Raw genomic sequence first — 42,322 nt, 5'->3', positions numbered from 1 at the left:
CCGGCAACTCGCCAGTCAGGCCACTGCTGTGGTGACCTGACTTAAACCAAACAGCCTCCGCGAAACCCGGGGCGATTCAGACCGCGTTTTTCTGGGAAGAATCATCTGAGTTCACGTTAGAAGATTTCGATCTCCAGACGATGGGCGAAATGCAACTCCTCGCCCTTGATGGGGATCGCCTTCTAGGCTTCATTTCGGTTTGGGAACCGAACAACTTTGTCCACCACCTACACGTTCATCCCGATGCTGTAAATCGAGGTGTTGGGCGAACACTGTTGCACGCGCTACCGGGCTGGTCGACTACCCCTTACCAGCTCAAATGTGTCGCCGAAAACACCAATGCACTCGCCTTCTACAGGGCGAACAGCTTCGTTCAAATTGGTAGAGGCCGAGCAAAGGATCAAGATTACATCTTGCTCGCATCCGGCGCCGTCGCAACCGAAACTGGGCATTCGTGACGGGATCAGCGCGGGGTTGACTCCGCTACCTGGGCTTCTTGGGCCCATCGTGGCATTGCCGCCTTGACCGCTTAAGGATGGGGATGGCAAACGACGCAATGACCAGCCATCTGAAGGCATTTACCCACAGGCACTCTCTCCCGGTTTTTGAAGGGCTCCATCTTAGCGGCGCACCGCGGCGGCTTGGCCTGACGCAAAGGGAACAGGCGTAAAAAAGCCCGCGCGTGGCGGGCTCATGAGGTCGGAAGACCTAGGCGGTTGCCGCGCCTTACCTGCCGCAGGGGGCGTGAGGTAACACACTCATGCGCCATCACACCTTGTCGTCAGGCTGGCTCTGATCAGTCCCGCGGCTGCCTTGATTCGACTTCTGGCTGTAGTCGCAACCCTGCTGGCGGTTTTGGTCACTGCCTTGCTGTTGGTAGCTGGAGATGGGATTTGTAGTCCTACGCCTACCCTGGGCAAGGCGGTTTTGAAGAGTTAGAGTGCAGTGCACTATTGGTCACTCGTGGAAGAGAAACGTCCGAGCGGTCGATCCCTACGGACGTTCTCAGCACCTGGCAGGAGGCTTGAGAGGTAACTTATGAACATCACCATTGAGGTATCCGAGTCGGTGCCGGAAGACGCCTTCGGGCGTGTCCAAGCGTTGGCCCGGCGGGTCGTGGTGTCGTGCAGAATGGACGGCAAAGAAGCGATGAGCGCCCGTCCCATTCAGTTTTTTACAGGAGCGCCCTTTGATCCCTGTTGACATTGACCCACGTCGCAAACTTGAAGCCGCATGCCACTGCGGCTCCGTGCGTTTTCAGCTGATTCTGCCTGACGGGCTGGCACTGCGCGCCGCTGCAACTGCTCATATTGCAGCATGCGCGGTGCGGTTGCGGTGTCGACTAATTTAGAGGACTTGCACATCGTCGACGGCGCCGACCGGCAGCTAGGCGTCGGGCGGTTATATGCAACCGGCTATAAGCGGCCGTTAACGTTTAGGAGCTCGCCAAATTGACAGAGTCGCTTTTTAGGCTTCCATCGACTGTTCGTGGAGCCTTGGCTCACCCGTTGCGAGACGGTGGCTCATACTTCACGCGCCAGCTCCGCTAACCGCCTTAGGGCGAGATCATCATCGAGGCGTTCCATCGCTCAAGTTGGACTGGCCATGCCGTCAAAGACAAATCGCACGCAGGCCCACGCCGAGGCTTACGCCCAACGGATGAACAAGGTCCTTGACCACATCGACCGCCACCTTGACCAGATGTTGGATCTGGTCGCGCTGGCAGAAGTAGCGCATTTTTCTGCTTATCACTTCCATCGCATCTTCGTCGCGTGGATGGACGAGACACCAGGCGACTACCTCAGTCGACGCAGGCTCGATGTCGCAGCCTTGACGCTCTCACATCAGTCCGATGTTTCGGTGCTGGATGTGGCTGTGTCCGTGGGGTTTGGTTCCGGCGAGGCTTTTGCTCGGGCATTCAAATCTCGCTTCGGGTGCACGCCGAGCACATGGCGTCATGGTACGGCGCAACGTTGGGCGCAGGAACTGGCGCAAAACAGCAATCTGGATCAGGCTGCCCGCCCTAGAAGCGGAAATGATGGGAACAACTTTGACACACGAGTTGAGAAAAGGCCCACCATCATGGAGATCAGCATTCAAACTTTGCCGCCTGTCCGAGCGGCATACATGCGCCACATCGGACCTTACGGTCCGAGCGTAACGCGCTTCTGGCGGGACACCTTTCTGCCCTGGCGGGAGGCCCAAGGCCTGGGTCATGCAACCTGCTATGGCATTGGCCATGACGATCCCTTCATCACGCCGCCGGATAAATGCCGCTGCGACGCCTGCGTAGAGGTCCCCGCCGACTTCAAAGCCCTCAGCCCGGCCAGCATCGCAACGCTGCCCGGCGGCCGGTATGCCGTGGCACGCTATCGGGGAAATGGCACCGACATCGCGCAAGCGTGGACCCGGCTGATGCGCGACTGGTTGCCGTCTAGCGGCATGCAAGTTGACAGCAGACCATTCTTCGAACGGTATGAGGGAGGATCGAAACAAGATTCAGTCTCTGGCCAGTTTGAATGCGCGTTGTGTATGCCAGTCAAGCCGCTATGACATCCGGTTTAGCGATGCGGGCCCCAGTCCTTCCATGTATACGCTTCGTCTTTGTCAATCTAAAGACGAGTAATTGCTTTTTTAGTACAAAAACACATGGTTTGCCCTCAAGTATGTAGGACGGCTCTTGCCGAGGAGCAAGCTCACTCGCTCGCAACGACCAATAATTGGGCGCACGTAGATAAGGCCCAAGTCCACCGCGATTGGGATACCCTCTATAAAAAATTAGTGATTTTGATACCGGACTATCCGCCATACTCACCTGTAATTCAGGAACTGATTGCAGAGCATCACAAAATTGTGTCTAGATTTTATACGCCATCTAAGATGGCTTATATTGGGATGAGTCTTTACTATGTTGAGGACCCTGACATGACTAAATATTATTTCGCTTACCACCCGGGAATGGCTTCCTTTCTTTCGGAGGCTATTCCATTCTGCGCAGAAGCTCATTTACGGTAGCCGTCTAAGGGGCAGGAACAATTGCCCTCGAGTTTTAACATCCATTGAATTCCTTAAAATAACTATTGTAGATGAGCGTCGCAAAAAACTCGACGAGTTCAAGCCTGATAGACGCAGGCGACTTCGATACTTGGCTTGGGGAAATTCAGGCGTCCTTTCAGAATGGGATGGGCACGTCTGTCCCTTGCGGAGACTGCAGAGGATGTTGCACCTCATCCTATTTTATTTATATAAGACCAACGGATACTAAGGCCCTCTCAACGATTCCCCGCCAGTTACTCACGCATGCTCCAGGATTGCCAAAAGGTCATAGCCAAATGGGTTATAAGCCAAATGGCCATTGCCCAATGCTAAAAAATAAGAACTGCTCTATTTATTCAAAGAGGCCACTCGCCTGCAAAGATTATGATTGCCGCGTCTTTGCTGCGGCCGGTTTTTTGGAAGAGGGCGCCTCAACGTCAGATGTCAACATGCGTATTTCTGCATGGGAATTTCAATATTCGAGTTCTGCCTCGCGACAAAGACACCAAGCAATAAAGGAAGCGGCTCGATTTATTATCGAAAATAAGAGTGCGTTTCCTCACGAGAGGGCTCCCGCCAAAGCGTCCGAGATTGCGATTATTGCCATCAAGGTACATCACGTGTTTCTAAACGGCCCTAGTGACCGAAGCGCGATAGAAACTGCCCGAAATGTGATTCAAGCCACTCGAGAATTTGACACTATGCCACGACGAGACAGCCGATAGAGTTGCAGTAGGTCAGGCATTGGATGGTGCAAAGCCCGACTGCAGCCTGTCCGGCGTTGGCTTTCCGAGTAACCCTCGAGTCCGCACGCGGAAACTAACAAAGCATCAACTTTGTATTGCCCTCGCAAGGGGATGAAAGTCCTAACTGCAGGGGATATATCGACAGAGGAGATGCTGAGCACCTGTTCGGCTACGTACGCACGGCATTTCTGTTGCGGTTAAGGGCGGGCGCACCACGGCACAGCGAACCCTTGAGGGCAGCAGAAATGCCTTTACGCTCAAGAACTTAGGGTTGGTTGCGGCTTTTCGCAGCCAGCCCCTGAGCCCGTGCGGCGGCAAGGACTTCCCCGCCTCGGGGCGGGGTTGGGGGTGGGGAAATCCATGCATTACCGCAACTCATGGCAACGAGCGCTTGTCAACTTCCACTGAAAACGGCATTGAGCCGAAATTTACCTTTAAGCTTACTGACCACTCGTAGAGTGGTTAGAGTTGAGCGGGGAGTTGTGTTTGACATAGCATGCGCCCAGGCAACCTGCTAAAATTGTATTCTTTCACACCACCGGAGCATGATGGCATGAACAAGTAATGCGCTGATGCCCTGCATCTATCTGACTATCGCTGCCCACGCGCGATCTGCCAGCCGCATACTTACGTTCATATTCAGCGTCGCTTACACGCGCCTGCGCGTGCAGGCCGCGCTAGCCCGTTACACCATGGTCGCGGTCGCAGCATCACGGGCAGTTTTCCCATCTATTCAAGGAAAACCTTATGCCTCATTCCTCCATTAATTATATTGATGTGTTCAATCATAATCGCGCTTCCTGGGACCGCCAGGCCGCGCAGCACTGCGAATGGTCTCGGCCGGTCAGTGCGGACGAAATCGCCGCCGCCCGTAATGGAAGCTGGCGGGTCAGGCTCACGCCGAACGCCTTGCCTAGCGGCTGGCTCGATAACGTACGCAGTCTGCGCATATTGTGCTTGGCCTCGGGCGGCGGTCAACAGGCTCCCGTGCTGGCGGCGGCTGGCGCAGCCGTTACCGTATTCGACGCCTCTGATCGGCAACTGGCGCAAGATCGCATGGTGGCGCAGCGCGATGGTCTGGAGCTGAACGTGGTGCAGGGTGATATGCGCGATTTGTCGGTCTTTGCCGATGCGTCGTTCGATCTGGTGTTTCATCCGATTTCCAACCTGTACGTGCCGGATATCCGCCCGGTCTGGCGCGAGTGCTTCCGCGTGCTACGCAGCGGTGGCACGCTGCTGAGCAGCTTCTACAATCCGGTGGTATTTATTGGTGACCGTGATCCGGCATATGCGGAGCAGGAGATGATACGCCCGCGCTTTACACTGCCATACTCGGACGTGGAGCATCTCGATGCGAAGGCGCTGGCTGATAAGCAGCGGCGCGGGGACGCGCTGGTGTTCGGCCATAGTCTGGACGAGCAAATTGGCGGCCAACTGGAAGCGGGCTTTTTTCTGACGGGCTTTTACGAAGATAATCAGCCGCGCCCTCGCTTTGTGATTGACCGCTATATGCCGACCTTCCTTGCCACCCGCGCAAGCAAGCCATGATGACCGAAGGCGATTTATTGCCTGCTTACATCGAATACATAATCTTCGCAATCGGCAGCTTTTGGCCGGATTCTGCCCCACGGCGAAGGCCGCTAGTGGGCCCAAAGTAGCCGCTCAGATCGGGCGCTTGTTAGTGCCAATCCAAAACTGACCAGCTAAACCGCAAAGGGGGGGGCGGATAAATACTTGGACTGTTTTTATGCCGCAAGTCCAAGGCTCTCTCGGTATTCGATGGGACTGATTGAGCCAAGGGATATCTTGATCCGCTTCTCGTTGTACCAGCGGGTGTAGTCGTCGACTGCCTCAATGAACTGCGCAAGGGCGACGCTCTTCCAGTCCCGAGGATAGAACAGTTCGTTCTTCAGCCGACCGAAGAACCCCTCGCAGGCTGCGTTGTCAGGGGAGCATGCCTTACGAGACATCGAGCGGGTGAAGTTGGCATCGCGCATCCTCGATATCCTGCCTGGCCAGCGGTAGTGCCCCCCGCGGTCTGAGTGGACCACTGGTCGGTCAGCTGTGTCCGTCACAGTCTCGATTGCTGTATGCGTCCGGCGAACGCATCTTGACGGATGCGACGAACCTCAGGCCTGAACTTTTCGGGATGCGCGGAACGGTGCGTTTCGCGCCGCGCGGCAGAAAGCGGCGCGGGTTCGGCCCTGATGGTATTGATCGCAGGAGAGGTCGAGCGATAATGCCGGCAAGCATCAAACTTCCGGGATCAGCACGTCCATGATCGTTTACGTAGAGTTCAGCTCGTCTTCGTGCGAGCGCTGGTATCGAGCGGGGATGCAGTGATCGGAGTTTTCGATTCGGGAAGTGGCGGTCTCACTGTGTTGAAAGCGCTTCGAGAGACCCTTCCCGATAGGCGCTTCGTCTACTACGGCGACCACGGCAACGCGCCATACGGCAACCGGGACGGCGATGCGATCTATGACCTCACGGTGGCGTCATTGACGCGACTGTTCGACCTGGGATGCTCGTTGATCGTCGTTGCCTGCAACACGGCCGCCGCGACTGGGTTGCGGCGGCTTCAGCAGACATGGCTTCCCGCGCACTATCCGGACCGGCGCGTGATTGGCGTCGTCGTCCCGATGGTGGAGGCCGTAACCGGCGTCCGTTGGTCGACCGGACTGCCCGCGAGCCCGCCCGCAGGTAGCACAAAGACCGTCGCCGTCTTTGCGACCCGCTATACCGTGGAAAGCAAAGTATTCGTGTTCGAGGCCACAAAGCGGGCGCCTCATCTCGACATTGTGCAGCAGGCCTGTCCTCGCCTCGTTCGTCTCATCGAGAGCGACGCGCCCGTGCAGGTTGTGCGCCGCACGGTTCGACGGTATGTGGAGCTCCTATTGCACCGACTGGGCGATCGGCGCCTGGACGCGGTCTTGCTTGGTTGTACTCACTACCCGTTGATCGCGGATTTATTTGTCGACGCGCTCCCTGCCGATGTTGAGGTGCTCTCTCAACCGGAAGTGACGGCCTGCAGTCTCGCCGCTTACTTGGCAAGCCATCCTGAGTTCGCTTGCAGCCACGAGCCGGGCGTCACGTTGTATACATCGGCAGCGCCCGAGCACGTTACAGCACGGACAAGGCGATTCCACGGCGATGACAGCGTGTGGTTCGCGATGCTGAACTGAATGCAGCACTTCGGCGCAGTTGCCAGCTGCGCGGTCCACCTTGACACCCGGCACGAGGCTGGCGCCTGGTCTCAGGAAGCGGGCGACCAGCGGTGCGGCAGCAACTCGTTGATGCGGCTGGCCGGGTGCGTCGGCAGCCGCTCGAGCACGTCCTTGAAGTACGAGTAGGGGTCGTGCCCGTTGATTCGCGCCGACTGCACCAGGCTCATCACGGCCGCCGCCCGCTGTCCCGCGCGCAGGCTGCCGGCGAACAGCCAGTTGTTCCGGCCAATGCTGATCGGCCGGATCTGATTTTCGATCCAGTTGTTGTCAACGGGCAGTTGCCCGTCATCGATGAAGCGCGTCAGCGCGGTCCAGCGCCGCAGGCTGTACTACAAGGCTCTGGCAGTTGCCGAGCTGTCCGGCAGCTTTTGCCGCTGCAATGTCATCCACTGGTGCAGCGCATCGAGCACCGGCTTGCTGTGCTGCTGCCGAATGCTCTGGCGCAGATCGGCGTTGAGCTCTTTGACCTCGCGCTCGATGTCGTAGACCTTGGCGAACTGCTCCAACGCGAAGCCGGCAATCTGGCTTTTGTGGGCCGCATGCAGGTCAAAGAATTTGCGCCGCGCATGTGCCAGACAGCCGGCTTCCGTGATGCCTTGCGCGAACCCTGCTTTGTAGCCCCCGAAGTCACGGCCCTGGCTCTTCTCATGCTCCAGTGCATTGACCAGATCGACCGTGGAGTAGAACCGCACTCGCTTGGCATGCCGGGTGATTCCAGCAATCCCCAGCGCCGTGGCCAGGTGGGTCTTGCCAGTGCCTGGGCCGCACACCAAGACCACGTTCTGCGCGTCCTGCGTGAACGACAAGTCCGCCAGCTTCTGGATCAACGTGCGGTCGACCTGCGCGACGGTGAAGTCGTACCCAGCCAGGTCGCGGTGCATCGGGAAGCGTGCCGACTTCATCTGGTGGGCGATGGAGCGCATCGCCCGGTCAGCATCTTCTGCCTGCAGCAGATGCTCCACCAGCCAGCGTGATACGGCCAGGGTCGTATCGCCGCCTTGCTCCGTCAGATCGGCCCAGGCCGTGGCCATGCCGTTGAGCCGCAGCGCCTTCAGTTGGGCCTGTACATCGATGGAGGTCTCACGCATGGCCCACCTCCTGCCCGTCTAGATGATCCTGGTGGGTGGGGCGCAGCCGGTCATAACGCGCGGTGAATCCGCCGCCAAAAGCGGACCTTCGCCCTATGACGAATTCACGAACCGACCTCGAGGCCGCGGCGGGCAAACTCATAAGTGCGATTCAAAAGCAGTGGCATTCCGAAGTTGGCGAGCCGGAATCGGCCGCGAGCGAGGCAATCATGCGTGCGGCCCACGAACATCTGCAGGCCAGCAAGTCCGGGTCGCTCGCGACCATCATTGGCACAGGCTCCGTATCCTCATACCCAGGCGATCAATGGGTCCAGCAGCATCCAAGCGTGGTGCCCTATATTGCGGCACTTCAAGCCGCTTGTTGAACATCAGCTCCATCAACCATGACACTGAAAAAGTTCTTCCTTGCCAGTATGTCGGTGCTGGGCATCGGGGCCGCTGCTACAGCGGCGTCCCCTGTCAATACGATGAGTTCCAAGGCGATTAACTTCACACTGCCAACTGTCGCGGCAGACGAGCTCCAGTTTGAGATCCTGACGGGTAAAACATTTGAGGGGGCGCCACAGTTCCACGAAGACGAATGGCGCCAAGTTGAGTTTTACCCGGTAGCTCGCCTAGCTGAGATTCAAAAGCGCTTGAAGGAATTCAAAGTCTTTGAGAAAGACAATCGAATTCAATATGGTTGGAAGAACATCTACGCTCGAAAAATCGCCGGCGCACCGGTTCTTGGGACGGCCGGCAGCACTGAGCTGTCGGGGCTTATGCAACGTCCCATTAAGCCTGCGCCAATCCTCACCACATCGTCGGCCCCGATAGGGCAAGTCAAGGATGGTTTCACCATTCGGGTAGCAGAGTCGGTGTTCCTTTACGGCATCGCCACCGACTCGAGCGTCACTTCGCTAGCTGCCATGGTTGAGCGTGGTGGCGACGACCTCGCGCTAACCTCAGCTTTCACTCGTATAAACGAGAAATACAAGATCATGCTCGTCGATTGGCGCGGGCAAATGCTCCTAACTGGAGCGGGACCAGACGGAGGCATCCAGGTCTGGCGTCCCTAATGCAAAGTCCGCACATGGCCCAGTAGCGTCCTTCGCTGTGGGCAGAGTTCGGTAAGGACGGGTCGTCCATCAAGTTCCGCTCCGAGCAACTTCACCGCGTACTTTTGAAATAGTCACCGAATGCACCTTGTAAGAATCGACCGAGAGCGCCCGGACTTCCGGGTCTTTATTGATTTGCTGTTCGGCCCTGGATGGAACGTTGATACAGATGGAAATTCGCATCCAGTCAACAGCCGTACTTGGACTTCGCTCTACATCGCAGACCGAACGAGAAAAGAGCCACCGGTGACGATTGGGGCAAGCGAAAACGAGTCGAGCCTCTTTGAGGTGGAGTCGGTGTCGAGCCGACTAGAGGAACTGGCTGCGCTTTACCTGTTCTTGTGCAGCGGCTCCGCGATATTTGCCCCAAAGGGTGCGCTTGATGACACCGAACGTATGGCGCTGCAGAAAATTTATGCAGCCGAGCTTCAACGAGCGACGCGGGCGCTGTGGCACCATTCTTCCAATGGCAACCCGTATCCGAATTTGCCCCCTCTGCAGTGACCGACTGGAGCGACTTAATTTCCGCTATGGGCCCTGAGCCAACGCTGGACCCCATTTCTCAATGCGGTTATGAATTCAAAATCTGCCTTGATCGCAGCCCGAACGTGCCGCTGGAGAGCAGTAGCAGACCTCGTGGGCTCGCTCGTACGATACCGTTGGCCGTTTGCAGGGCCCTAATGGTGGCGCTACCCCATCTGTCAAATAAGCGTCTCGCGCTCGGCAGCCGGCAACCATGACTTCGACAGAGGCGAAGGCCGAACAGATCGAAAACGATAATCACTCAAGATTATTCCCCAATCTATTCATTGCAAATGGCATTATATAAATTTAAAGGTTAGTTTAAGGTAGGAATTGGAAGCATGTTTATTTATTCAGGTATGGGGTGGCTAGTACCCGCAATTTGGCTTGCAGCCCTGTTCACATCTAGTCATTTGATTTCCGACTCAATTGCTTGGCATAGCATAAAAATGTCTAGGGCAGGTGCCATGTTCGCACTGGCGGCCATCATTTCAACACCGTTAGTTTTTATCCTTGGCACCTTATTGAATCGTAGAAAAATCGAGCGGAAGATTTTTCGATTTGGCAGGGAAAAAACAGTCCACTGGGGATATCACACGTTTTCTCTGCTACCTATGGAGCAATGGGCTGCTATGATTCCGACAATAACCTTTTTGCTCTATGCAGGGTTCCCGCTTGTTGTTCGCCTTGCCTCATATATCTCTTAGCGCCTGCTTGGAAAGGCATTCAAAGGCCCTAGGAGATCAGACATGGCGGTATGGATCACGGCCTTGGAGACATCCGTGAATTGTTCGTAATCGCGCATGAGGCGGCTCCAGTGGATCGTGGGTTCGTCAATGACACGTAGTGCAATGGCGACGGGCATGCCACACAAGTCCGCTAGCATCACGCAGCGCTGACTCTGACTTTGGCCGTTGCTTTTGCCACCGGGAGATACTGGTACGGTGGTGGGAGCCAGCTTGGCCGTGGATGTGTCGGCATGCGCGACTTTGTAGGCCGCGCTGAGCCGAGCCGTCTGTGTTGCACCCCCGACCGCCTACCCGTCTGCCCACTTTCACCATGAACTTCGACTTGGTCGCACCGCTGCTGCATCGCATCTACGACGTTGCCAATCACGGTATCGACAGCCACGGCCAGTCCTTCTTTCGCATCCCCGATACGGTGACCGCGCAGGATCGTCAGCAACTGGCCGATGCCGGCTGGACGCCCAACACACCCGTGCAGTGGCCCCATGACGAAACGATTCAGCGGCTGCGCAGCCTGGCAGCCCAGGTGGACCTGCGTCGCGCTGCCGACGCGTTCGTGGCATCGCTGGGCTCGGCCGGCCTGCAGTGGCAGGCCGTGCTGCCCGCGGTGGCGCTGGGCTTGGCCATGCCAGAACATGCGCACCAGCCCATGGGCCCAGGGTCAGACCGCTGCGCCATCTGCTTTCACACCGCAACGGCCAAAGATCGTACCCAACTGGCTTACCACCGCGCGCTGCAAGGGTCCGGTTGGAGCGACGAGGACGGCCCGCTGGCCGCAGTGCTGACCCTGGAAGATGCGCTCCAGTGCCCGCCCGACAGCTGGCCCCAGCCCGCGCCACGCGACATCTGGGTGCTGCACCAGCTGCTGGACTTGCTGCGCAGGCTGCCCGGCACCGCCCGCTACAGCCAGGCGCGCACCGCCATCCAGGCCGCGAAGTGGCTGCAGCCTGCCAAGCCCTGGCGTGCGGGGCTGTTGCTCGAGGCTTTGGCGTTTGTAGGCGTGCTGCAGGCCCCGGATCGGCCCGGCCTGCGGACCCGCTTCACCTCCGCGCGCGAGCGCGACCAGCGGCCCAGCGTGCGTGTCGAAGTCCCCGGCCCGCTGGCCTGGTGGACGGCGGCGCACGGCACCAACGATGCCCTGCTGCAAAGCCTGTTCGGCCACCTTCAGCGCCCCACCGCAGAGCCAGCCGCGCCACCACCGCAGCCACTACCTCGTGCAAAGTCCGCAGCCCGCCCCGCCGGGGTGCCCAAAGCCCCGCGTGCAGTGCCCGGCCCGCTGGCCGCGGGCGACGTGTATGCGGTGCGCTTTCGAGAAGACCTCTGGGGCGCTGCCTACTGCCACGAAATGCGCACTGACGAGCCCACCGGCGTCGTGCGCGGCCGCATGGAATATCTGGACATCCTGTCGCCCACACCCCCCGCACCGGCTGACTTGGCCAAGCTGGGCTTTCGCGACCGCATGGACGGCAGTCGCTGGCAGATGTGGTGCGCCAGCCTGGACAAGACCAGCGGCGTAAAACGCATCGCTCAGGGCGTCGCCCCCCGCCCCCATGCCCAGGGCATGCCCGACCGCATAACCCACGGCGGCGCCAAGGAGCTGCGGCACATGGCGACGTGGAATTTTCCGCAGCTGTAGGGCGCAGTGCCTTGAACGGGAGGAGCGCTTTGCCTGCCCGCTCACATATCCCCTGCCTACTGCAGCAGCTCCACAACGACAGGAGCCACTTGGTACAGCCCGTAGAGCACGTACGCGATGAACGGACAGGCAAAAACGACTGCGGTCAACGTCAGCGCGGGCTTGAATCGGGGCACCGCTGACGAGAACACTGCGATGCCACCCGCCATGGCGACGGCCGCACAGGCTGCAAGCCAAGAGAGCGCCCCTGCCCACACCTTGCCATGCCCGCAACCACCTTCGAAGTCGGAGGCACAGGCCTTGTGCACAGCGATGGCAAGGTCAGCGGAAAACCACGCAGCAGCGCAGTACAGGATCAATGCAGCCGCAAGGGCTAGTCCTGGGGCCGATGGGCGTTGTGAAGATGGGTGGTTGTTCAAGGCGGGTGTCTGGGCTGAGATAGTCCGGATGGATACTAGCTGTCTATTCCGGACGTGTAGAGGTGTCCAAGCGGTGCTTCCCGGCCCTCAAAGCCCGGGCATCATGGACGCCTGCCGGACGCTGTCTACCTGAATTGCCCTGACAGCCGCTCAAGGACAGCGTGCGCACCTGAAGCCAAAACCGGAGCCCGCCATGGATCCGCTCCTGGCGTTGTACAAAGGGTGTCGCCGCAAATAGCATACGAACACGTCAAAGGATCCTGTGCAGAGCGTCGGATGAATCCAGCGCCCCACGGGAGGCGGTTGCCTCAATCCGGTGTCTGCCCCGACTTGGTAGACGCCGCAGGCTTCACCAGCCGCGCGATCTCACCACCGCACGCACTGAAGTTGCTGGCGTATTCCTCGGGGTTGTCGAACAGCACCTGGGCATGCATCAGGCGGTCGAGTTCCTGTTTTGCGTAGAGCAGGATGCCCCCGCTGCTGACCCGCGAGGCCCAGGGATAGTCCAGCTCGCGGAACTGGCGCGCGATGTCGCGGTGAATGCGTACATGCGTCTGCTCGTGCTTCATCACATGCGCATATGCACAGCTGCCCGGCGGGAACTCGCTGGCCACGCGCAGCACCGGTTTGATGTAATCCAGTCGCACGACGACGCCCTGGCAACTGGTCTGCGGCATCACCGCCAGCTTGGTCTCGACAACGACGTGGCCGAGTTGCGTACCGCTGCGGCCGGCGCCCGCGCCGATCTTCGTCAGTTCGGCGGCCGATTTGGCGTTGTCCACTTCCGGGTCAGCGAACCAAGCCGCAGCGAAACGCACCGCCTTGTCGCAGGGAGACAGGTTGGCGGACTGCGCCTGGAAGCAGGCGCTGGCCAGCAGCAGAGCGAGGAGGCTTTTCATCATTACCTTCTGGTTATCGGCAAGACGCGCTCGTCCTAAAGCGGTGGCCATAAGGCGGCTAGCCTGACCAGAGCGGACGAGCATCCCAGCGCCCGCTGGTCGCCAGTTGGTACTTTTTAGCCCCCGATCGCATTGGCTGAAATCGTATTCAACCTGATTTGGCATCGGCGCAGTGACTCGCATCCCGACCGGGTTCAGAGGACTCATCGCAGAGTGCTCGGCATCGTTGTGACCGGGTACCCGGAAGCTCGCGGATAGAGGAGCCGCGCTGTCGCCCAAACGCGATACCGGCGCTGTAAACCAGATGGCAAATGGAGCGAAGCCTAAGGCGCTTGAATCATCATGCGAACTCAGGGCCGGCTGTTGCCAGCGAATGCAAACATTCAGCGAGGGCTTTCTCACACCGCTAGCCGCAGCTGTTGCCCGATAGTGCGCCTTAGATGGCACGGTTTGGAGGACAGCACTCGCTGCATTGCAGACGCTAAAAGAACAACAGATACCGCTTGTCAAAGCAGCTTAGCCGCTGGATTGTCTTTGGAAAGACGGTAGTAGCCAACAATGCTGGCAACGCTCCGATGCCCCGTCATAGCCATAGTGTCAGCCAGCGGCACTTTCTGTATCGCGGCCTCGGTAACAAAGCCCGACCTCAGCGAGTGCGCAGAAAATACCTCTGGTAGCCCGGCAAGCTTTGCGCGCCCTCGAACAATATCTCGCACCGCAGCAGGTGAGAGCGGTTCGCCAAGGTGCCCGCCTTTCCTGATCTGTCTAAATATTGCACCGTACACGACGCCTGAAACCGTTAACCAGGCCTGCAGAGCTTCGCCCGCAATGCCTTCCAGCGGTTTCACGTTCTCCGGACGATCAGCGGCAGTCTGGTTGCTCTTGGAGTAGGCGAGGGTGTAGGTGAAGCTGCTGGGCCCCACGCGGTGAAGATTCTTCATCGTCGCCCCCGTCACTTCGGACCGGCGGCGCCCGCCGGAAGCCCATGCAAAGAGGAGGAGGGCGCGGTCACGGATGCCCTTGAGTGATTCATCACAGGTGTCCAAGATGGCCATCAATGGGTCCTTGGTCAGCGCATCCTTCTTCTGCGGAAGCGCGCCACGCTTGCCGTAGGCCCGGCGTGTCTTGGCCAGCAACTCGCGGACTTTGGGATCCTGACAAGGGTTTTTCAACTCCCGGAGCTGGTGGGCCTTGGACAGCACAGCAATCCGGTGGATCAAGGTGTTGAGGGCCATCGGGCCTGGCTTGCCTTTAAATCCCGCATCCACCAGCGTTTGGTCAATGGCAGGCGGCAGCTCGTGAGCCAGGCCATCGGCGGTGGTCCGCTGCGCGTGATCCACGATGAACTGCAGAACGGCGGTCGCTGGCAATGGCAATGCAATGGCTTGACCGTACCGAACGCCAAACCAAGCAGCCCAGTACCTCAACGCTGAGCGATAGCTCGCCAGCGTATTCGCGGACTCGCCCTCGCGCATCAATTCGTCCACCGCCTGCACAGTCACCTGCGACAGGGAAGACGGCTCCAGCGAGGAAACACTTTTCAGGGAAGGCAGGCGCATGGTCGAAACTGAGGTTGGAAGAACGTAATTCCAAAAAATACTACATATGATGTATTGTTTACAACTAGTTGTGGCAATGAGTCGCGATAAGCATCGATTATCGTGGGTAAAATTTTAGTGGAGTAGGGCGATGCAGTCAAAAATTGTGCGAGGCCCGCGTGGTGTGCAAACGGAAGAGGTCTGGGCAGCCGCCGACACCGTTCTCAGACTCGGGGAGCGGCCGACGATCGAGCGCGTGCGCCAACAGCTCGGCCGTGGTTCCCCCAATACTGTGGGACCAATGCTTGATGGTTGGTATGGCTCGCTGGCCCAGCGGCTGCATTCGCCGGTGGATGCATTTGAGCAAGATGGCGGCGCCGAAATCCCTTTGCCCGCGCCGGTTGTCAGGGCTGCAAAAGCCATCTGGGGCAGGGCCCTCCAGCACGCAGACGAGCGTGCAACGGCTCAATTCACTGAAGCTCGTAAAGAGCTGAGTGCGCAAGCCGAGACGTTACGCCAGGCGCAAGACCTCCTGGCACAGGAAACACAGCGCCTGACCGACCGAAGCGAAGCCTATGATCTGGCAATGCAGGCCAGGGATGCGCAGATCGCCGAGATGAGCCGTCTTATCCAGGAGCTGCAGCAGCAACTTGCTGGAACCCAGGAAATGCTGGCTGCGTCACGCTCAGAGAGCAAGCAGCTCCGACTGGCAGCGGATGCAGAGCGTCGGCGCCAAGAGGAAATGGAGATTAACCACCGGGGAGAACGCACGCGTCTAGAGGAGCGTGCGCAGGCTCAGGAGCGCAGACTTAATGCAGAGGTGGACCGTGCGCGCCAAGAATCGAAGCGGCTGACACTCAAACTGGAGGGCGACGCCCGGGAGTCTGCCAAGTCCTTGTCGGCTTCGCTGGAGAAAGCTCGAGAGCTGGAGGCCCTCGTGGGGGCACTGCAGGCGGAGAAAGCAGGTCTGGTCAAAGATCTGCACGCGGCCAGAGACGAGACGAAGGACTTGCGAGGAAAGCTTGAACAGCGCAGCACTGAGATGTTCGCCGTCCTCAACGAACTTCGCGATCGATTGCCGACTAGCGATTCGGTGAAGCCCACCGTGAAAACTCGCAAAGCAAGAGCGAGTAATCGCACTAGTTAATCAATGAGCCTCCGCAGTTGCCAGTGCCAGGATGCGCTGCGCATTCACGCCTTGTTCTAGTGCGGTCCGCGGCGTCTCTCCGCCTAAAGCCAGTGCTCGTGTCTCTAAAAAGACCAGCACCTGCCAGCCATCAGTCGCGCAAAGAGCCGATGTCAGAGACTGCAGAACATTCCACACGTTGGGCTCTAACTGCCAGCGAGGCAATTTGTACTGACGGCATCGATCGAAAACGGCAATGCAGCGATGCGACTTGATCCACTCCTCAATCTCATTCCGACTAGTCCCAGCCACCTCGGCCGCTTCCTCAACCGAGAGCATGTCGGCTGCGTCCATGCGGTCGCGCCGATACTTGTCGCCAGCGCGCAAAAGACCCGCCGACTGTGCTGCGGAAGCGTAGCAAGCCGATGAGCGACTTTTGTCGGTCGAGAAGTTATCTGGCGGAGCCATCATTCTGCCAAGATTACACGATGGGCTAAACGTGGATGCGACTTCTCCGGCATCTAGCATTGAGGAGCGATCTCTGTTCCCGTGTCCCAAAAGATCGCGACAAGATTGGGCTCCCACGCCGAGTCCGCGTGCGACACGAAAGAGGTTCGAGTACAGGAAAGCAGCCTCAAACCCAAATCTTGTCGTGTTGCACCCGTTTTCTGGGCCCAGCTCCCACAAAGCATTCCCAAACCCCAATTTCCGGACAAAGTTTGTCTACAACTTTGCTCAAAAAATAGGAACAACTTTAAAAAAATGAACGGCGTGCCTAGGTAACCATGACGTTCACCCTTTTAGTCATTTTACATAATATACATCGTATAAAGTCATAGAGCCGCTGCAGAGGCAGCTCCAGGCAGCCTCCGTCTAGCTCACCGGACCCCACCATCACCGCTACCATCAGGCCATGACCCTCACAGCACCACCATCTCCCACAACACGCCCATCCACCATCCACTTCGGCCACCAGGGCCGCGTGTGCGTCGTCACCGGCGGCGCGCAAGGCATCGGCGAAGCTTGCGTGCGGCGGTTTGCGGCCGATGGTGCCAAGCCGGTCATCGTGGATGTGGACGACGCGCGCGGCCAGGCGCTGGCGCAGGAATTGGGCGCGCTGTATGTGCGCTGCGACGTGGGCGACAAGGCGCAGGTCGATGCCCTGGTGGCTCAAGTGCTGGCCGCGCATGGACGCATCGACGTGCTGGTGAACAACGCCGGCATATTCCGAGCTGCGGACTTTCTCGATGTGACCGAGGCAGATTTCGACGCTGTGCTGCGGGTCAACCTCAAAGGCTCGTTTCTGGTGGGCCAGGCCGTGGCGCGGGCCATGGTGGCGTCTGGCGGCGGGTCCATCGTCAACATGAGTTCGGTCAACGGCGTGCTGACCATCCCGAGCATTTCCAGCTACAACGTGAGCAAGGGCGGCGTGAACCAGCTCACCCGCGTCATGGCGCTGGCTTTGGCCGACAAGAACATCCGCGTGAACGCCGTCGCGCCCGGCACCATCGCCACCGAGCTGGCCGCCAAGGCTGTGCTCACCAGCGACGAGGCCAAGCAAAAGATCATGAGCCGCACGCCGATGAAGCGGCTGGGCGAGCCGTCGGAAATCGCCGATGTGGTGGCCTGGCTGGCCAGTGACGCGGCCAGTTATGTGACGGGTGAGATCGTCACGGTCGATGGTGGCCGGATGACGCTGAACTACACCGTGCCGGTGTAGCGCGATGAGCCGCAGTGCTGCATGCTATCGAATTGATAGCTTCTGGCGCAAGCCCAGTGCGCGGTAGGCCCTTCTTTTAACCCAATTCAGCACCGTTCGGCCCTCTGCAGCCTTGTTCAGTTCAGTCCGGCTCAACCCTGCGGCACGCGGCTGAGTAGGCCCGCCATGCTGCGCGGCCAGCCCACCCGGCCGAACCAGGCCCCGCCTGCAATGGCCCATGCGTTGACCAGCCCGTAGAGGACCAGCGCCACGCCCTGCGCGGCGAACACGGCGGTCAGCCCGCCGCCCCAGCGCAGGGCCAGCCAGCCACCCGTCACGGCCACCGCCAGCCGGGCGATGTTGCCGATCACGGGCCACAACAGGCGCCCTGCCCCTTGCGATGCAAAGTACAGCACCAGGCCCAGGCCGAAGAATCCATACACGGGGCCCACGGTGCGCAGGTACAGCGCGCCAGCCTCCAGCATGGCCGGGTCGCTGTTGAAAAGACGCAGCCATGTGCCCGGAAAGGCGGCCGCCCACAGTCCGATGGCTTCGGCCATGGCAAACGCGATGGCCGCGCCGATCCAGGTGGCGCGCAGGGCCCGCTCGCGCTGGCCGGCGCCGATGCAGGTGCCGACCATGGCCACCAGCGGTGCGCCCAGGCCGAACACCAGCGGCACCAGCAAATACTCCAGCCGCGACGCGGTGCCATAGCCCGCGATGGCCGCGGTGCCGAAACCGCCCACCAGCGCCGTCGTCACGCCGATCGCCAGGTTGGTGGCCACGGTAGATACCGTACCCACCAGGCCCACCCGCAAGATGTCCTTGAACAGCGCCCAGCGAAAGCGGATCTGCGCCAACGACGGCCGCAGCAGGCTGCGCGGCGACCACAAATAGGCCGCCAGCACGGCGCTGCCCACGGCGTAGTACGCCATCAGCGCGATGGCGCCGCCCGCAATGCCCAGGCCCGGCACCGGGCCCCAGCCAAAGATCAGCAACGGCGACAGCGGCACCAGCACCACCGCGCCCAGCACCGTGACATACGCGGGCACCGCCATGTTGCCGGTACCGCGGATCACGGCCGAGAGCGTATTGAATAGCCAGACCAGAAACGCCCCCGCGAAAACCCAGTTGGAGTAGATCAGCGCAGCCTCCAGCGCGCCGCCGGTGCCACCCATGCGGGTGTACAGCCAGCGCCCTCCTCCCACCACCGCCACCGTGAACACCAGCGCAAACACCGCCGCAATGGCCAGCGCGTGCAGCACCAGCGCATCGGCATCGTCACGCCGGCGCGCCCCCAGCGCCCGCGCAATGGCCGACGCAATGCCCCCGCCCATGGCGCCTGCCGACGTCATCTGCATCAGCATGACCACCGGGAAGACCAGCGCCATGCCCGCCAGCGCATCGGTGCCCAGTTGACCCACGAAATAGGTTTCGATCAGACCCACACCCGCCTGCGCCAGCATCACCAGCACATTGGGCATGGCCAGGCGCAGCAAGGTGGGCGCAATGGGCGCCTCCAGCAGCATGCGGGTGCGTGCGTCGAGCGGCGCGGGCGCGGCTGGCGCCGTGGCTGCGCTGCTCATGAAGCCGCCCCCGGGGTCGCTGCCACCTGCCTGCGCGGCACCACGATGCGCACGGTGGACAGCTGCAGCACATCGCCCTGCTGGTTGCGGGTTTCGCTGCGCACGGTGACCATGCCGCGGTCGGGCTTGGATCGGGACGGCTGGATCTCCAGCACCTCGCTCACCACGTGCAGCACATCGGTGGCACGGGTGGGCCGCGGCCAGCTGATTTCTGCCCCGGCGCCGATGATGCCGCCGGCAATCGGCAGGCCCGTGGTCACCTGCAAGCGCATGGTGATGGCCGCTGTGTGCCAGCCGCTGGCGGCCAGGCCGCCGAACAGCGTGGCGCGGCCGGCGGCCTCGTCCAGGTGAAAAGGCTGCGGGTCGAACTGGATTGCAAACGCCTTGATCTGGGCTTCGTCCATGGCGTGTTCACCGCTGGTGAAGCGGTCGCCCACGGCCAGGTCGTCCAGGTACAGCGGTTGGGGTGGGGCTGGGTCGGGCAATGCGGCGGCTGCCGCCAGGGTGGTTGTCATGGCAGTTTGCTTTCAGCTAAGGATCAACGGATGAAGTGGCTTGGCTCGGCTTGGCTCAGGCCGCAGCAGCTGCAGGGCTGCGCGCCAGCGGGGCCTCGCGGATGGGCAGGTTCACCAGCGCGGCACCTGCAGCCAGGGCGATGTCGATGTACCAGACCCAGTCGTAGCTGCCGGTGGCCTGGAACACGCTGCCGCCCAGGTACGCGCCCAGAAAGCCGCCGATCTGGTGCGACAGCATCACCACGCCAAACAGCATCGCCATGTTGGCGGTGCCGAACATCTTGGCGACCAGGCCCGCCGTGGGCGGCACGGTGGAGAGGAAGGTCACGCCCATCACCGCCGCAAAAATCAGGACCACCGGCGTTGTCTTGGGCGCGAACAGAAACACCAGCACCGCCAGGCCGCGCACGGCGTACAGCAGCGACAGCAGCGACTTCATGCGCCAGCGCCCCACGGCCCAGCCCATGGCCAGGCTGCCCACGATGTTGAAGAGGCCGATCACGGCCAAGGCCCAGCCGCCCACTTGCGGCGGCAACCCGCACGCCGCAATCACCCCCGGCAGGTGCGTGGCCAGGAAGGCCACATGAAAGCCGCACACCAAGAACCCGATGGCCAGGTAGCGGTAGCTCGGGGTGGCCAGCGCCTGGACCACGGCCTGGCGGGCGGTCAATGCCTTTTGGCCCGACGCGGCAGCGGCCTGCGCCGCGAGCGCGTTGGAATTGCCCTTGAGCACCCACACCGCTGGCAGCGCCAGCAGCACCAGCACACCCAGCCACTGCATGGCGCTGGCCCAGCCCAGCGCGGCAGTCAGGCTGATGGCGATGGGCGCCATGATGAACTGGCCGAAAGAGCCGCCCGCGTTCACGATGCCGGTGGCCAGGCCACGCTGATGGGCCGGCACCAGGCGTGAGGTGGCGGCCATCAGCACCGACGGCCCCGCCATCCCTGCCCCGCCCGCGGCCAGCACGCCAATGGCGAAGATAAGGCCGATGGTCGTGGTCATGTAGGGCGTGATGAAAGTGCCCAGCGCCACCAGTGCCACGCCCAGCAGGATCACGCGGCCGGTACCGATGCGGTCGGCCACCGCACCCGCAAAGGGCTGGGTCAGCCCCCACCACAGTTGGCCGAACGCAAACGCCAGGCTGATGCTGCCAATGCCCAGCGCGGTGGAGGTGTTGAGCGCCGACAGGAACAGGCCCATCGTCTGGCGCGTGCCCATGGTCAGTGCAAAGGCGCCCGCTGCGGCCAGCAGCACCAGCCACAGGGACAAGGGCAGCGCGGGCGCAGCAGCGCGTGCGGGCCCTGCGGGTGCGGTGTTACGGGTGTCATTGGTCATCGCCGGGCTCCTGGGCACTGGCCAGCAGGGCCAGGGAATCGTCGACCAAGGCGTGCAGCGCGTTCACCCGCCCTGCCCCCAGGGTGTCGTTGAGCGCCAGTTGCGCGGCCTTCCAGTGGCGCTGGGCCTCGGCGCGCTTATCGCGGCCGGCATCGGTGATGTGCACCAGCCGGCTGCGCGCATCGGCCCCGGCCTCGAGCGTGACCCAGCCGGCATCGACCAGCGGGCGCAGGTTGCGGGTCAGCGTCGAGGCGTCCATCTTCATGGCCGCGGCCAGGTCCCCCGGGCGAATGGGCCCCAGCTTGAGCACATGCGACAGCAGCGAATACTGCGTGGTCTTGAGGCCGCACCGTGCCATCTCGGTGTCGTAGTGCTGCGCCACCCGCCTCATCAGCTGGCGCAGTTTGAAGTTGGTGCAGCCCTGGGGGAGCGCACCGGCGACAGCTTCGGGTGGAATGATTTCAGCTTGCATGCTATAAATTGTATCTGCAATAATTGCATATGCAAGTTATTCGTTTGGCTTTCACCCCACTCCCATCCAAGGCACCGTACCCATGACGCAGAACAACCAGCTTGAACAATGGCTCGCCCAGGAACGCGAGATCGCCGCCCGGCTGGAGGCCGGCGTGGGACCGGGCGTCTCGCGCCCCGACCAAGTGGCGGGCTTGACGGGTTTGCAGATGATGCAGGCCATGCTGCGCGGAGAGCTGCCCTACCCGCCCATCGCCCGCACGCTGGACTTCCAGTTGATGGAGGTGGACGAAGGGCTGGCCGTCTTCCAGGGCACGCCGGGGCCGGCCCACCTGAACCCCATGGGCACCGTGCACGGCGGCTGGTTTGCCACCCTGCTGGACTCGGCCCTGGGCTGCGCCGTGCACACCCGCATGCTGCCCGGCCGTGGCTACACCACCGCCGAGCTGGGCGTGAACCTGGTCAAGGCCCTGACACCCAAGGTGCAACGCGTGCGCGCCGAAGGCCGCGTGATCCACTGCGGCCGCCAACTGGCCACGGCCGAAGCCCGCCTGGTGGGCCCGGACGGCACGCTGTACGCCCACGCCACCACCACCTGCTTGGTCTTTGATCTGCCGGCACAATCGAAGGCATGAGATTCCTCCACACGATGCTGCGCGTTGGCAACCTTCAACGCTCGATTGATTTCTACACCCAAGTGCTGGGCATGCAACTGCTGCGCCAGTCCGAAAACCCTGAGTACAAATACTCGCTGGCCTTTCTGGGCTTTGACGGCGGCAACCCCGGCCAGGCCGAGATCGAGCTGACCTACAACTGGGGCACCGAAAGCTATGACCTGGGCACGGCCTACGGCCACATTGCCCTGGGCGTGCCAGACGCCTATGCGGCGTGCGAGAAGATCAAGGCATCGGGCGGCAACGTGACGCGCGAAGCGGGCCCCGTGAAGGGCGGCACCACGGTCATCGCCTTCGTCACGGACCCGGACGGGTACAAGATTGAGCTGATACAAAGGGCCGAGGGTTCGGCGGGCGGTGGTCTGCGTTGATTTGGCGTTTGCTATTGAATTAATAGCTTGTAGCGCTTACCAGACAAGCGGTAGAGCCAGTTTTTATTCAATTCAGCGGCCCATTGAGCGCCCGTAAAAAAGCCCGGCATTGCCGGGCTTTTTCATTGGGTCCGCGGTGGACTGCCGCTGAATTACTGCGCGCTCAGTGCCACTTCCACGCGGCGGGCTTCGGCGTTGTTGCCGCTGGCCGTGGTTTCTTCGGGCTTCTTCAGGTCGATCTTGTCGTCGGCCACGCCCAGGCCCTTGAGGGCGTCACGCACCGCAAAGGCGCGCTGCTTGGCCAGTTCGGCGTTCAGCGCGGCGTCGCCCGTGGCATCGTGAAAGCCCGACACGACAGCCTTCTTGCCCTCGGCCACGCCCTTGACCACGTCGGCCAGCGCTTCGTTGGCGCCGGCAGCCAAGTCTGCCTTGGCACTGGCAAAGTAGAACTTCACTACGCCGTTGTCCACCCGCACGCTGGCCGCATCGTCAGCGACCAGGGCCGCTGGCGCGTTGCTTGCAACAGCGGGTGCGGCAGGTGCAGCCGAAGTTGCTGCTGCCACCGCCACCGGCTTGGCGGCACCGGCAGCGCCCACGCGCTTGACCACCACGGTGCCGACCACGGCGGAGATCACCAGCGCGATGAGCGCAAACAGGAAACCCAAGGCAAAACGTTCTTGGCTATCGTCGTCGGAACTGGACATGAAAACTCCCGCAGTCGTGATGTTGATTGAGGTAGAAAAAGGTCTGGCGTGCCCATGCCGCTGCACTGTTTGTGGCGGGCACAAGACCCTGGCACGCCGCACCAAAGCCTTCAATTGTAAAGTGCTCTCATGACGAATCTTCCCGCGCCCCTTCGCGACCCGGCTCCCATGCTGGAGCGTGCACTGGATGAATGGGGCGGCCACAGTGACCTGTGGGTGTTCGGCTATGGCTCGCTGATCTGGCGGCCGGACTTTGACTACACCGAGCGGCGCCCCGCCACCGTGCACGGCTGGCACCGGGCGCTCAAGATGTGGAGCCGCATCAACCGCGGCACGCCCGAGTGCCCGGGGCTGGTGTTCGGCATGCTGTCCGGCGGCAGCTGCCGGGGGATGGTGTTCCGGGTGGACAAGGCGCAGGCGCGGCAGGTGCTCATCAACCTGTGGCAGCGCGAGATGGTCACCGCCGTGTACGACCCGCGCTGGTTGCCCTGCCGCACGCCGCAAGGCACCGTGCAGGCGCTGGCGTTCACCCTGTCGCGCAAAAGTCCCAACCACACGGGCGAGCTGCCCGACGAAGAGTACTGCCGCATCTTCGAGCAGGCCTGCGGGCGCTTCGGTACCACGCGGGACTACGCCCAGGCCACCTACGATGAGCTGCGCAGGCACGGTATCCATGACCGCGCCTTGGCCAAGCTGATTGCACTGGCCCGCAAAGAGGCTTAGACGCTCTGGAGCACGGTGCGTCGGCGGCCGGTGCGGACGGCGCCGTGTCCTGCGGTGCAGCGCGGCGCGGCGGGTGCACAATGCGGCGGTCTCTCACCCTCAGCCAAGGAGCCTGACCCATGAAAAATGTTCGTTCAGCCGGTGTTCTGTCCCTCATCGCCGCTGCCGCCCTGGTGGGCTGCGCCGGTTATTCCTCCGGCCCCACGGCCAGCGCCACGCTGGAGCCCACGCGCGGCAGCACCACCACCGGTACGGTGAAGTTCGTGCAAGCCGGCGATGTGGTGAAGGTGTCCGGCGAAATCCGTGGCCTCAAGGCGGGTGCCGAGCACGGCTTTCACATCCATGAAAAAGGCGACTGCTCCAGCGGCGACGGCATGAGCGCCGGCGGCCACTTCAACCCCGGCGGCAAGCCCCACGGCCACCACGGCGCGGGCGAGCACCACACGGGCGACCTGCCCAGCCTCAAGGCCGACGCCAACGGCGTTGCCACCTTCAGCTTCGAGTCGCGCACCATCCGCGTCGGCAGCACCGCCAACGACATCGTGGGCAAGGGCCTGATCGTGCACCGCGACCCCGACGACTACAAGACCCAGCCCACGGGCAACGCCGGCCCCCGTCTGGCCTGTGCCGTGATCGCCGCCAAGTAACGGTCGCACGCAGGTAGGGCGCTGAAGCCGCACCGATCCGCCCGCCTGCCTGCAAAGCTTTTGCCCGCCGTTGCGCTGGCCATAACCCGCCCCGCTGCATCGGCGGGCGGGTTTGCTTTTTTGGGGAGCCCTCAGGTCCGGCGCGCCGCCAACAGGGCTTCGGCGCGCGCCAGATCCTGCACGGTGTCGATGTCCGTCACCGTGCCTGCGTCTTCCACTTCCAGCCAACGCACTCTTTCTCGCTGCGCCTGCTGGCGCACCACGCTGGCAGCGCCCTGCTCTCCCGCCAGGGCCAGCAGTCCAGACAGGCATTCGGCGGCAAAACCCACGGGGTGGCCGCGTTTGCCCTGGTGCACCGGCACCGCCACGGCGCAGTCCGCCAAGACGGCGGCGATGGAACTTAGCGTTTCGGGGAGCACCAGCGGCAAATCTCCGGGCAGTACCAGCCAACCCGGCGCCGTTGCCGTCGCGCGCACCGCCGCTGCAATCGAATCGCCCATGCCGGGGTGGCCCTCGTCCTCCACATGCCAAGGCAAACCACTGGCCCGCACGGCAGCCAGGGTGTGCTCCAGCACGGTAGTGCTGCCCAAGGGCGCGCGCAGCTTGTGTACCGCGCCGCCCGATGCGGTAAACCGTTCGCCCCGGCCGGAGGCGAGGATCAGGACCGTGGGAAGCTGGTGTCGCATGGACGCAATTGCCTGTGGGATTTGAAAAAGATGTTCTCGCCAGTTTCCCGTACGGCAGAAAGTGCGAAGCAACGCCGCAATGAATGGCCCATCGCTTGCGAGCGCCAGTGATCTACGCACGCTTGGACAATTCAGGCTTCGGCCGCAATGGCCTGCTCGATTTTCTCAACTTTCCCCAAGGCACGCCACCGTAAGCGCCGCCCGCCAATGCGCCTGAGTGGCCTTTTACACCCTTGGATAACGGCGGATGCCCAACCACGCCAGCAAGGTCGCCAGCAGCACCAAAGCCCATTGCGATAAAGTAGGAATCTTGCTGGCAGTATCGGTTGGTACAAAGGGTTGAATCTCCACCGCACCCATATCGATGGTGCCGCCCACGATGCGCGTCAATCCTCGCTGGTCGGTTGAAGCCACGGTCACGAACGTGTTTGAGCCTGCATTGCGTGCCGGGCTGGTACTGCCAATCAAGCGTGTGAGCGTGGCGCCACCATTGTTGGCCAGCGATCCTAATTGGGGGTCCACGTTACCGATATTATTGCCACCCACCACCACAGCGGCCGATGTGCTTTGCAGCAGCGAGTAGTTCATGTTGATGGTGGCGTTTCCCGTGTTGATATCGGGGCCCGTCGGCGCGGTGCCACCAGCGAAGATGGAATTCGTGATGTTGATGGTGTTGGCGCTGTTCCCTCCGTCGAGATTACCCCCCGATGTGCTCGCCGTATTGGATGCCAGCGTAGACGAACGTATGTCGGTCAACTGGGTACCGCCAAACGAACCCCTCAAATAAATGCCGCCACCCTTTCCCGCATTGGCGGCGTTACCCGATATGGTGGTATTTTCCAGACGCAACGTGGAGTTGGTTTTGTAAAAAAAGAAACCGCCCCCTTGGCCTGCAGTGTTACCACTGATGGTCGAGCGATCAACGGTCAGCGTGCCGGGTGCAGACGATTTATAAAAGAACACCCCACCACCACGACCATTGCCGGTGCTATTGCCCGAAATCGTAGTATCACTGATGGTCAATGGCGCATTAATTTTATACAAAAAGATGCCGCCGCCCCGAGATCCGCCGGAATTTCCTGAAATCGTGGAACTGGTGATGCTGCTGGAGCCAGCTACGTTATACAAAAACAACCCTGCTCCACCGGAACTTGCGGTGTTATTGCTGACCCTGGTGTTGCTGATGTTGACCCCGCCTGCATTGGATCTGAAAAACAGCGCGCCACCTTTGCTGGTCGACACATTGCCCGTGATGACGGACTGGTCGATCGTCAAGCTTCCCGATTGCTCGAAACGAATAGCAGCGCCACTGCTATTTCTACCCGCCGTCAGCGTCAGACGGCTGATGGTGACGTTTACACCGGCACTTCTGACATAAAAAATGCGGGAAGTGCTATTGCCATTGATGCTCAGTGTCCCCGTCGGGGGTCCTTGCACCGTGACCGAATCGGTAAGACGCAGATGGGTACCACCCAATGTGATGGTGCCGGTCAATGCAGACAGGTCAATGGTGTCGGTGCCCGCGCCTGCAACGCAATCTCCCCCGGTGGTGTCGCTGTCGGTGTTGGCATTGTTCACCGCCTCGCGCAGCGTGCACAAGTTGTCGCCTGCCGTGACATCGTCAGCCAGAGAATCCACTTCGATGACCGCTGCCGATGCTTGCCCGCCCATGGCTGCGAGCGCCGCGCCCGCAGCCAATACCGCGCTTTTTCCTGTCCGTTTTGCATCGGACTTACGATCCCATGCACCACCCTGTGTCAGGTATACCGCCATATCCCTCATCCTTTAGTGATGCTAACTTTGCTGTTGGCCAGATTCTACGAACAATGGGCACGAAAGTAACCGGTGCCTGACCCTTATGCGCCTGAACACAGAATTCATCCGACTCCCCCTGGCCTTCGATGCGGCCCGTTTGGCCAGCGAGATCCGCGCCCTGCCCGAAGTGGCGTGGCAGCCACACCCCGAAGGGCATGCCGGCAATGCGGCCTTGCCGCTGATGGCTGTGGAGGGCGACCCTCTGAACAACGGTGTCAAAGGGGTGATGCAACCCACGCCGCAACTGCACGATTGCCCGTACCTGCAACAGGTGATGTCGGTACTGCAAGCCCCCATCGGCCGCACCCGCCTGATGCGCATTGATGGCCGGGCCGAAGCCAGCTTGCATGTGGATGTCAATTACTACTGGCAGCAGCACATGCGCGTGCATGTGCCCATCGTGACCGATCCTGCGGTGCAATTTATCTGCGGCGGCCAAGCGCTGCACATGGCAGCCGGTCAAGCCTGGGTGTTCGATACCTGGCGCGAGCACAACGTCATCAATCCCACCCACTTGCAGCGCATCCACCTGGTGATCGACACCACGGGTTCGGCGGCACTGTCGGCACTGCTCGCGCAAGGCGGCCGCCCCACGGATCCGCAAGCGCCAGCCATGGGCCCGGTCCGCACGGTGGCCTTCGAGCCCGGCGCCCGGCCGAAAATTTGGCATGAGGTGGACAATTTTCCTGTGGTGATGTCGCCTGCAGAGCAGCAAACGCTGTTTGCAAACATCCAGGCCGTGCTGCCCAGCACAAATTCGGGCGAAGCCCTGCGTGCCGAAGTGGCCGGTTTTTTCGACCAATGGCGGCAGCTCTGGGACCGGCACCAGTCAGCCCCTTCGGGTTGGCGCGCCTATGCCGATCTGCTGGAAAGTACCGGCGACAGGATGGGCCGACTGCGCAGCAGCGTGACGCTTTCCAACGGGGTGGACGGCGCGTTCGCGGTGCAGCAGATATTATTGGCACCCGCCCTCAACACCGATCTGGCCGAGCGGGTGGTGCCGTCGGTGCGCGGCGCACAGACGCGATTCGACCGGCCCGTTTTCATCGTTTCGTCTCCGCGCTCAGGGTCGTCGCTGCTGTTTGAGACGCTGAGCCAGGCGAAGGACGTGTTCTCCATCGGCGGTGAGAGCCATGCACTGATCGAGGGCATCGAGGCGCTGCATCCCGCCGCCCACCAATGGCACTCCAACCAACTGGGCAGTGCAGATGCCACCCCCGAGGTGATGCAGGAGCTTGCATCCCGATTTGCCACCGCTGCCCATGACCGCGAAGGGCGGCCCACGGCGGACCGGGATAGCTTTCGGTTTCTGGAAAAAACCCCGAAAAACAGCCTGCGCATTCCTTTTTTGCGCGCCATGTTTCCGGATGCCATGTTCATCTACCTGTACCGCGATGAACGCGCCACCATCAGCAGCATGCTGGATGCCTGGCGCTCCGGGCACTTTGTCACCTACGACTTGCCTGGCTGGCGCAGCACACCTTGGTCGCTGGCCTTGGTACAAGGATGGCGTGACATGGCTGGCATGTCCACGGCAGAGGTTGCCGTGCGCCAATGGGAGTCCATTACCCGCACCGTGCTGGATGACCTGCAGACGCTGCCACCCGACAGCTGGTGCGTGGCCAGCTACGACCAACTGGTGGCTCACCCGGAGCAAGAAGTGCGCAGGCTCAGCCAGTTCGTTGGCTTGCCGTGGGATCGCAACTTGACCGCACCGCTGCCGCCTTCGCGGCATACCCTCACGCCAGCCAACCCCGACAAATGGCGAGCCAACGCCACCGAAATCGAGCCTCTGATGCACCTGGTCTCGGCCACTGCCGAGCGCGCCCGGGCACTGTTTGCCCACGAGCCCCTGCGCCGCCCCCCTACGCCGGTGGCGCCCGTCGCTCCCGCTCCCATGCCTGCCGCCGGCCCCCACCCGGCCACCGTCCACCCTATGCCAACGCCCACCCCCAGCGCCGCCCCCGCCCAGCCGCACGACCACCAGGACTTTCGCAGCGTTCACACCACATCCTTGCCGCAACTGCTCAATGAGTTGGGCGCATCGCTGCTGGTGACCACCTACCAAAGCGGCCGCCTCATCACCCTGCGTGCAGATGGCCCGAAGCTCAACACCCACCTGACCTACTTTCCCAGTCCCATGGGCATGGCCTACGACGGCAACCGCTTGGCCATCGGCACGCTGCAAGCCGTCTGGGACTACCGAAACATGCCCGACGTCGCCTCCCGTCTGCACCCCAACAAGCACGACGGCTGCTTCATACCGCGCAACATGCACGTCACTGGCGACATCAGAGTGCATGAGCTGGCTTTTGATGCGGGTGGTGAACTATGGGTGGTCAACACCCGGTTTTCGGCGCTGTGCACGCTCGACCGCGACCACAGCTTTGTGCCGCGCTGGCGACCATCGTTTGTCACCGCGCTGGCGGCCGAAGACCGATGCCACCTCAATGGCCTGGGGATGCGCGACGGCACCCCCACCTTGGTCACGGCCCTGGGCAGCACCAACACCCCTGAAGGCTGGCGGCACCACAAAGCCCAAGGCGGCATCGTCATGGACATCGCCAGCAACGAAATCGTCACCCAAGGCCTTGGCATGCCGCACTCCCCGCGCTGGCACAACGGCCAATGGTGGTTGCTCGAGAGCGCCAAAGGCACGCTCATCACGTTCGATCCGGCCACCGGAAAAACACAAACCGTCGCCCACATGCCCGGCTTTACCCGCGGCCTGGCCATGCATGGTTCGTTGGCCTTCGTGGGACTGTCCCAGGTGCGCGAGAGCGTGTTCGACGGCATTGCCTTAAGCCAGCGCCTCAAGCCTGAAGAGCGTAGCTGTGGCGTATGGGTCATTGACCTGAACACCGGCAATACGGTGGGCTTTATCCGTTTCGAGGGCATCGTGCAGGAGATCTTCGACATCCAGATACTGCCCGACCTGCGCTACCCCGAGGTGCTGGAGCCCGATGCCGATGTCATTGGCGGCTCGTTCGTCCTGTCGGACGAGGCCATGAAGGATGTGGCGAGGGACTGAGATGGCGAACGCGCACGGGGCAGGCGGCTGAATCCAGCCCCGGGGGCGGCGGTGTGTCCCTCCGTCTTTCCAGCGTGCGCACCTTGGACAAAGGGTGGCGCGCCGGGCGCGCGGCCACCTGACGCCCGAAAGACTCGGCCGCCTATTCGCTCCCGGCCCGGCGCTTGGGCCCTCTCACGCCAACTGAAACGGCAACGCCCTCGGTGTCTTCCCGGTCAACCGCGCTACCGCGTTGGCGAACGCCGGCGCCAGCGGCGGCAGGCCCGGTTCGCCCATGCCCGTGGGCGGCTCGGCACTGGGCACGATGTGCACAGCCACCTGGGGCATGTCGGTGATGCGCGGCACGGCGAAGTCGCCGAAGTTGCTCTGCTCCACCACGCCATCCTTGAGGGTGATGGCCGCGCCCGGCAGGCACATCGACAGGCCCATCAGCGCCCCGCCCTGCACTTGCGCTTCCACGCTTTTCGGATTCACCACCAGGTTGCAGTGCACGCCGGCCGTCACGCTGTGCAGCTTGGGCGTACCGTCTTTGACCGACGCCTCGACCACATAGGCCACGACCGACTGGAACGACTCGTGCACCGCCACGCCCCAGGCGCGGCCCGCCGCGAGCTTCTTCTTGCCGTAGCCCGACTGCGCCACGGCCAGCTGCAGCGCCGCCTTGTGGCGCGGGTGCTTGTCGCCCATCAGCGCCAGGCGGTAGGCCACCGGGTCCTGGTTGGTGGTGCGGGCCACTTCGTCGATCAGCGTTTCCATGGCGTAGGCGGTGTGGGTGGAGCCCACGCTGCGCCACCAGAGCACGGGCACGTTCACCTCGGGGTGGTGCACCGACAGCTTCATGGGCACGTTGTAGGGCTCTTTCATGCCCTCGATGGCGGTGGCGTCGATGCCGTTCTTGACCATGAAGGCCTCGAACGGTGAGCCCTTGGTGATGGACTGCCCGACGATGGTGTGGTCCCACGCCAGGATCTTGCCCTGCGCGTCGAAGCCGATCTCGGCGCGGTGCACGTGCATGGGGCGGTAGTAGCCGCCCTTGATGTCGTCCTCGCGGCTCCACAGCGTGCGCACCGGGGCGGTGATGCCCGCCGTGCGCGCGGCCTTGGCCACGCCGCAGGCTTCCACCACGTAGTCGCTGGTGGGGATGGCGCGGCGGCCGAAGCCGCCACCGGCCATCTGGGTGTGGACCTTGACGTTCTGCGGCTCAAGCCCCAGCGTCTTGGCAGCGGCCATGGCGTCCAGGCCCGGCATCTGCGTGCCCATCCACAGCTCAGCTTTATCGCCGTCGAGCTTGACGGTGCAGTTCAGCGGCTCCATGGGCGCATGCGCCAGGTACGGGAAGACGTACTCGGCGCTGATCTTGTGCGGTGCGCTGGCCAGCGGCGCCGTGTCGGCCTGCATGGCGACCAGGCCGGGCTTGGCGGCCAGCTCGCGGTACTGCGCCAGTTGCTGCGCGGAGTCGGTGGGCTTGACGCCGCTGTTGTCCCATTCAGCCTTCAGGGCATCGCGCCCCTGCTTGGCAGCCCAGTAGCCATCGGCCACCACCGCCACGCCTTCGCCGCCCCGGTCGGTGGGCACGCGCAGCACGGCTTTGACGCCCTTGACGGCCTTGGCCGCCGAGTCGTCCAGCGTCTTGAGCCGGGCGCCGAACACCGGTGGGCGCGCCACCACGGCCGTGAGCATGCCGGGCAGGCGCACGTCGATGCCGTAGTCCTGCCGGCCGCTCGACTTGGCCTTAGCGTCGAGCCGGCCCGTGGGCTTGCCGATCAGGCGGAACTGCTTGGGGTCCTTGAGCACCACTTTCTCGGGCACGGGCTGCTTCATCGCGGCCTCAGCCAGCGCGCCGTAGCCCAGCTTCTTGCCGCCCGGGCCGACCACAAAGCCGTTGCTGGTGCGCAGCGCCGATGCGTCCACGCCCCACTGCGCGGCGGCGGCTCCGACCAGCATGGCCCGGGTGCGCGCGCCCAGTTCGCGGTACTGGGTGTACGAGTTCTTGATGGAGCCGGAGCCGCCGGTGATGTGCATGCCGAAAGCGGGGTCCACATAGGCCGGGTTGGCATCGCCGTGCACGCTGCGCACCTTGGACCAGTCCGCGTCCAGCTCTTCGGCCAGGATCATGGGCAGGCCGGTCTGCACGCCCTGGCCGAAGTCCAGGCGGTTGATGGTGACGGTGACGGTGCCATCAGCGTCAATGCGCACGAAGGCCGAGGGCTGCTCGAAGGGCTTGAGCCCGGCGGGTGCCGCAGCGGCCGCACCCTGTGCGGTGGCTGCCAGCGGGAAGGCGCCCAGCGCAAACCCGGAGGCTGCGGTGACTTTGAGGAAGGTGCGGCGTGCAAAGCCGCCGGCACCGTCGATGGCGTCGTCTGCTCCTGAATCAGTAGCGCCTTGCGCCCTGTCCATAAGCGCCAGAAGGTTCTTTGGCATGCTGCTGCGTGCAGCCTCTACCACTTGAGGGTCGAAATGCATGGTGTTCTCCTTCGGTGCTTGGGTCAGGCCAGCGTCTTGGCGGCGTCGTGGATGGCGGCGCGGATGCGCACATAGGTTCCGCAGCGGCAGACGTTGCCGGCCATGGCGGAGTCGATGTCGGCGTCGCTCGGTTTCTTCTTGCCCTTGAGCAGTGCGGTGGCGCTCATGATCTGGCCGCTCTGGCAGTAGCCGCACTGGGCCACGTCGTGCTTGACCCAGGCCGCGTGCACGGCCTTGCCCACCTTGTCGCTCTCCGTGACGGCCTCGATGGTGGTGATCTTCTGCCCCGCCGCCGCCGAGATCGGCGTGATGCACGAGCGGATCGGCGCGCCGTTCAGGTGCACCGTGCAGGCACCGCACAAGGCCTGGCCGCAGCCGAACTTGGTGCCGGTCATGCCCAGCGTGTCGCGCAGGGCCCAGAGGATGGGGGTGGATTCGTCGGCGTCGACGGGCGTGTCTTTGCCATTGATGTTCAGGGTGGGCATCGTGGGACTCCAGGGGTGAAGGTCAGCGCCTGCAAAAGACGGCGCAATCAGGTACGGCTGTATCGCCGCTTGGTTTTCTCGTTTTTTTAAGAGAATATTTATTCGATTAAATCCGAAATTCTGAGTTTGTGCTGGCGGTCAGGCTGTCGGGGCGGTGTCGCGCATTGCATTCACGGGCGCTCAGGGCCTTCATGCCTTGAGTGCATCCCAGCACAGGGCAAACGCCATCTGGTGCACGGCGTCGTCGTCGGGCAGCGTCTTCGATCGGATCAGACTGGCCGTCTCGCGCACCGAGCCGACAAAGCTGGCCGTGAGCAGCGGCACCGGCACGGCCTTGAGGATCTCTTGCTGCTGCCCTTCGGCCATCAGCGCAAAAAAACCGGCCATCAGCCGCGTGGAGAATTCGCGGTTGCCGTCGGTGAACCAGGGCGAGTTGTAGTACTGCTCCTGGAACACCACCTCGGCATACTGGTCCAGCCGGTGGCGCAGCAGGTTGCACCAGCTGCGGCGCACGCGGGCGCGGTAGGGCATGTCGGGCAGCACGCCCTCCATGAGGCGCGTGGCCGTCACGGTCTTGGCGTCCTGGTAGAGCTGGCTGATGAGTTCGTCCTTGGACGGGTGGTACACGTACAGCGTGCTGGTGGCAATGCCCGCGGCCCGCGCGATCTCCGCCATGGTCAGGCCGCTCAGGCCCGTGCGGGCCACCAGGTCGAAGGTGGCCTGCGCAATGGCGCGCTGTTTCTCATCGTCCTTGGGTTTCATGGCGGGGCGACTATAAGCGAATAATCATTCGGCCACAACCAGCGGGTGCCGAGCCCGGCGCAAACGCCTGCCGTAGCGCAAGGCGTGATGGTACGGGCGATGCACAATCGCTGCCATGACCACGCACTCCATCGCCGACCTGCGCAAGAGCTACGAGCGCGCAGAACTCAACGAAGACGCCTCGCACGCCGCGCCGCTGCAGCAGTTCGACCAGTGGCTGCAAGAGGCCATCAAGGCCGAGATCCCCGAGCCCAACGCCATGACGCTGGCCACGGTGGGCAGCGACCTGCGCCCCAGCACCCGCATCGTGCTCATCAAGGGCTACGACGAGCGCGGCATCGTCTGGTTCACCAACTACGACAGCCGCAAGGGCCGCCAGATCGGCGGCAACCCGTTCGCCGCGCTGCAGTTCCATTGGGTGGAGCTCGAGCGCGTGGTGCGCATCGAAGGCACGGTCGAAAAGGTCAGCGACGAGGAAAGCGACGCGTACTTTCACAGCCGCCCGCTCGACTCGCGCATCGGCGCCTGGGCCAGCCCGCAGAGTCAGGTCATCCCCGGCCGCAGCGTGCTGGTGGCCAATGCCGCCAAGTACGGCGCGCAGTTCCTGCTCAAGCCGCCGCGCCCACCGCACTGGGGCGGCTACCGCCTCCAGCCCGAGCAGTGGGAGTTCTGGCAGGGCCGCAAGAGCCGCCTGCACGACCGCCTGCGCTACCGCCTGGACCAGGGCGAGTGGGTGCGGGAGCGCCTCGCACCCTGAGCGAGGCCTGGCCGCCCCACCCGGGGCGCGCCAAGGGCGCACATAGGAGCGCACGGGAGCGCACGGGAACCCAAGGGCGGTGGGGCCCCTGTTCATCTTCCGTTCATGTCCCGCTTCGTCGCGGTTCATGGGCGCATCACGTTCTGTCCACCCCTGCCCGGTTCAATGGGAACCGCTGACTTCGCAGTCGGCGTCAACAACTCACAACCATTGAACTTCCATGAAAATCAACCGCCTGGCACTGGCCGCTCTCCTCGTCACCACCGCTTCTTTGCAAGCCCACGCCAAGACACCCGTGGTCAACCACGCGATCAATGAGGCCGAAGTGCTGACCGCGCAGCAGAACTGGTGCAAGGCGCTGCTCGACATCAGTGCCGTCCACCAGCGCGACGGCGTCGCTGCCGCCACTGCGCTCGCGGCCAAGGTGATCGACAGCGCCTACGGCTACCAGTTCGGCGCCGTGCTGTTCAAGCCCACGCTCACGGTGGCGCCGCAGACCTTCCGCACCGACCGCGCCGGCGCGCTGGCGTACTTTGTGGGCGGCAACCCCAGCTACCCCAACGACACCGGCTTTGCGCTCAAGGGCTGGAAGAAGTGCGATGTCGACAATGCTGCGGTCTACATCTCTGGCGACGTGGCCATGACCATGGGCAACGTGCGCTTCACCGGGCCGGACGGCACGGTCACCACGGTGGACAAGACCTGGAGCTTCGCCAAGGACGATGCGGGCCAGCTGCGCATCGTAGTGCACCACTCGTCGCTGCCCTACGCGGCCCGATAAGGCGCCTCGCATCGACCCGGCCGGTTTGCCTTGCTGCCGACAGGCAGCAATTGCGCCGGCCGCGGCCTACACGGCGAAGAACTTCGTCACCCCGAGGATCACCACCGGCATGGTGATGAGCGCCAGCGCCGTGGATACAGCCACGCTGGCGGTCACCTCGTCCTCCGCCACCTGGTAGCGCTGGGCGAACAGGAACACGTTGGCCCCCACCGGCAGCGATGCCGCCACGATCATCACCGCCAGCGGCATGCCCGACAGGCCCAGCGCCCAGGCCAGTGCCACCAGCACCAGCGGGTGCACCACGCACTTGACCACCGCAATGCGCAGCGCCGCCTTGAAATGGTGGCCCACCTTGGTGAACGCCAGTGTTACGCCCACCAGCAGCAGCGAGATGGGCCCGAGCGCCTGGCCCAGCAGCAGCATGGGCTTGTCCACTACCGCCGGGATGGTCAGGCCCGTCTGCGCAAACAGCAGGCCCGCGATGATGGGCAGCGGCACCGGGTGCACGATGCCGTTGCGCACCGCCTGCAGCACCGTGCGCCACATGGCCTGCTGCGTGCCCCCGGCGCGGCCCGCATGCTCGCGCGCAGAGGCCAGCTCGAACACCACGGTGGCGGCGGTCAGCAGGATGAGTGCGTGCACCGAGATCAGGGTGAACAGCGTCACCAGCCCGGCCTCGCCAAACACCAGGCTTACCAGCGGCACGCCGATCATGATGGTGTTGCTGAAGGTGTTGGCCAGCGCGCGCGCCGCCGCCAGGCTGGAGAAGCCCAGCACCGCCATGGTGACGCCAAAGACGAGCATCGCCGCTGCGAAGTAGATGGCGATGGGCCCGAAGTCCAGGTCCTGCACATGCACCGAGCTCATGGTGCGAAACAGCAGCGCGGGGGTGAGCACCATGAACACGAGGTTGGCCAGGTCCTTCACGGCCTCGGCCCGTATCCACCCGCGCCGCCCCGTGTAGAAGCCGATGACGATGAACAGGATGACGGGGAGCAGCGAGGTGACGACGGGCGAGTTCACGGTGGGCGGCACGGCGCGCTGGGGCGGCCGGCAAAGGGGTGGACGACAGCGCGGCCGGTGGTGGCCGCGGCCGGTATTGTGGCCTCTGCCGCAGGTGCATCACAGCCTTTGCTATGAATTGAATAGCTGCTCCCGCAATCCCATCAAGCGGTAGGTGCCATTTTTCTTCAGTTTTTGGCATTCACCCGGGCATGCAGCCACCCACAGGCCAGCATGCGCCGCCCGCTGAAGGGGCCGGCGCCACAGGTGCAACACGCTTTGGAGCGCCCTATAGTGCCAGCCAGCAGCCGCCACAGCGCGCATCGACATGAAGTTCGCCGCCTTCTTTCGCAACCTCAACCTGGGCCACGGCGCCGCGCCGTCGCGCGCTGAACTCGACAGCATCTTCACGCGGGCCGGCGCGGGCGAGGCGGCATCGTTCCAGACCAACGGCACGGTGGCCTTCACCGCACGCGGTGTGCGGCCCGCACGCCAGGTCCTGCGGGCGGTGCAGACGATGCTGGTGCACGAGCGCGGGTTCGACGAGCCCGTCTTTCTGCGCGACATGCCCGGCCTGCTGTCCCTGCGCTCCCGCGACCCGTTTGCCGGCCTGAGCAAGAGCCCGCCCGTGTACGACTTCTACGTGACCTTTCTGCACGACCACGCGCAGGTGTTGCCCGGCCTGCCGCAGAGCAACGCCCGCGGCGATGTGCAGGTGCTGCTGTACACCGACACCGCGTTGCTGTCGGTGAGCCACGCGCACGGCCTGACCATGGGCAGCCCCAACGTGTGGGCCGAAAAGCTCTTCGGCCTGCCCGCCACCACCCGCACCTGGGGCACGCTGTGCCGGCTGCTGGAGCGCCATGCGTGACCGCCCGTGGAACGAACTGCCCGGGGTTTGCCTGTCTCCTTGGCCGTTTGCCCTGCGCGCAGGCTGGCAAGCTGGCGGGGCTGACTGGGCGCCTGCCGCGGCCCGCCCCCTGGGCGCTTCGGCACCGCCACAAGTCAGCGCGCACAGGGCGCCCTTCCCTGCCCCCGTTGGTGACGGGCGGTGGAGCCGGGCGTACACCACGACATCCGGAGGGCTCCATGCTGTACACAAAACTTGAGATCCACGCGGCCGTGAAGCGGCTGATCCGCGAAGGCTACGCGGCGCTGACCCGGCGCCAGCAGCACATCGTGGACTCGCTCTCGGCCATCTGCTGACGCTGCTGACGCTGCGGCCAGCGCGGCCCGGCCGATAGCGCCCAGCCGTTACTGCGCGGTTGGCGCCGCCGACAGCAGCCGCGCCACCCCTTCCAGGCCCATGACCTGGTGGTCGGCCCCGTCCCAGGGGCTGACGCCGGGCCGCACGGTCTGCACCGTCACCATGCCCAGCGCGCGCCCCGCGCCCAGCTCGGACAGCGGGTTGTCGCCCACCACCAGCACCTGCCGGGGTGCACACCCTTCCTGGGCGAGGATGTCCGCAAAGATGCGGCCCTTGCCGTGCGGCCCGGGCTCGTCGATCGCGTCGACCACCACGCGCTCGAACCAGGGCGCAATGCCCAGCGCGTCGATCTTGCTCTGCTGCAGCCGCCGAAACCCGCTGGTCACCAGGTACTTGCGCACCGGCAAGCCGGGCAACAGGCCGATGTCGGCGTAGCCCGACAGCGGCGGGCGCATCTCCATGCGGCAAAACTCCCGCCAGCCCGCGTCGCGCATCGCGGCGCTGAAGCCGAAGCGCTCGGCCACCAGGTCGAAGGCGGTGTACCAGCACTCGCCAATGGCTTCTTCCAGCACCTCGGGCGACAGGGTGCCCCGGTTGGCCTGGCGGATGGCCACAAAGGCCGACTCGAACAGCGTGCCCATGGCGCGGGCGTCCAGCAGGCAGTTGTCCAGATCAAAAATCGCCACGGTGCAGGGCGCGCGGTGGGCGGGCACGAGGGGGATGGGTTCAGTCATTGCGGAGTTGGTTGTTGCAGTTCATCCGGGTCTAGCCAGCCACCACGGACACGCCGTGGTCCGCCAGCGTCAGGCTCACCGGCGCGCCCACATCCAGCGGCGCCTTGACCAGGGGCGAGACGACGAAGATCTCGCCCAGCGCGCTGGCAAAGGTGTATTCCATGATGCTGCCCAGGTAGGTGCGCTTGGTCAGCCGGGCGGCCAGGCCCGCCGTGGTGGCCGGGCCGATGATCCAGGCCTCGGGGCGCACGGCGATCTTCACCGGGCCGGAGGCCAGCGAGGGTGGCGACGGCACGCGCAGCGGGCCCAGGTCGGCATGGCCCGGGGCGCCGCCGGGGGTCTGGCTGGCTTGGTTGGCGCCCTCGAACAGCATGGCCTCGCCCATGAAGCCGGCCACGAACTCCGACGCGGGCTGCTCGTACAGCTCGCTGGGTGCGCCGCGCTGGGCGATGGCGCCCTTGTTCATCACGATGATCTGGTCGCTGACCGCCAGGGCCTCGCTCTGGTCGTGCGTCACGTACGCCACCGTGAGCGACAGCCGCTGCTGCAGCGTGCGGATCTCTTCGCGCATCGCGCGGCGCAGGCGGGCGTCCAGGTTGGACAGCGGCTCGTCGAACAGCAGCACCGCCGGCTCCAGCGCCAGCGCCCGGGCCAGCGCCACCCGCTGCTGCTGGCCGCCCGACAGCTCTGCGGGCCGGCGCTGGTCCAGCCCGTGCAGGCCCACGGTGTCCAGCATGGCGCGCGCCTTCTCGCGCACCTGAGCCTTGCCCAGGCCCGACATGCGCAGGCCATAGCACACGTTGTCGATCACGTTCATGTGCGGAAACAGCGCATAGCTCTGGAACACCAGGCTCACATTGCGCTGGGCCGGGCCCAGGGTGGTCACTTCGTGGCCGTCGATGAAAATGCGCCCGGCCGTGGGCGACTCCAGCCCGGCGATCATGCGCAGCGTGGTGGTCTTGCCGCAGCCCGACGGCCCGAGGATGGTGGTGAGCGTGCCCCGGGGCACGGCAAAGCTGATGTGGTCCACCACCAACGGGTCGCTGTCGGCGGTGCCAAAGCGCTTGCACACGCCCTGGAACTCGATGCCGTGGGACGCCAGGGGCGGTGGGAATGAAGACAGGGTCATAGCAGTGGTTTCCTCAGGCAGGCGCGGCGCCTGGCGCTGCGGGCAGGCCGCCCGGGGCCAGCGTGGCGCCCGTGTCCCCCGGCGCCGCCGACGGCCCCCAGGTCACGAGTGCATCCACGCCCACCACCCGCCCCGCGTCCTGCCGGTTGAACAGGGTGACCTCGGCGCCCATCGACTCGGCGATCTGCTTGCAGATCGACAGGCCCAGGCCCACGCCGCCCTTGCCCGCAGAAAACGGCTGGAACAGGCGCTGGCGCACCCCGTCCTCGATGCCGGGGCCTTCGTCCCACACCAGCATTTCGCGCCAGCCCGTGCTGTCGCGCAGCAGCACGCCCAGCCGGCCGTGCGCCGGTGTGTGGTGGATCGCGTTGGCCAGCAGGTTGCGCATCAGCTCGCCCAGCAAGGCAGCGTCTCCGGGCACCGAGAGGTCGGGCCCCTCCAGCGCAAAGTCCAGGCGTTTGGCGGCGATCAGCGGTGCCAGCTCCATCACCGCCTCGCGCGCCACGGCGTTCAGGTCCACGCAGGGCAGCTCGCCCATGCGCTTGAGCTGCTCCACCTTGCTCAGGCTGAGCAACTGGTTGGCCAGGCCCGAGGCCCTGTCCACCGTGTGCAGCATCTGCTGCAAGGCGTCGGCCGGCAACACGTCGCCATGGATGGCCGACTGCAGCTGCGTGCGCAGCACCGCCATGGGGGTGCGCAGCTGGTGCGTGGCGTCGGCCAGAAAGCGCCGCTGCTCCTCGATCCAGCGGCTCTGCCCCGCCTGCAGCGTGCGCAGGTGCACCACGGCAGGCGCCAGCTCGGACGGCCCTTCGTACGGCGCCACAGCCGCGCCCGCCGGCCGCTCCAGCGACGCATCCGCGCGGCGCAGCCAGGCGGACGCCACATGCGCCAGCGCCACCGACACGGCGCTCATCGCCAGCGCCAGGGCGTAGACGGCGCGCAAGACCGGGTTGTCCAGCATCTGCCCCAGGGTGGGCAGGCGCTCGTTCCAGCGGCGCGCCACCTGCCGCACGACGGGCTCGCCGCCGGCGGCAACCCCTGCGGGCCGGTACAGCGTGGCGCCCACGCGGGCCAGTTGGCCGTCGATCTCCGCCAGGTAGAAGTGCACCTGCCCGGGCGCGCCGAGTTCGTGCACCGACAGCAAGGGCGGCACCGCCGCGCTGCCGGCCAGGCGCTCGCCGCCCAGCCGGGTCTCGCGCAACCACTGCGGCCGGACGGATGGCGTGGCGTAGGCTGGCGCACCGGTATCGGCGTCGTTGTCGTTGTCGGTGCCTTGCCCCGCCGGCCAGGCCAGCAGGGCCACGCGCAGGGTGTTGTCCTGCCAGTCGGCATTGGTGCGCATCTGCTGCACCGCATATGCGCCAGTGAACAGCGCCACCAGGCCCCACAGCGCCGCCAGCGGCCACACCACCAGCAGCCGCCGCAGCGAGCCGCCGCGCGGCTGCCAGCGCCGCGGCCCGTGCCACGCACCCCACCGACGCCGCCTGGGCGTCACCGGGGCGCCCCGCCCTTTTGCGCGGCCATGCTGTCGCCGTCGCACAGCAGGTAGCCCACGCCGCGCAGGGTCACGATCTCGGCATTGGTGCCCACCAGCTTCTTGCGCAGGCGGTGCACGACCACCTCCACCGCGTCGGCCTGCACCTGCTGCTCGCCGGTGTCGGCAAACACCTGCGTGCGCAGCTCTTCCTTGCTCACCACCCGGTCCACGCGGGACATCAGCAGCCGCAGCAGCTCGGCCTCGCGCTGCGACAAATCCAGCGGCAACGCATCGTTGTAGAACACCCCGCTGCCCGGCTCGCGGTACAGCGTGCCGCAGCGCAACTGCCCGTCGCGCCCCACCCGCCGCGTGAGCGCCCGCAGGCGCGCCACCAGCTCGTCCAGGTCGAACGGCTTGGCCAGGTAGTCGTCGGCGCCCGCCTCCAGCCCCGCGATCCGGTCCGTCACCGCCGCGCGGGCCGTGAGCGCCAGCACGGGCGTGGTGCTGCCGCCGTCCCGCAGGCGGCGCAGCACCTCCAGGCCGTCCAGCCCGGGCAGCGACAAATCGAGCGTGATCACGTCGAACACGGTGCGGCGGGCGGCCGCCAGCGCCTCCTTGCCGTCCGCACAGCACAGCACCTCGAAGCCGCGCGCCGCCAGGCTGCGGCTCAGGGCGCCGGCCAGATCAAAATCGTCTTCGACCAGGAGGAGTTTCATAAGCAGGGGATCATGCCGCGTGCGCACAGGGGCTGCCATTGTGCTTTCACCAAGGGTGGGTGAAAGCAAGTCGAAAGCGGGTGGATGCAGGGCGACGGCAGGCCTGCTGTCGTGACAGGCGACGCGCTGGCTGTCCCTGCCTGGCTCACCGCAACGACCCTGCCGCGCCCGCGGTGGCGAGCCGCGCCTCGACCAGAGAGATTTCCTCCGCCAGCAGCCCGCGCAAGCGCTCGGCACTGAACGGCGCCGTGATCAGCACGGTGTTGTTGTTGTCCGATGAGGCGCACAGCTGGATGCGCGCAGCCTGCGCCGCAGTGCCCGCCAGCACGCGCACCACCCGGGTGCTTCGCTGCGGATGCCACTGCACCTCGCGGATGAAGTACGTGCGCGATACGCCGTTGTCGATGGGCTCGGGCACCAGCCCGAAGTGGCCCGCCAACAGTTCGTGAAGCTCGGTGTGCGTCATCCCACCCG

At 63.7% G+C, this 42,322-nt stretch carries 43 protein-coding genes and 2 pseudogenes (1 of these 45 cut by a window edge); 22 read left to right on the top strand and 23 right to left on the bottom strand.

Annotated features, from left to right (window positions below):
* The first annotated feature begins 74 nt into the window (after window positions 1-74).
* The 6 genes from ACSQ3D_RS09650 to ACSQ3D_RS09625 all read left to right on the top strand — a co-directional run bounded on the left by ACSQ3D_RS09650 (window position 75) and on the right by ACSQ3D_RS09625 (window position 5,330).
* Window positions 75-458, top strand: coding sequence for a GNAT family N-acetyltransferase (locus ACSQ3D_RS09650; RefSeq protein ID WP_436126738.1), 384 nt, complete (start codon window positions 75-77; stop codon window positions 456-458).
* 580 nt (window positions 459-1,038) lie between these two features.
* Window positions 1,039-1,203, top strand: a complete 165-nt coding sequence (locus ACSQ3D_RS09645) for a hypothetical protein (protein WP_436126714.1) — start codon at window positions 1,039-1,041, stop codon at window positions 1,201-1,203.
* 456 nt (window positions 1,204-1,659) lie between these two features.
* Entirely contained in the window at window positions 1,660-2,553 is an 894-nt protein-coding gene (locus ACSQ3D_RS09640; protein WP_436126713.1) for an AraC family transcriptional regulator, read from the top strand.
* A 96-nt stretch (window positions 2,554-2,649) separates the two neighbouring features.
* Entirely contained in the window at window positions 2,650-3,015 is a 366-nt protein-coding gene (locus tag ACSQ3D_RS09635; protein WP_436126712.1) for a TipAS antibiotic-recognition domain-containing protein, read from the top strand.
* 71 nt (window positions 3,016-3,086) lie between these two features.
* The gene (locus ACSQ3D_RS09630) at window positions 3,087-3,761 is read left to right on the top strand and encodes a YkgJ family cysteine cluster protein (RefSeq protein WP_436126711.1); all 675 of its coding nucleotides are present in this window, start codon (window positions 3,087-3,089) and stop codon (window positions 3,759-3,761) included.
* 768 nt (window positions 3,762-4,529) lie between these two features.
* The gene (locus ACSQ3D_RS09625) at window positions 4,530-5,330 is read left to right on the top strand and encodes a class I SAM-dependent methyltransferase (protein ID WP_436126710.1); all 801 of its coding nucleotides are present in this window, start codon (window positions 4,530-4,532) and stop codon (window positions 5,328-5,330) included.
* Between the two features lie 197 nt (window positions 5,331-5,527).
* Here the strand turns inward: ACSQ3D_RS09625 and ACSQ3D_RS09620 are convergent.
* A pseudogene (locus tag ACSQ3D_RS09620) lies at window positions 5,528-5,869 on the bottom strand (transposase); the annotation flags it as partial.
* A gap of 252 nt (window positions 5,870-6,121) precedes the next feature.
* On the opposite strand from ACSQ3D_RS09620, the gene ACSQ3D_RS09615 reads away from it, so the two are divergent.
* Complete coding sequence (locus ACSQ3D_RS09615; RefSeq protein ID WP_436126709.1) at window positions 6,122-6,964, top strand: glutamate racemase; 843 nt, start codon at window positions 6,122-6,124, stop codon at window positions 6,962-6,964.
* Window positions 6,965-7,035: 71 nt separating this feature from the next.
* On the opposite strand, the pseudogene tnpC reads toward ACSQ3D_RS09615, so the two are convergent.
* Window positions 7,036-8,094 (bottom strand): annotated as a pseudogene (gene tnpC / locus ACSQ3D_RS09610) (IS66 family transposase).
* A 95-nt stretch (window positions 8,095-8,189) separates the two neighbouring features.
* Between tnpC and ACSQ3D_RS09605 the strand changes: the two are divergent.
* The 5 genes from ACSQ3D_RS09605 (at window position 8,190) to ACSQ3D_RS09585 (ending at window position 12,095) form a co-directional block, all read left to right on the top strand.
* Window positions 8,190-8,459: a hypothetical protein gene (locus tag ACSQ3D_RS09605; RefSeq protein ID WP_436126708.1), complete on the top strand. Its 270-nt coding sequence runs from the start codon at window positions 8,190-8,192 to the stop codon at window positions 8,457-8,459.
* Window positions 8,460-8,477: 18 nt separating this feature from the next.
* Complete coding sequence (locus ACSQ3D_RS09600) at window positions 8,478-9,152, top strand: hypothetical protein (protein ID WP_436126707.1); 675 nt, start codon at window positions 8,478-8,480, stop codon at window positions 9,150-9,152.
* A gap of 120 nt (window positions 9,153-9,272) precedes the next feature.
* Complete coding sequence (locus tag ACSQ3D_RS09595; protein ID WP_436126706.1) at window positions 9,273-9,695, top strand: hypothetical protein; 423 nt, start codon at window positions 9,273-9,275, stop codon at window positions 9,693-9,695.
* A 359-nt stretch (window positions 9,696-10,054) separates the two neighbouring features.
* A complete protein-coding gene (locus ACSQ3D_RS09590; protein WP_436126705.1) occupies window positions 10,055-10,420 on the top strand; it encodes a hypothetical protein in 366 nt (121 codons plus the stop codon).
* Between the two features lie 352 nt (window positions 10,421-10,772).
* Window positions 10,773-12,095, top strand: a complete 1,323-nt coding sequence (locus ACSQ3D_RS09585) for a hypothetical protein (RefSeq protein WP_436126704.1) — start codon at window positions 10,773-10,775, stop codon at window positions 12,093-12,095.
* 56 nt (window positions 12,096-12,151) lie between these two features.
* On the opposite strand, the gene ACSQ3D_RS09580 is transcribed toward ACSQ3D_RS09585, so the two are convergent.
* From ACSQ3D_RS09580 to ACSQ3D_RS09570, 3 genes are all read right to left on the bottom strand, one after another.
* Window positions 12,152-12,514, bottom strand: a complete 363-nt coding sequence (locus tag ACSQ3D_RS09580; protein WP_436126703.1) for a hypothetical protein — start codon at window positions 12,512-12,514, stop codon at window positions 12,152-12,154.
* Window positions 12,515-12,822: 308 nt separating this feature from the next.
* Window positions 12,823-13,413, bottom strand: coding sequence for a hypothetical protein (locus tag ACSQ3D_RS09575; RefSeq protein ID WP_436126702.1), 591 nt, complete (start codon window positions 13,411-13,413; stop codon window positions 12,823-12,825).
* Between the two features lie 506 nt (window positions 13,414-13,919).
* Window positions 13,920-14,972: a site-specific integrase gene (locus tag ACSQ3D_RS09570; protein WP_436126701.1), complete on the bottom strand. Its 1,053-nt coding sequence runs from the start codon at window positions 14,970-14,972 to the stop codon at window positions 13,920-13,922.
* 130 nt (window positions 14,973-15,102) lie between these two features.
* Here ACSQ3D_RS09570 and ACSQ3D_RS09565 point away from each other — a divergent pair, with 130 nt between their 5' ends.
* The gene (locus ACSQ3D_RS09565; protein WP_056166191.1) at window positions 15,103-16,098 is read left to right on the top strand and encodes a DNA-binding protein; all 996 of its coding nucleotides are present in this window, start codon (window positions 15,103-15,105) and stop codon (window positions 16,096-16,098) included.
* Here the strand turns inward: ACSQ3D_RS09565 and ACSQ3D_RS09560 are convergent, their stop codons facing one another.
* Window positions 16,099-16,431 carry a hypothetical protein gene (locus ACSQ3D_RS09560; RefSeq protein ID WP_436126700.1) on the bottom strand — a complete coding sequence of 111 codons (333 nt, stop codon included), beginning with the start codon at window positions 16,429-16,431 and terminating at the stop codon, window positions 16,099-16,101.
* A gap of 559 nt (window positions 16,432-16,990) precedes the next feature.
* Here ACSQ3D_RS09560 and ACSQ3D_RS09555 point away from each other — a divergent pair.
* On the top strand, window positions 16,991-17,797 hold the full coding sequence (locus tag ACSQ3D_RS09555) for an SDR family NAD(P)-dependent oxidoreductase (RefSeq protein ID WP_436126699.1): 807 nt from the start codon (window positions 16,991-16,993) through the stop codon (window positions 17,795-17,797).
* A gap of 131 nt (window positions 17,798-17,928) precedes the next feature.
* Here ACSQ3D_RS09555 and ACSQ3D_RS09550 read toward each other — a convergent pair whose 3' ends face one another.
* The 4 genes from ACSQ3D_RS09550 to ACSQ3D_RS09535 are packed head-to-tail and all read right to left on the bottom strand — an operon-like array spanning window position 17,929 to window position 21,685.
* A complete protein-coding gene (locus ACSQ3D_RS09550) occupies window positions 17,929-19,362 on the bottom strand; it encodes an MATE family efflux transporter (protein WP_436126698.1) in 1,434 nt (477 codons plus the stop codon).
* The gene (locus tag ACSQ3D_RS09545; RefSeq protein ID WP_436126697.1) at window positions 19,359-19,877 is read right to left on the bottom strand and encodes a MaoC family dehydratase; all 519 of its coding nucleotides are present in this window, start codon (window positions 19,875-19,877) and stop codon (window positions 19,359-19,361) included. The genes ACSQ3D_RS09550 and ACSQ3D_RS09545 overlap by 4 nt, the downstream gene beginning before the upstream one ends.
* A gap of 55 nt (window positions 19,878-19,932) precedes the next feature.
* The gene (locus ACSQ3D_RS09540) at window positions 19,933-21,213 is read right to left on the bottom strand and encodes an MFS transporter (protein ID WP_436126696.1); all 1,281 of its coding nucleotides are present in this window, start codon (window positions 21,211-21,213) and stop codon (window positions 19,933-19,935) included.
* Window positions 21,203-21,685, bottom strand: coding sequence for a MarR family winged helix-turn-helix transcriptional regulator (locus ACSQ3D_RS09535; protein WP_436126695.1), 483 nt, complete (start codon window positions 21,683-21,685; stop codon window positions 21,203-21,205). Before ACSQ3D_RS09535 ends, ACSQ3D_RS09540 begins: the two co-directional genes overlap by 11 nt.
* Window positions 21,686-21,767: 82 nt before the next feature.
* Here ACSQ3D_RS09535 and ACSQ3D_RS09530 point away from each other — a divergent pair, with 82 nt between their 5' ends.
* On the top strand, window positions 21,768-22,319 hold the full coding sequence (locus ACSQ3D_RS09530; protein WP_056412095.1) for a PaaI family thioesterase: 552 nt from the start codon (window positions 21,768-21,770) through the stop codon (window positions 22,317-22,319).
* On the top strand, window positions 22,316-22,729 hold the full coding sequence (gloA, locus tag ACSQ3D_RS09525) for a lactoylglutathione lyase (RefSeq protein ID WP_056423361.1): 414 nt from the start codon (window positions 22,316-22,318) through the stop codon (window positions 22,727-22,729). The genes ACSQ3D_RS09530 and gloA overlap by 4 nt, the downstream gene beginning before the upstream one ends.
* 152 nt (window positions 22,730-22,881) lie before the next feature.
* Here the strand turns inward: gloA and ACSQ3D_RS09520 are convergent, their stop codons facing one another.
* Window positions 22,882-23,433: an OmpA family protein gene (locus ACSQ3D_RS09520; protein WP_436126694.1), complete on the bottom strand. Its 552-nt coding sequence runs from the start codon at window positions 23,431-23,433 to the stop codon at window positions 22,882-22,884.
* Between the two features lie 129 nt (window positions 23,434-23,562).
* Here ACSQ3D_RS09520 and ACSQ3D_RS09515 point away from each other — a divergent pair, with 129 nt between their 5' ends.
* The gene (locus ACSQ3D_RS09515; RefSeq protein WP_056412085.1) at window positions 23,563-24,156 is read left to right on the top strand and encodes a gamma-glutamylcyclotransferase; all 594 of its coding nucleotides are present in this window, start codon (window positions 23,563-23,565) and stop codon (window positions 24,154-24,156) included.
* Between the two features lie 119 nt (window positions 24,157-24,275).
* The gene (locus ACSQ3D_RS09510) at window positions 24,276-24,803 is read left to right on the top strand and encodes a superoxide dismutase family protein (protein WP_396507150.1); all 528 of its coding nucleotides are present in this window, start codon (window positions 24,276-24,278) and stop codon (window positions 24,801-24,803) included.
* A 131-nt stretch (window positions 24,804-24,934) separates the two neighbouring features.
* On the opposite strand, the gene ACSQ3D_RS09505 is transcribed toward ACSQ3D_RS09510, so the two are convergent.
* Both ACSQ3D_RS09505 and ACSQ3D_RS09500 read right to left on the bottom strand, forming a co-directional pair.
* On the bottom strand, window positions 24,935-25,489 hold the full coding sequence (locus tag ACSQ3D_RS09505) for a nucleotidyltransferase family protein (RefSeq protein WP_436126693.1): 555 nt from the start codon (window positions 25,487-25,489) through the stop codon (window positions 24,935-24,937).
* Window positions 25,490-25,714: 225 nt separating this feature from the next.
* Window positions 25,715-27,262 (bottom strand): IPTL-CTERM sorting domain-containing protein, encoded by a 1,548-nt coding sequence (locus ACSQ3D_RS09500; RefSeq protein WP_436126692.1) that lies wholly within the window; start codon window positions 27,260-27,262, stop codon window positions 25,715-25,717.
* A gap of 85 nt (window positions 27,263-27,347) precedes the next feature.
* Between ACSQ3D_RS09500 and ACSQ3D_RS09495 the strand changes: the two genes are divergently transcribed.
* Window positions 27,348-30,335 (top strand): TIGR03032 family protein, encoded by a 2,988-nt coding sequence (locus ACSQ3D_RS09495; RefSeq protein WP_436126691.1) that lies wholly within the window; start codon window positions 27,348-27,350, stop codon window positions 30,333-30,335.
* 174 nt (window positions 30,336-30,509) lie between these two features.
* Here the strand turns inward: ACSQ3D_RS09495 and ACSQ3D_RS09490 are convergent, their stop codons facing one another.
* The 3 genes from ACSQ3D_RS09490 to ACSQ3D_RS09480 form a co-directional block, all read right to left on the bottom strand.
* Entirely contained in the window at window positions 30,510-32,798 is a 2,289-nt protein-coding gene (locus tag ACSQ3D_RS09490) for a molybdopterin cofactor-binding domain-containing protein (protein ID WP_436126690.1), read from the bottom strand.
* A gap of 23 nt (window positions 32,799-32,821) precedes the next feature.
* Window positions 32,822-33,283, bottom strand: a complete 462-nt coding sequence (locus ACSQ3D_RS09485) for a (2Fe-2S)-binding protein (protein WP_056166251.1) — start codon at window positions 33,281-33,283, stop codon at window positions 32,822-32,824.
* 189 nt (window positions 33,284-33,472) lie between these two features.
* Complete coding sequence (locus tag ACSQ3D_RS09480; protein WP_436126689.1) at window positions 33,473-34,045, bottom strand: TetR/AcrR family transcriptional regulator; 573 nt, start codon at window positions 34,043-34,045, stop codon at window positions 33,473-33,475.
* 115 nt (window positions 34,046-34,160) lie between these two features.
* Here ACSQ3D_RS09480 and pdxH point away from each other — a divergent pair, with 115 nt between their 5' ends.
* Both pdxH and ACSQ3D_RS09470 read left to right on the top strand, forming a co-directional pair.
* A complete protein-coding gene (pdxH, locus tag ACSQ3D_RS09475) occupies window positions 34,161-34,802 on the top strand; it encodes a pyridoxamine 5'-phosphate oxidase (protein ID WP_396507141.1) in 642 nt (213 codons plus the stop codon).
* A gap of 220 nt (window positions 34,803-35,022) precedes the next feature.
* Window positions 35,023-35,583 (top strand): hypothetical protein, encoded by a 561-nt coding sequence (locus ACSQ3D_RS09470; RefSeq protein WP_436126688.1) that lies wholly within the window; start codon window positions 35,023-35,025, stop codon window positions 35,581-35,583.
* Window positions 35,584-35,649: 66 nt separating this feature from the next.
* Here the strand turns inward: ACSQ3D_RS09470 and ACSQ3D_RS09465 are convergent, their stop codons facing one another.
* Window positions 35,650-36,606 carry an AEC family transporter gene (locus ACSQ3D_RS09465; RefSeq protein ID WP_436126687.1) on the bottom strand — a complete coding sequence of 319 codons (957 nt, stop codon included), beginning with the start codon at window positions 36,604-36,606 and terminating at the stop codon, window positions 35,650-35,652.
* Between the two features lie 307 nt (window positions 36,607-36,913).
* Here ACSQ3D_RS09465 and ACSQ3D_RS09460 point away from each other — a divergent pair, with 307 nt between their 5' ends.
* The gene (locus ACSQ3D_RS09460; RefSeq protein WP_436126686.1) at window positions 36,914-37,456 is read left to right on the top strand and encodes a DUF1697 domain-containing protein; all 543 of its coding nucleotides are present in this window, start codon (window positions 36,914-36,916) and stop codon (window positions 37,454-37,456) included.
* Window positions 37,457-37,839: 383 nt separating this feature from the next.
* On the opposite strand, the gene ACSQ3D_RS09455 is transcribed toward ACSQ3D_RS09460, so the two are convergent.
* From ACSQ3D_RS09455 to ACSQ3D_RS09430, 6 genes are all read right to left on the bottom strand, one after another.
* Window positions 37,840-38,526, bottom strand: a complete 687-nt coding sequence (locus ACSQ3D_RS09455; RefSeq protein WP_436126685.1) for an HAD family hydrolase — start codon at window positions 38,524-38,526, stop codon at window positions 37,840-37,842.
* A 31-nt stretch (window positions 38,527-38,557) separates the two neighbouring features.
* Complete coding sequence (locus tag ACSQ3D_RS09450; RefSeq protein WP_436126684.1) at window positions 38,558-39,655, bottom strand: ABC transporter ATP-binding protein; 1,098 nt, start codon at window positions 39,653-39,655, stop codon at window positions 38,558-38,560.
* A gap of 13 nt (window positions 39,656-39,668) precedes the next feature.
* Window positions 39,669-41,150, bottom strand: coding sequence for a sensor histidine kinase (locus ACSQ3D_RS09445; protein WP_436126683.1), 1,482 nt, complete (start codon window positions 41,148-41,150; stop codon window positions 39,669-39,671).
* Complete coding sequence (locus tag ACSQ3D_RS09440) at window positions 41,147-41,848, bottom strand: response regulator transcription factor (protein ID WP_056412063.1); 702 nt, start codon at window positions 41,846-41,848, stop codon at window positions 41,147-41,149. Before ACSQ3D_RS09440 ends, ACSQ3D_RS09445 begins: the two co-directional genes overlap by 4 nt.
* Before the next feature lie 145 nt (window positions 41,849-41,993).
* The gene (locus tag ACSQ3D_RS09435; RefSeq protein ID WP_436126682.1) at window positions 41,994-42,314 is read right to left on the bottom strand and encodes a hypothetical protein; all 321 of its coding nucleotides are present in this window, start codon (window positions 42,312-42,314) and stop codon (window positions 41,994-41,996) included.
* Window positions 42,311-42,322: the end of an MAPEG family protein gene (locus tag ACSQ3D_RS09430; protein ID WP_436126681.1), read on the bottom strand. 384 nt of this gene lie beyond the right edge of the window; only the last 12 of its 396 coding nucleotides appear in the window; its start codon lies off the right edge, out of view; its stop codon occupies window positions 42,311-42,313. The genes ACSQ3D_RS09435 and ACSQ3D_RS09430 overlap by 4 nt, the downstream gene beginning before the upstream one ends.

The organism is Acidovorax sp. LjRoot117, from assembly GCF_964252695.1.
In the GTDB taxonomy this organism is placed as follows: Bacteria; Pseudomonadota; Gammaproteobacteria; order Burkholderiales; family Burkholderiaceae_C; genus Acidovorax.
Note: the sequence above shows the minus strand (reverse complement) of the source record. Positions and strands in the feature narration are given on the sequence as shown.

What these genes read in the sequence shown, in the direction of transcription:
- ACSQ3D_RS09560 (WP_436126700.1), bottom strand. Translation starts at nt 16,431, where the DNA reads ATGGACGCAGCCGACATGCTCTCGGTTGAGGAAGCGGCCGAGGTGGCT.
- ACSQ3D_RS09530 (WP_056412095.1), top strand. Translation starts at nt 21,768, where the DNA reads ATGACGCAGAACAACCAGCTTGAACAATGGCTCGCCCAGGAACGCGAG.
- ACSQ3D_RS09600 (WP_436126707.1), top strand. Translation starts at nt 8,478, where the DNA reads ATGACACTGAAAAAGTTCTTCCTTGCCAGTATGTCGGTGCTGGGCATC.
- ACSQ3D_RS09565 (WP_056166191.1), top strand. Translation starts at nt 15,103, where the DNA reads ATGCAGTCAAAAATTGTGCGAGGCCCGCGTGGTGTGCAAACGGAAGAG.
- ACSQ3D_RS09645 (WP_436126714.1), top strand. Translation starts at nt 1,039, where the DNA reads ATGAACATCACCATTGAGGTATCCGAGTCGGTGCCGGAAGACGCCTTC.
- ACSQ3D_RS09505 (WP_436126693.1), bottom strand. Translation starts at nt 25,489, where the DNA reads ATGCGACACCAGCTTCCCACGGTCCTGATCCTCGCCTCCGGCCGGGGC.
- ACSQ3D_RS09635 (WP_436126712.1), top strand. Translation starts at nt 2,650, where the DNA reads ATGGTTTGCCCTCAAGTATGTAGGACGGCTCTTGCCGAGGAGCAAGCT.
- ACSQ3D_RS09605 (WP_436126708.1), top strand. Translation starts at nt 8,190, where the DNA reads ATGACGAATTCACGAACCGACCTCGAGGCCGCGGCGGGCAAACTCATA.
- ACSQ3D_RS09455 (WP_436126685.1), bottom strand. Translation starts at nt 38,526, where the DNA reads ATGACTGAACCCATCCCCCTCGTGCCCGCCCACCGCGCGCCCTGCACC.
- ACSQ3D_RS09500 (WP_436126692.1), bottom strand. Translation starts at nt 27,262, where the DNA reads ATGGCGGTATACCTGACACAGGGTGGTGCATGGGATCGTAAGTCCGAT.
- ACSQ3D_RS09590 (WP_436126705.1), top strand. Translation starts at nt 10,055, where the DNA reads ATGTTTATTTATTCAGGTATGGGGTGGCTAGTACCCGCAATTTGGCTT.
- ACSQ3D_RS09540 (WP_436126696.1), bottom strand. Translation starts at nt 21,213, where the DNA reads ATGACCAATGACACCCGTAACACCGCACCCGCAGGGCCCGCACGCGCT.
- ACSQ3D_RS09480 (WP_436126689.1), bottom strand. Translation starts at nt 34,045, where the DNA reads ATGAAACCCAAGGACGATGAGAAACAGCGCGCCATTGCGCAGGCCACC.
- ACSQ3D_RS09490 (WP_436126690.1), bottom strand. Translation starts at nt 32,798, where the DNA reads ATGCATTTCGACCCTCAAGTGGTAGAGGCTGCACGCAGCAGCATGCCA.
- ACSQ3D_RS09555 (WP_436126699.1), top strand. Translation starts at nt 16,991, where the DNA reads ATGACCCTCACAGCACCACCATCTCCCACAACACGCCCATCCACCATC.
- ACSQ3D_RS09440 (WP_056412063.1), bottom strand. Translation starts at nt 41,848, where the DNA reads ATGAAACTCCTCCTGGTCGAAGACGATTTTGATCTGGCCGGCGCCCTG.
- ACSQ3D_RS09510 (WP_396507150.1), top strand. Translation starts at nt 24,276, where the DNA reads ATGAAAAATGTTCGTTCAGCCGGTGTTCTGTCCCTCATCGCCGCTGCC.
- ACSQ3D_RS09585 (WP_436126704.1), top strand. Translation starts at nt 10,773, where the DNA reads ATGAACTTCGACTTGGTCGCACCGCTGCTGCATCGCATCTACGACGTT.
- ACSQ3D_RS09575 (WP_436126702.1), bottom strand. Translation starts at nt 13,413, where the DNA reads ATGAAAAGCCTCCTCGCTCTGCTGCTGGCCAGCGCCTGCTTCCAGGCG.
- ACSQ3D_RS09550 (WP_436126698.1), bottom strand. Translation starts at nt 19,362, where the DNA reads ATGAGCAGCGCAGCCACGGCGCCAGCCGCGCCCGCGCCGCTCGACGCA.
- ACSQ3D_RS09470 (WP_436126688.1), top strand. Translation starts at nt 35,023, where the DNA reads ATGAAAATCAACCGCCTGGCACTGGCCGCTCTCCTCGTCACCACCGCT.
- ACSQ3D_RS09595 (WP_436126706.1), top strand. Translation starts at nt 9,273, where the DNA reads ATGCACCTTGTAAGAATCGACCGAGAGCGCCCGGACTTCCGGGTCTTT.
- ACSQ3D_RS09570 (WP_436126701.1), bottom strand. Translation starts at nt 14,972, where the DNA reads ATGCGCCTGCCTTCCCTGAAAAGTGTTTCCTCGCTGGAGCCGTCTTCC.
- ACSQ3D_RS09640 (WP_436126713.1), top strand. Translation starts at nt 1,660, where the DNA reads ATGAACAAGGTCCTTGACCACATCGACCGCCACCTTGACCAGATGTTG.
- ACSQ3D_RS09535 (WP_436126695.1), bottom strand. Translation starts at nt 21,685, where the DNA reads ATGCAAGCTGAAATCATTCCACCCGAAGCTGTCGCCGGTGCGCTCCCC.
- ACSQ3D_RS09630 (WP_436126711.1), top strand. Translation starts at nt 3,087, where the DNA reads ATGAGCGTCGCAAAAAACTCGACGAGTTCAAGCCTGATAGACGCAGGC.
- ACSQ3D_RS09450 (WP_436126684.1), bottom strand. Translation starts at nt 39,655, where the DNA reads ATGACCCTGTCTTCATTCCCACCGCCCCTGGCGTCCCACGGCATCGAG.
- pdxH (WP_396507141.1), top strand. Translation starts at nt 34,161, where the DNA reads ATGACCACGCACTCCATCGCCGACCTGCGCAAGAGCTACGAGCGCGCA.
- ACSQ3D_RS09520 (WP_436126694.1), bottom strand. Translation starts at nt 23,433, where the DNA reads ATGTCCAGTTCCGACGACGATAGCCAAGAACGTTTTGCCTTGGGTTTC.
- ACSQ3D_RS09435 (WP_436126682.1), bottom strand. Translation starts at nt 42,314, where the DNA reads ATGACGCACACCGAGCTTCACGAACTGTTGGCGGGCCACTTCGGGCTG.
- ACSQ3D_RS09495 (WP_436126691.1), top strand. Translation starts at nt 27,348, where the DNA reads ATGCGCCTGAACACAGAATTCATCCGACTCCCCCTGGCCTTCGATGCG.
- ACSQ3D_RS09485 (WP_056166251.1), bottom strand. Translation starts at nt 33,283, where the DNA reads ATGCCCACCCTGAACATCAATGGCAAAGACACGCCCGTCGACGCCGAC.
- ACSQ3D_RS09545 (WP_436126697.1), bottom strand. Translation starts at nt 19,877, where the DNA reads ATGACAACCACCCTGGCGGCAGCCGCCGCATTGCCCGACCCAGCCCCA.
- ACSQ3D_RS09625 (WP_436126710.1), top strand. Translation starts at nt 4,530, where the DNA reads ATGCCTCATTCCTCCATTAATTATATTGATGTGTTCAATCATAATCGC.
- ACSQ3D_RS09460 (WP_436126686.1), top strand. Translation starts at nt 36,914, where the DNA reads ATGAAGTTCGCCGCCTTCTTTCGCAACCTCAACCTGGGCCACGGCGCC.
- gloA (WP_056423361.1), top strand. Translation starts at nt 22,316, where the DNA reads ATGAGATTCCTCCACACGATGCTGCGCGTTGGCAACCTTCAACGCTCG.
- ACSQ3D_RS09515 (WP_056412085.1), top strand. Translation starts at nt 23,563, where the DNA reads ATGACGAATCTTCCCGCGCCCCTTCGCGACCCGGCTCCCATGCTGGAG.